The following is a 57,446-nucleotide window of genomic DNA, read 5'->3' on the forward strand; positions in this document are numbered from 1 at the left end:
GAGACGAAGATCCATGGCGGACACCTCTTTCCAGGACACATCACACCTCCTAAGGGGTCAATGTGTCCTATTAAAAGTGTTCGCGATGTCTCCGAACATTGTGTTCGCTATGTCCCCGGTCCATACAATCTGACGGGAGAGGGTCGGGGTGGGGGGCAAAGGGTCATGCGGTCAAAACGAATCGCCCGGCACCCGCACCCAGCCTTCCATCAGCACACGCGCACTGCGGCTCATGATGGCTTTGGTGACGGTCCATTCACCGTTGACCTGCTGCGCCTGTGCGCCGACGCGCAACGTCCCTGACGGGTGGCCAAAACGCACGGCATCACGCGTTTCGCCGCCTGCCGCCAGGTTCACCAACGTGCCGGGAATGGCGGCCGCCGTGCCAATCGCCACAGCGGCCGTGCCCATCATGGCGTGGTGCAACTTGCCCATCGACAGCGCCCGCACCAGCAAATCCACATCCTGCACCTTGACGGCCTTGCCGCTGGACGACACGTAATCCGCAGGCGCGGCTACAAACGCGACTTTAGGGGTGTGCTGGCGTTTGGCGGCCTCTTCCAGAGTACCGATCAGCCCCATGCGCAATGCGCCGTGAGCGCGAACGGTCTCGAACATGGCCAAGGCCTTGGCGTCACTGTTGATGTCGTTTTGCAGTTCGGTGCCGCTGTAACCAATGTCGCGGGCATTAACAAAAATGGTGGGAATACCCGCATTGATCATGGTCACATTCAGGGTGCCGACACCTGGAACGTCCAGTTCATCAACCACATGACCGGTAGGGAACATTGAGCCGCCGGCTCCGTCTTCATCCGCCGCCGGGTCAAGAAACTCCAGCTGCACTTCGGCCGCAGGAAACGTCACCCCATCCAGCTCAAAGTCGCCCGTTTCCTGCACCTCACCGTCCGTGATAAGGACATGGGCAATGATGGTTTTCCCGATATTGGCTTGCCAGATTCGCACCACTGCGGTGCCGTTCTGCGGAATCCGCGCCACGTCCACCAAGCCGCTGCTGATGGCAAATGAGCCGACGGCTGCAGACAGGTTGCCGCAGTTGCCGCTCCAGTCCACGAATGGCTTGTCAATGGCGACCTGACCAAACAAATAATCGACGTCGTGATCCGCACGCAAACTTCTGCTCACAATCACGGTTTTACTGGTGCTGGATGTAGCTGCGCCCATGCCGTCGATTTGCTTTTCGTACGGGTCCGGGCTCCCGATCACCCGCAGCAGCAAGGCATCACGGGCCGCGCCGGGCACCTGTGCGACCGCCGGGAGGTCGAGGAGACTGAAAAAAACACCCTTGCTGGTTCCGCCCCGCATATACGTCGCAGGGATTTTGATTTGCGCTGCATAAGCCATGACACAGTCCTGTTAAGGCCGGGGCGAGGCGCCCCGGCGCTGTGATTACGCGGAGGCCGATTCCAGGAAGTCCTGCGCGAAACGCTGCAACACGCCGCCAGCTTCGTAGATCGAGACTTCTTCGGCGGTATCCAGACGGCACGTCACCGGCACGTCGACGCGTTCGCCGTTTTTGCGGGTGATGACCAGCGTCAGCGTGGCACGCGGGGTACGTTCGCCAATCACGTCGTAAATTTCGCTGCCATCCAGTTGCAGGGTTTTGCGGTTGGTGCCCGGCAGGAACTCCAGCGGCAGGACACCCATGCCCACCAGGTTCGTGCGATGGATACGCTCGAAGCCTTCAGCGACGATGGCTTCCACACCCGCCAAACGTACGCCCTTGGCCGCCCAGTCGCGGGAAGATCCCTGCCCGTAATCGGCGCCGGCGACAATGATCAGCGGCTGCTTGCGCTCCATATAGGTCTCGATGGCTTCCCACATGCGCATCACGTTGCCTTCAGGCTCCAGTCGAGTCAGCGAGCCCTGTTTGACTTTGCCGTCCTCGATGACCATTTCATTGAACAGTTTCGGGTTGGCAAACGTCGCGCGCTGGGCAGTCAAGTGGTCGCCACGGTGAGTCGCGTAGGAATTGAAGTCAACTTCCGGCAGGCCCATTTTCGCCAGATATTCACCCGCAGCGCTGTCGAGCATGATCGCGTTGGACGGCGACAGGTGGTCAGTGGTGATGTTGTCGGGCAACACCGCCAACGGGCGCATGCCTTTGAGTGGGCGGGCACCGGCCAGTGCGCCTTCCCAGTACGGCGGGCGGCGAATGTAGGTGCTTTGCGGGCGCCAGTCGTACAGTGGCTCAACCTTCGGCCCGGTGTCTTCATGGATTGCAAACATCGGGATGTAGACCTGACGGAACTGTTCCGGTTTGACCGCCGCCTTGACCACTGCGTCGATTTCTTCGTCGCTTGGCCAGATGTCTTTGAGGCGAATTTCGTTGCCGTTGGCGTCCAGACCCAATACATCTTTCTCGATGTCAAAACGGATGGTTCCCGCTATCGCGTAGGCAACCACCAAGGGCGGCGAGGCGAGAAACGCTTGCTTGGCGTAGGGGTGAATACGCCCGTCGAAGTTACGATTACCCGACAGTACAGCCGTGGCGTACAGGTCGCGGTCGATGATTTCCTGCTGAATGTGCGGGTCCAGCGCACCCGACATGCCATTGCACGTAGTGCAGGCAAACGCCACGACACCAAAGCCCAACTGCTCCAGTTCATCGGTCAGTCCAGCTTCGTCGAGGTACAACGCAACGGTCTTCGAACCCGGCGCCAGCGAAGATTTGACCCACGGTTTGCGGGTCAGCCCCAGCCGGTTAGCGTTGCGAGCAATCAGGCCCGCTGCGATCACGTTGCGCGGGTTGCTGGTATTGGTGCAACTGGTGATGGCTGCAATGATGACCGCACCCTCCGGCATTTGCCCCGGCACATCGTCCCATTGACCGGCGATACCTTTGGCAGCCAGATCAGTGGTGGCGACCCGGGCATGCGGGTTACTCGGGCCTGCCATGTTGCGCACAACGCTGGACAGATCAAAACTCAAGCGGCGCTCATATTGCGCGTCTTTAAGGCTGTCGGCCCACAGGCCGCTGACCTTGGCGTAGTGCTCGACCAACTGCACTTGCTGGTCTTCGCGTCCGGTCAGCTTGAGGTAGTCGATGGTCTGCCGGTCAATATAGAACATCGCCGCCGTGGCGCCATATTCCGGGGCCATGTTGGAAATCGTCGCGCGGTCGCCCAGGGTCAACGCCGCAGCGCCTTCACCGAAGAACTCCAGCCAGGCGCCGACCACTTTTTGTTTGCGCAGGAACTCCGTGAGGGCCAGCACCATGTCCGTGGCCGTGATGCCTGGCTGCAACTTGCCGGTCAGCTCAACACCAACGATCTCGGGCAAGCGCATCCACGACGCACGGCCCAGCATCACGCTTTCGGCTTCCAGCCCGCCGACGCCAATGGCAATCACACCCAGCGAGTCGACATGGGGAGTATGGCTGTCGGTACCGACGCACGTATCGGGGAATGCCACGCCGTCACGCACCTGAATCACCGGCGACATTTTCTCCAGGTTGATCTGGTGCATGATGCCGTTGCCCGGCGGGATCACGTCGACGTTCTTGAAGGCTTTCTTGGTCCATTCAATGAAGTGGAAACGGTCTTCGTTACGGCGGTCTTCGATGGCGCGGTTCTTTTCGAACGCCTCGGGGTCGTAACCGCCACATTCCACTGCCAGTGAATGGTCAACGATCAGTTGGGTCGGCACCACAGGGTTCACTTGCGCCGGGTCGCCGCCTTGTTGGGCAATGGCGTCACGCAGGCCGGCAAGGTCCACCAGCGCGGTCTGTCCGAGGATGTCGTGGCACACCACCCGGGCCGGGAACCACGGGAAGTCGAGGTCACGCTTGCGTTCAATCAGCTGGCTCAGCGAAGCATTGAGGGTGGCCGGATCGCAGCGACGCACCAGGTTTTCAGCCAACACGCGCGAGGTGTACGGCAGCGTGTCATAGGCGCCGGGCTTGATCGCATCGACCGCCGCGCGGGTGTCGAAATAATCCAGCCGGGTGCCCGGAAGTGTTTTACGAAATTCAGTATTCATTGGCATGGGACTCGATCACGGTTAGGTCGGGGCCGCCACACGCGGCGCCTGCCGGGCTGGCATGGGCGGTCCTGCGGTCAGCGACGTTCGATTGGCACGAACTTGCGCTGTTCGACGCCGATGTACTCGGCGCTCGGGCGAATGATGCGGTTGTTGGCGCGCTGCTCGAACACGTGCGCGGCCCAGCCGGTCAGGCGTGAGCAGACAAAAATCGGGGTGAACAGCTTGGTCGGGATGCCCATGAAGTGATACGCCGAGGCATGGTAGAAGTCGGCATTGGGAAACAGTTTCTTTTGCTCCCACATGGTTTTGTCGATGGCTTCGGATACCGGGAACAGCACCGTGTCCCCCACTTCTTCCGCCAGTTTTTTCGACCAGTCCTTGATCACTTCATTGCGCGGATCGCTGTCCTTATAGATGGCGTGACCAAAGCCCATGATTTTGTCTTTGCGTTCGAGCATACCGAGCGTGCCTTTGATGGCTTCGTCGGCGGAACTGAAGCGCTCGATCATCTCCATGGCTGCTTCGTTCGCGCCGCCATGCAGCGGGCCACGCAACGAACCGATGGCCGCCGTGATGCACGAATACAGATCGGACAGGGTTGAGGCGCAGACGCGGGCAGTGAAGGTCGACGCGTTGAATTCGTGCTCTGCGTACAGAATCAGCGACACGTTCATCACTTTGATGTGCAAGTCGCTTGGCTTTTTATCGTGCAGCAGGTGCAGGAAATGGCCGCCAATCGAGGCTTCGTCAGTCACACAATGGATGCGCACCCCGTCGTGGCTGAAGCGATACCAGTAGCACATGATCGCCGGGAAGGCCGCCAGCAAGCGGTCGGTCTTGTCGCGCTGCTGGGAAAAGTCCTGCTCGGGTTCGAGGTTGCCGAGGAACGAGCAGCCGGTGCGCATCACATCCATCGGGTGCGCGTCAGCCGGGATACGCTCCAACACTTCCTTCAGCGCTTGCGGCAAATCGCGAAGGGCTTTGAGTTTGCTTGTGTAGGCCTCCAGCTCTGCCTCGGTAGGTAATTCGCCGTACAACAACAGGTACGCGACTTCTTCAAAGCGCGCCTGGGCGGCCAACTCACGCACGTCATAACCGCGATAGGTGAGACCGGCCCCTTCCTGACCTACGGTCGACAACGCCGTTTGCCCGGCCACCTGGCCGCGTAATCCGGCACCACTCAATACTTTTGCTTCGGCCATTGCGCTTCTCCAATCTTGAATTTGTTAGGGATTCGGCAAGAACTTATTAATTTGTTACGCCCTTGGTGCGTATCGAGCCCCGCGAGGCTCGACAGCAATCCCGGGCGTCAGGTCAATCCGGTTAGAAGCCGTCTTACTTTTTGCTGGCAAACAGCGCGTCGAGCTTCTGTTCGAACACGTGGTAGTCAATGGCGTCGTACAGCTCCATGCGGGTTTGCATGGTGTCGATCACATTCTGCTGGGTGCCGTCGCGGCGAATCGCACCGTAGACGTTTTCCGCCGCCTTGTTCATGGCGCGGAAGGCCGACAACGGGTACAGCACCAGCGACACATCGGCGTCGCGCAGTTGATCCACGGTATACAGCGGGGTGGCACCAAACTCGGTGATGTTGGCCAGAATCGGCGCTTTAACGCGACTGGCAAACAGTTTGTACATCTCCAGTTCGGTAATGGCTTCCGGGAACACCATGTCGGCGCCCGCTTCCACGCAGGCTGCAGCACGCTCCAGCGCAGACTCCAGCCCCTCGACCGCCAGCGCGTCGGTACGCGCCATGATCACAAAGCTGTCATCGGTGCGCGCATCCACAGCGGCCTTGATGCGATCGACCATCTCTTGTTGCGAGACAATTTCTTTGTTTGGGCGATGGCCGCAACGTTTGGCGCCCACCTGATCTTCGATGTGGATAGCGGCAGCGCCAAACTTGATCATCGACTTGACAGTACGCGCCACGTTGAACGCCGAAGAACCAAAACCCGTGTCGACATCCACCAGCAATGGCAGGTCGCAAACGTCCGTGATGCGACGCACATCGGTCAGTACGTCATCCAGACCGGTAATGCCCAGATCCGGCACACCCAGCGAACCCGCCGCTACCCCGCCACCGGACAAGTAGATCGCTTTGAACCCGGCGCGCTTGGCCAGCAAAGCATGGTTGGCATTGATGGCGCCCACCACTTGCAGGGGATGTTCATTGGCGACTGCATCACGGAAACGTTGGCCTGGACTGTTTTTATTGCTCATGACTCACCTCGTGGAGTGGCTGTCTGCTGGGCGCTGTCTTGATAGTGACGCGCAATATTGCGTTTGGACGCGCCAATGTGGCGACGCATCAATAACTCGGCCAGTTCGCCGTCGCGATCGGCAATGGCATCGAGAATCCGGTGGTGCTCGGCGAATGCCTGGTGCGGGCGATTCGGGGTGGTGGAAAACTGGATGCGGTACATGCGCACCAGTTGATACAGCTCACCGCAGAGCATCTGGGTCAGGGTGCGATTGCCGCTGCCCTGAATAATTTTGTAATGAAAATCGAAGTCGCCTTCTTGCTGGTAATACCCCACACCTGCCTGAAATGCTGCATCGCGCTCATGGGTTTCGAGCACACGGCGCAGTTCCGCGATGTCTTCATCGCTCATGCGTTCTGCAGCCAGACGGCAGGCCATGCCTTCAAGGGATTCGCGAATTTCGTAGAGCTCAATCAGTTCTTCATGGCTCAAGGACACAACCCGCGCGCCCACATGCGGCACCCGCACCAACAGGCGCTGACCTTCAAGACGATGGATCGCCTCGCGCAACGGCCCGCGGCTGATGCCGTAGGTGCGGGCCAGCTCCGGCTCGGAAATTTTGCTACCCGGCGCAATATCGCCTTGGACGATAGCGGCCTGAATACGCCTGAAGACGTTCTCGGACAAGGTTTCCGAGTCATCTTGAGCCAGCGCGGCACTTTCGAACGAATCCAGCATATTGTCGACACCTTGAAAATCAATAGCGTCAAAACTAGCTATTCAAGACCTTATAGTCAAAGGATAAATAAGGATTGTCGACAATCTCCGAATAAGACCTTGGTTGAATCGACAGCCACAGACCACGCGCCGAACGGCTTGGGCGCTGGCGTCATAAAACCATCATGCTAGAATGCCGACCGCATCAGCCTTGCCCTTTTGAACAGGGCAGCCGCACGAGGACGCTTGCGCTGTATTGCCAGTCGCCTTGAACTGAAGACTGCAAGAGACTGCCCCCGGATTTATGAAATTTCCCTCCTTCTTTATATGTCTTTGCCTGCTGGCGTTGCCGGGCCTGAGCCTTGGCGCCGAAAAAACCGTTTACGGCCTCAATGAATACGCCGAACTGGCAGGTATCAACCTGCAAGTGGCCGCCAAACTCGACACTGGCGCCAAAACCGCCTCACTGAGCGCCCGCGACATCAAACGCTTCAAGCGCGACGGCGAGAGCTGGGTACGCTTTTATCTGGCCATTGATGATGCCCATTCGCATCCCATCGAACGCCCGTTGGCACGGGTAAGCAAGATCAAGCGTCGCTCCGGGGATTACGACCCTGAGTCGGACAAGAACTACACATTGCGGCCGGTCATTGCCCTGGAAATTTGTATGGGCAAAGCTTTACGCACCATCGAAGTGAACTTGACCGACCGAAGTGCGTTCCAATACCCGCTGTTGATTGGCTCCGAAGCGCTCAAACGCTTTGATGCGCTGGTCGACCCTAGCCTTAAATACGCTGCTGGCAAACCTGCCTGCGCCGCCACCGCTCAAACCGCAGAGTAATTGAAATGCGCGCTCTTACCTTTCACCTGAAAGTCTTGATTACCATCCTTGTGGTGCTGGGCATTTCGATTACGGCCTACCAGATTTTCGTCATCGGCATCCCGGTGACCGAAGACGCAACGGATGACCTGTGGAACATCGACGCGAAAGTCGAATTCGTTGCCAGTTCCAAGGATCCGGTCAAGATCCAGATGTTCGTACCGCCGTTGAACCGCGACTACGTCAGCCTCAATGAAAGCTTCATCTCCAACAATTACGGGGTGAGCGTCAATCGGGTAGACGGCAATCGCAAAGTCACGTGGTCAGCCCGTCGCGTAAGCGGCAAGCAAACCCTTTACTACCGCCTGGTGTTGACCAAGCGTTACACCGGCGACAAAACCAAGGTCAAAGGCCCGGTATTCCGTGACAGCATCGCTGTCGAAGGGCCAGAAAAAATCGCCGCCGAAGCCTTGCTGGCACCGATCCGCCAGCACTCGGCCGACGTTGAAACCTTCATCAGCGAAACCATCAAGCGGGTTAACAACCCGAACGATGACAACGTGAAACTGCTGCTGGCGGGCGATCCGTCGACGCCACACAAAGCACAAATCATCGAGCTTTTGCTGTCGATTGCCCACGTACCACTGGAAAAAGTCCACACCATCCGCCTGGTAGCAGACCAGCCGCAAACCCCGGAGCTGTGGTTGCGCAGCTTCAACGGTAACGACTGGCTGTACTTCAACCCGGAAACCGGCGAACAGGGCCTGCCGTCCGACCGCCTGCTGTGGTGGACGGGCGACGAGCCGATGATTAGCGTCGATGGCGGCAAAAAAGCCAACGTAACGTTCAGCCTGAACAACAGCGAGATGAACGCCATCCGCCTGGCCAAACTGACCGACGAGAACACCGACGCCAACTTCCTCGAATATTCGCTGTACGGCCTGCCGTTACAAACCCAGCAAACGTTCATGATCATGGTGATGATCCCGATTGGCGTGCTGGTGATTCTGGTATTGCGCAACCTGATCGGCCTGCAAACCCTGGGCACATTTACCCCGGTACTGATTGCACTGGCGTTCCGCGAAACACAACTGGGGTTCGGCATCATCCTGTTTACAGTGATAACCGCGCTCGGGTTGATGTTGCGCTCGTACCTGGAACACCTGAAGCTGCAGATGCTGCCTCGCCTGTCTGTGGTACTGACATTTGTGGTGATACTGATTGCCGCCATCAGCCTGTTCAGCCACAAGCTGGGCCTTGAACGCGGACTTTCGGTCGCGTTGTTTCCGATGGTGATTCTGACCATGACTATCGAACGGCTGTCGATCACTTGGGAGGAGCGAGGCGCCGGGCATGCGATGAAGGTCGCAATCGGCACCCTGTTTGCTGCCACCTTGGCGTATCTGGTGATGAGCATTCCGGAGCTGGTGTACTTCGTGTTCACCTTCCCGGCAGTACTGCTGATTCTCGTAGGCTTCATGCTGGCCATGGGTCGCTACCGCGGCTACCGCCTGACCGAATTGGTCCGTTTCAAAGCCTTTTTGAAGGCTGACTCCTGATGTTTGGCTTCTGGAAGACCTGGAAGGCCCTGGAAACCAGGGGCATCATGGGCATCAATCGGCGCAATGCGGACTACGTACTCAAGTACAACAAACGCAGCCTGTATCCGATTGTGGATGACAAGATCATCACCAAGGAACGTGCCATCAAGGCCGGCATTCACGTGCCGGAGATGTATGGCGTGATTTCCACCGAGAAAGAAATCGAAAAGCTCGACGAGATCATCGGCGGGCGCAGCGACTTCGTGATCAAGCCTGCGCAAGGCGCAGGCGGTGATGGCATCTTGGTGATCGCCGACCGTTTCGAAGACCGCTTTCGCACCGTTTCGGGCAAGATCATCAGCCATGAAGAAATTGAGCATCAGATCTCCAGCATCCTGACAGGGCTGTATTCCTTGGGTGGGCACCGCGACCGCGCCCTGATCGAATACCGCGTCACCCCCGACCAGATCTTCAAAAGCATCAGCTACGAAGGCGTACCGGACATCCGCATCATTGTGCTGATGGGCTACCCGGTAATGGCGATGCTGCGTTTGCCGACCCGTCAATCCGGTGGCAAAGCCAACCTCCACCAAGGCGCCATCGGCGTCGGTGTTGACCTCGCAACCGGCCTGACCTTGCGCGGCACCTGGCTGAACAACATCATCAGTAAACACCCCGACACCACCAACGCGGTGGACGGCGTACAACTGCCTTATTGGGATGGCTTCATGAAGCTGGCCGCCGGTTGCTATGAGCTGTGCGGACTGGGCTACATCGGTGTGGACATGGTGCTGGACCAGGATAAAGGCCCGCTGATTCTGGAACTCAATGCCCGCCCGGGCCTGAACATCCAGATCGCCAACGACTGCGGCCTGACACTGCGCACCCACGCAGTCGAGGCCCACGTTGAAGCCCTGGCAGCCAAAGGCATCAAGGAAACCGTTGAAGAGCGGGTCCGTTTTGCTCAGGAAATGTTCGGGCACATCCCCCCTAACACCTGACCAGCAGGAGCGAGCGGGCCACGCAAGACACGCTCGCTCCTGAACGGTTTCATGGATTTACCCACCGACACAGGCCTACAATCCCCTCCCCGTTTCGATGGCTGATTTGCTGCGCATGTTGACCTGCTCCGTTCATCCACTGCCTTACCTCGCCAACCCGGCCGATTACTTTACTGCCATACGCCACGCTCCCGGCGCGGTCTTGCTGGACAGTGGACGACCCGACGCCGAGCGTGGCCGTTACGACATCATGAGTGCCTGGCCCCTTCACACACTGCAACGTCAGCCAGAGGAATCAGGCCGCGCATTTTTACAACGTTTGCGCGGCCAGTTGTGCCAACTGGGCGAGGCGCAGCTCCCGCCCGAGTACGAACTGCCGTTCGCGGGCGGTCTCATCGGCTACTTGAGTTACGACTTCGGGCGTCAACTCGAACAGCTTCCGGCGCTGGCTCAGGACGACCTGCAGCTACCGGATGCGCGCTTGGGCCTGTACCCGTGGGCACTGATAAGCGACCACCGGCACGCAACCAGCCAATTGGTTTTTCATCCCGCGCTGGAGGCCAGTGAACGCAAACGCCTGATTGAGCAGTTCAGCGTGCTTCAACGCCCGTTGGAAGTACCTTTCCGCCTGAAACAACCGATGCGGCCGGACATCAGCACTCAGCAGTACGCGCACGCCCTTGCTCAAGTGCATCAATACATTCAGTCCGGCGACTGCTATCAGGTCAATTACACCCAACGCTTCAGCGCCGACTGCCAAGGCGACGCATGGACGGCGTATTGCGCTCTGCGCGCGGCGTGCCCGACACCCTTTTCCGGCTTTATGCAATTACCCGCGCATGGCGCAATTGTCAGCCTGTCGCCGGAACGCTTTGTACGGGTCAGCAACCTGCAGGTCGAAACCCGTCCGATCAAAGGCACCCGCCCACGCGGCAAGAACGCCGCGCAAGATACGGCCAACGCCGCCGAACTGCTTGCCAGCGCTAAAGATCGCGCTGAAAACCTGATGATTGTCGACCTGCTGCGCAACGACCTCGGGCGCACCTGCCGCACAGGTTCGGTCCGCGTGCCGGAGCTGTTCAATCTCGAAAGTTACCCCAACGTCCATCACTTGGTGAGCAGTGTCACGGGCGAGCTGGCTGCGGATAAAGACGCGCTGGACCTGATCGGCGACAGCTTTCCGGGCGGCTCGATCACCGGCGCACCCAAGATCCGCGCCATGCAAATCATCGACGAGCTGGAGCCCACCCGTCGCAGTATTTATTGCGGCTCGTTGCTTTACCTCGACGTACGCGGCGAGATGGACAGCTCCATCGCCATTCGCACGCTGCTGATCAAGGACGGTCGCGTGAGCTGCTGGGGGGGAGGAGGTATTGTCGCGGACTCGGACTGGGAAGCCGAATATCAAGAGTCCATCACTAAAGTGAAAGTGTTGCTCGACACGCTGCAAGCCCTGTAACACACCGTATTTGCTAACATCGCGCCACTAGAGAGCGCCCAGCGCCATTGACTGTAGGAAGCCGCCTGATGAGCCACCCGTTCGACGTCGCGGAACTCGCCGCGACATACGCCAGCAAATCCCCGCAAGACATTCTCAAACTCGCCTTTCAGCATTTTGGCGACGAACTCTGGATTTCATTCAGCGGCGCCGAAGACGTGGTGCTGGTGGACATGGCCTGGAAACTCAACAAAAACGTTAAAGTGTTCAGCCTCGACACCGGACGCCTGCACCCCGAAACCTATCGTTTCATTGAGCAGGTCCGCGAACACTACAACCTGCAGATCGAGCTGATTTCGCCAGATCAACGCCTACTGGAGCCATTCGTCAAAGAAAAAGGCTTGTTCAGCTTCTATAAAGACGGCCACGGTGAATGCTGCGGCGTGCGCAAAATCGAACCGCTGCGCCGCAAGCTGGCTGGCGTCAAAGCGTGGGCGACCGGCCAGCGGCGCGATCAAAGCCCGGGCACTCGCAGTCAGGTCGCCGCACTGGAAATCGACGGCGCCTTCTCGACCCCGGAGCGCCCGCTGTACAAATTCAACCCGTTGGCGCAAATGACCAGCGAGGAAGTCTGGGGTTACATCCGCATGTTGGAGCTGCCCTATAACAGCCTGCACGAACGAGGCTTTATCAGCATCGGTTGCGAGCCCTGCACCCGTCCAGTCCTGCCTAACCAGCACGAGCGCGAAGGCCGCTGGTGGTGGGAAGAAGCTACGCAAAAGGAATGTGGCCTGCATGCTGGCAATTTGATCGCCAAACACTGACCTTAAAACCCTCAGTCCTGTGCAACTGCCGCAGGACTGCGTGAGATTAAGCAGGCGCGCAGCGATTCAATTACCTCTACGCCAACGCAGAAACTCTGGCAGCAAACCACAAAACACACGCGCACAAAAAAGCCTGCACATGGCAGGCTATTTGTGGATCACAAGCGTTCAAGGGGCTTGTGTTCCGAATATGGCGCAGCGGACGGGACTCGAACCCGCGACCCCCGGCGTGACAGGCCGGTATTCTAACCGACTGAACTACCGCTGCGCGTAACATTGAAAGCGAATGGTGGGTGATGACGGGATCGAACCGCCGACCCTCTGCTTGTAAGGCAGATGCTCTCCCAGCTGAGCTAATCACCCTTTCACTCTCATTGCGGGACACATTCTCTCACACTTATTGTGTAAGTGGTTGTTTTTATTCAAGTTTTTTAAAACTTGCTTCAAACGACCTTTTCCTGCGCCCTGCTCTTTGATTCTCCAGCAAGCTGTTGAATCCAAGACTTTCAAGAAAAGCCCAGCACTTAGCGGGGCTTCCCCAGACCACAAGCGTTCAAGGGGCTTGTGATCGAAATATGGCGCAGCGGACGGGACTCGAACCCGCGACCCCCGGCGTGACAGGCCGGTATTCTAACCGACTGAACTACCGCTGCGCGTAACACTGCAAGTGAATGGTGGGTGATGACGGGATCGAACCGCCGACCCTCTGCTTGTAAGGCAGATGCTCTCCCAGCTGAGCTAATCACCCTTTCACTCTCGGTGTGGCGCGCATTCTACGGAGCGACCTGAAGTCTGGCAAGCACTTTTTAAAATAATTTTCTTATGCATGACAAAGGCTTAGCGCAGGGTTGGCCTATGCGCCCATGAGGCGAATAATGCCGTCTTTGTATAAAGGAGTGATTCACCCCATGTGGTTCAAAAACCTGCTTATCTATCGCCTGACCCAAGATCTGCCTTTTGATGCGCAGGTGCTGGAAACTGCACTGGCCACCAAACTGGCCCGCGCCTGTTCAAGTCAGGAATTAGCCACTTACGGTTTCGTCGCCCCTTTTGGCAAAGGCGAAGATGCTCCACTGGTTCACGTCAGCCAGGACTTCCTGCTGATCGCTGCCCGCAAAGAAGAGCGCATCCTGCCCGGCAGCGTTGTGCGTGACGCACTCAAGGAAAAGGTCGAAGAGATCGAAGCCGAGCAAATGCGCAAGGTCTACAAAAAGGAACGCGACCAGCTCAAGGACGAAATCATCCAGGCCTTCTTGCCGCGTGCCTTTATTCGTCGCTCAGCCACCTTCGCCGCCATCGCACCTAAACAGGGTCTGATTTTGGTTAACGCCTCCAGCCCTAAACGCGCCGAAGACTTGCTCTCCACCTTGCGTGAAGTTGTGGGTTCGCTGCCGGTGCGTCCATTGGCCGTCAAAGTAGCGCCAAGTGCGACCATGACCGAATGGGTTAAGACCCAAAAAGCTGCCGAACACTTCTTTGTCCTCGACGAATGCGAGCTGCGCGACACCCATGAAGACGGCGGCATCATTCGCTGCAAGCGTCAGGACCTGACCAGCGACGAAATTCAGTTGCACCTGAGCACTGGCAAAGTCGTGACGCAGCTGTCATTGGCCTGGCAGGACAAACTGTCGTTCGTACTGGACGACAAACTGGTGGTCAAACGCCTGAAGTTTGAAGACCTGCTGCAAGACGAAGCCGAACAGAACGGCGGCGATGACGACTTGGGCCAGCAAGACGCCAGCTTTACCTTGATGATGCTGACATTTGGTGAGTTCTTGCCCCAGTTGTTTGAAGCGCTGGGCGGCGAAGAGATTCCGCAAGGTATCGAGTAACGTGGGTTAAGGAAGCATGTCCGGCAGATGATGCAACTTCGACTGTCGGCTGCTTCCTCTATAGAAAGCGCGACGATCAATGATCGCGCACGAAAAATCACAGTTGCCTGCCAGATTAATCATGGGCAATATACTGCGCACAGCGAGGACGACCTCGCGACTCATCGAGTGACTTTCTGGGGACGACCCCATCAATTGATGGAGGCAACCATGTCCTGGATTATTCTGTTTTTCGCTGGCCTGTTTGAAGTCGGCTGGGCGGTCGGCCTGAAATACACTGACGGCTTCAGCCGCCCACTCCCCACGGCATTAACAGTCGCCGCCATGGCGGTAAGCCTCGGCTTGCTGGGCCTTGCAATGAAGGAACTGCCATTGGGCACGGCTTACGCCATCTGGACAGGTGTGGGCGCAGTGGGCACGGTCATCGCCGGGATCATTCTGTTTGGCGAATCCATGGCCTTGTTCCGCTTGGCCAGCGTGGCGCTGATCATTGCCGGGCTGATTGGTCTGAAAATCAGCGCCTGACCCCTCACTCGCCAGCGACTACAGAAATGCCCACTCTGTAGTCACTGGCCAGGCCGGGGCAGCCCTCAGGCCTCCGTCCCCGTTCACACTGGCGAGCAAAACCCGCCAAAAAAGGTCTAGAGGCTCTGCCCCCTTAGCGCGGTCACCCGCTCACGCAGCACTTTTTGCGTAGCCTCACTTGCCGCTATTGGCTCGCCTGCTACCAGCGTCACCCGCGACCACAGCCTGCGCAAAAACCCTTTATTCGGATCGCGACTGAAGAAGCTGCCCCATAACCCTTGCAACGCCATCGGAATCACCGGCACCGGCGTTTGTTCCAGAATCCGTGTGACGCCTGCCTTGAATTCGTTGATCTGGCCATCCGTGGTGAGCTTGCCCTCCGGAAAAATACACACCAGCTCGCCGTCGTTCAGGTATTCGGCAATTTTCTTGAAAGCCCGCTCGTAGATCGCTTCATCTTCTGCGCGCCCGGCAATAGGAATCGTCCCTGCGGTACGGAAGATAAAGTTGAGCACCGGTAAATTGTAGATTTTGTAATACATCACAAATCGAATCGGCCGACGCACTGCTCCACCTATCAGCAACGCATCCACAAACGACACGTGATTGCACACCAGCAATGCCGCGCCCTCGTCGGGGATTGCTTGCAGGTTTTTATGCTGCACCCGGTACATGGAGTGGCTCAGCAGCCAGATCATGAAGCGCATGCTGAATTCGGGAACAATCTTGAAGATGTAAGTATTGACCGCGATGTTCAGCAGCGAGACCACAAGGAACAGTTCAGGAATCGTCAGTTTCGCTACGCTGAGCAACAGGATGGTGACGATGGCTGAGACCACCATAAAGAGCGCATTCAGGATGTTGTTGGCAGCAATCACCCGCGCACGCTCGTTTTCCGCAGTACGAGACTGGATCAATGCATACAACGGAACGATGTAAAAACCCCCAAACACGCCCAGACCAAGAATATCGAACAGCACCCACCACGCTTGACTGAAGCCCAATACGTCCAGCCAGTCATTCGGCTGAAGGGGTGACGGCATCTGCCCGGAATGCCACCACAGCAACAGGCCAAACACCGTCAGGCCAAAAGAACCGAATGGCACCAGACCGATTTCAACTTTGCGCCCCGACAGTTTTTCGCACAGCATCGACCCCAACGCGATCCCCACCGAGAACACCGTCAGGATCAACGTCACCACGGTTTCATCGCCATACAGCCATTCTTTGGCGTAGGCCGGAATTTGTGTCAGGTAAATCGCACCGACAAACCAGAACCACGAATTGCCCACGACAGAACGCGACACTGCAGGCGTCTGGTTCAGACCCATTTTCAACGTGGCCCAGGACTCGCTGAAAATGTTCCAGTTCAGGCGTAAATCAGGTGTATCGGCCGGTGCGCTCGGGATGGCCCGGCTGGCCAGATACCCGAGCGCCGCCACGCAGACGATCACCACCGACACCACCACGGCGTAATTGCTCGACGACAGCATGATCCCCGCACCGATGGTCCCGGCCAGAATCGACAGGAAAGTCCCCATTTCTACCAGACCGTTGCCCCCGACCAACTCATCCTCATGCAATGTTTGCGGCAGGATTGAGTACTTGACCGGGCCGAACAACGCCGAATGGGTACCCATCGCAAACAGGGCGACCAGCATCAGTGCCAAATGATCGAATGCAAATCCTGCGGCACCGACAAGCATGATCGCGATTTCGCCAAGTTTGATCAGACGGATCAGTCGATCCTTGTCGAACTTCTCGCCAAACTGACCCGCCAGGGCAGAAAACAAAAAGAAGGGAACGATAAACAGCAGCGCACACAGATTGACCCAAATCCCCCGGTCCCCCTCAATGGCGAGCTTATAAAGGATGGCCAGAATCAACGATTGTTTGAACAGGTTGTCGTTGAGGGCGCCCAGCGACTGGGTCACAAAGAAGGGCAGGAAGCGTCGCTTCCTTAGCAAGCTGAACTGCGAGGGGTGACTCATCATCCATGTTCTCAAGTTGCGCCAGAGGCTTTCTCATTGGAGTGCTCTTGTAACACCCGAGGCACAACCTTGCCTCAGGTTATGTAGCTGATGCCACCCATCTAGGCGCATTCGTACAAAACCTGAGGCAAGCTCCTACTTGTTCAAGCCCGCGATGCAAGGCGAAACAAACAACTCGCCCCGGTAAGCGCCGATCAAGGTTTTACGCCCCACGATCAGCCACATCATCACCAGCAAAGCCACCAGCGCACAGCCCGCAATATCGAAGAAAGTCAGGTGCAGCACACTGCCCAGGCGCAAGGTGGCCAGCGAATACACACCCAGCGGGAACGTGAACCCCCACCACCCCAGATTGAACGGAATGCCTGAGCGGTAGTAGCGATGGGTAATCAGTATCGCCATCACAATCCACCACAACCCGAAGCCCCACAGCGCAACCCCTGCAATCAGGCCCATTCCGTTGGCCACTTCACCGATACCGGCAAAACCATTGGCCGCAAAGATCGCGGGCGAATTCGCCCCCAGTAGCAACAAGCCAAGCGCTCCAGTACCAATCGGCCCCAATGCCAGCCAACTCGACGCCGCCATGCTTTCGTGAGGCAATTTATGCAACGCCATGCGCAGCATCAGGATGGTCAGGATGCTGAACGCCAGCGGCACCGAAAATGCCCACAGCACGTAGCTGGTGATTAGCACATGGAACTGCGCCAGCGAATCCGTCAGGTGCGGAGCCAACTGGCCACCACTGGCAGCCGCCACTTCAGCCGCCACTACCGGCAACAACCAGACAGCAGTCATCTGGTCAATACTGTGCTCCTGACGGGTGAACATCATGTAAGGAATCAGCACGCCAAACGCCAGCGACATGGCCACGTCCAGCCACCATAACACCTCGGCCACTTGCACCATGCCACTGCCCCAGCGGGCGACACCGAACAGTAGAAAACCATTGATGATGGTCGCCAATCCCATGGGAATGGTGCCAAAAAACATCGAGACGGTAGAGTGGCCAAAAATCCGCCGCGCCTCATCGAAATACAGCACCCAACGAGCGCCATAGAGCACGCTGAATAAAATGAACAAGCCAATATTGAACAGCCACAACCCTTCCGCGAGGGCGTACACGCCCGGAATGTCTACGGGCAACGAAGCCAGCGCCAGCGCCAGCACCCCGGTCCCCATGGTGGCTGCAAACCAGTTAGGGGTGAACTGACGGATCACCTCACGCGGGTGTTGCAGTGTGCTTAAGGGTCTTAAAGTGGTTTTGGTCATGTTAAGGCAAGTCATGGGTTCCTCCTGATCCTCGTGCGAGGTAATACAAGAGTAGAACTGAATCAAATATCTATATAACGGGTAATTTCTCTAACTGTTATCGACTTTACAGATAAGGACTGTTTTAACCGATTTCAAGCACTGCGACGGTTGGCCGCGTTGCGACCATCGTCGACACTGACGGCGCCCAAACATCATGCGAAACTAGCCAGCAGCAGCCGGATTGCTGCAGCCTTATACCTCCAGGAGTCACCATGTCGTTGTCCAGCGGGCTGATCGCCGCCGTTGCCCTGGCCTATATGGCCGTCATGTTCGCCATTGCCTTTTATGGTGACCGGCGCAGCACCCCGCTGCCGCCACGGGTTCGCGCATGGGTCTATAGCTTGTCGCTGGCGGTGTACTGCACCAGCTGGACATTCTTTGGCGCTGTTGGCCAGGCCGCCGAGCAGCTGTGGTCCTTTTTGCCCATTTACTTGGGCCCGGTGCTGTTGTTGGTGTTTGCACCCTGGGTGCTGCAAAAAATGGTGATGATCAGCAAACAGGAGAACATCACCTCCATTGCCGACTTCATCGCCGCGCGGTACGGCAAATCCCAGTCGCTGGCAATTGTCGTGGCGCTGATCTGTCTGGTGGGCGTATTGCCTTATATCGCCTTGCAACTTAAAGGCATCGTACTCGGCGTGAACCTGTTGATCGGTGCAGGTGCCGATGCAACCGGCACTCGCGCGCAAGACACAGCCCTGATTGTGTCTCTGGTACTGGCGCTGTTTACCATCGTCTTCGGCACCCGCAACCTTGACTCCACCGAGCACCACCGCGGCATGGTGCTGGCAATTGCTTTCGAGTCGCTGGTCAAGCTGTTCGCGTTTCTCGCTGTGGGTGCGTTCGTAACCTTCGGCCTGTATGACGGCTTTGACGACTTGTTCAATCAGGCGATGCTCGCACCGCGCCTGGAGCAATACTGGAAAGAGACCGTCAATTGGCCCTCGATGGTGGTGCAAACCGGCGTGGCCATGATGGCCATCATTTGTTTACCTCGCCAATTCCACGTGACCGTGGTCGAAAACATCGAGCCACAGGATTTACGGCTGGCGAAATGGGTGTTCCCGGCCTATTTGATCCTGGCTGCACTGTTTGTCGTCCCGATCGCGCTGGCCGGGCAAATGATGTTGCCCAGCTCAGTCCTGCCAGACTCCTTCGTGATCAGCCTGCCACTGGCGCAAGCCCACCCGGCACTGGCTTTGCTGGCCTTTATCGGTGGCGCATCTGCGGCCACCGGCATGGTGATTGTGGCCAGCGTAGCCCTGTCGACCATGGTCTCCAACGACATGCTGTTGCCTTGGTTGTTACGGCACAAAAACGCCGAGCGCCCCTTTGAAGTGTTCCGCTACTGGATGCTGTCGGTGCGCCGCGTATCGATTGTGGTCATCTTGCTGCTGGCTTACGTCAGCTATCGCCTGCTGGGCTCAACAGCCAGCCTGGCCACCATTGGGCAGATTTCTTTCGCCGCCGTGACGCAATTGGCACCCGCCATGATCGGTGCGCTGTACTGGAAACAAGCCAACCGTCGCGGCGTTTTCGCCGGTTTGGCCACGGGTACCTTTATCTGGTTTTACACACTGGTGTTGCCCCTGATAGCTCACAGCCTTGGCTGGCACTTGAGCCACTTCCCGGGTTTGGCCTGGCTGCATGGCAACCCGCTGGGGTTGCCTATTACACCTCTGACACAAGGCGTCGTGCTGTCATTGGCCGGCAACTTCACCGTCTTTGCGTGGGTCTCGGTGCTGTCGCGCACCCGTGTCTCGGAACACTGGCAAGCAGGACGATTCATCGGCCAGGAAATCAGCCACCCCAATGGCCGCTCCATGCTGGCTGTACAGATCAATGACCTGTTAACGCTGGCCGCACGTTTTGTCGGCGAAGAACGCGCGCGCCAGAGCTTTATCCGTTTCGCTTACCGTCAGGGCAAAGGCTTCAACCCGAACCAGAATGCCGATGGCGAATGGATCGCCCACACAGAGCGCTTGCTGGCAGGCGTGCTCGGTGCGTCCTCGACCCGGGCAGTGGTGAAAGCTGCCATCGAAGGCCGGGAAATGCAGCTCGAAGACGTCGTACGCATTGCCGACGAAGCGTCAGAAGTGTTGCAGTTCAACCGCGCCCTCCTGCAAGGCGCGATTGAGAACATCACCCAAGGCATCAGCGTGGTCGACCAGTCCTTGCGGCTCGTGGCCTGGAACCGCCGATATCTTGAGCTGTTCGACTACCCTGATGGCTTGATCAGCGTTGGCCGGCCGATTGCCGACATCATCCGCCACAATGCCGAGCGTGGCCTGTGCGGTCCCGGCGAAGCCGAGGTGCATGTGGCCCGTCGCCTGCACTGGATGCGTCAGGGGCGCGCCCACACCTCGGAACGGCTGTTCCCCAATGGGCGCGTGATTGAGCTGATCGGCAATCCGATGCCGGGCGGCGGGTTTGTCATGAGTTTTACCGACATTACTGCCTTCCGCGAAGCAGAGCAGGCACTGACAGAGGCCAACGAAGGCCTGGAGCAACGGGTGGCCGAGCGCACCCGCGAACTGTCCGAGCTGAACAAGGCTCTGATCGAAGCCAAGGGCGTCGCAGAAGCCGCCAACCAATCGAAAACCCGTTTTCTGGCTGCTGTCAGCCATGACTTGATGCAGCCCATGAATGCAGCTCGGTTGTTCTCCTCCGCCCTTTCCCACCAGGAGGAAGGACTTAGCCCGGAGGCACAAAAGCTGGTGCAACATCTGGACAGCTCGTTACGTTCTGCCGAAGACCTGATCAGCGACTTGCTGGATATTTCCCGGCTCGAAAACGGAAAATTCACGCCTGACATCAAGCCGTTTGCCCTGAATGAGCTGTTTGACACGCTGGGCAATGAGTTCAAGGCACAGGCCCAAGAGCAAGGGCTGACCTTCCGTGTCCGCGGCAGTCGATTGCGGGTGAGCAGTGATATCAAACTGCTGCGCCGGATCTTGCAGAACTTCCTGACCAACGCATTTCGCTATGCCAAAGGACCGGTTCTTCTAGGGGTGCGCCGTCGTGGCAACGCGTTGTGCCTCGAAGTGTGGGACCGCGGCCCAGGCATTCCAGAGGACAAGTTGCAGGTCATTTTTGAGGAATTCAAACGCTTGGACAGCCATCAGACCCGCGCTGAAAAGGGCTTGGGGCTAGGGCTGGCGATTGCTGACGGTTTGTGCCGCGTGCTGGGACACACCCTGCAAGTTCGCTCATGGCCTGGTAAAGGCAGCGTATTCAGCGTCAGCGTGCCTTTGGCACAGAGTCAGGTTGCCCCACAACCGGTCGTCGCAGAGCAAAATGGTCAACCCGTAACTGGCGCGCAAGTGCTGTGTATCGATAACGAAGACAGCATTCTGATCGGTATGCAAAGCCTGTTGACCCGCTGGGGATGCCGCGTCTGGACGGCGCGCAATCGCGAAGAATGTGCGGCCCTGCTCAATGAAGGGGTACGCCCGCAACTGGTATTGGTGGATTACCACCTGGATAACGGCGAAGTCGGCACCGAGCTGATGCGTTGGCTACGGGCTGAACTGGGCGAGCCGGTGCCGGGCGTGGTCATCAGTGCAGACGGACGCCCGGAGATGATTGCACAGGTGCATGCGGCGGGTCTGGAATATCTTGCCAAACCGGTGAAGCCCGCCGTACTGCGGGCACTGGTTAGCCGCCACGTCCCGCTTTAACAGCGCCTGGCCGCCATTCACTCAGTCCGCTGCACGTCACTCTGCGGGGTGCGCCACACCGTCCACGTCGGTCATGGCGCGCTCCAGCAGATCCGGCGGCAAGCTTTTACTGGCTCGCGCACCCAACAACTTAAGCTGCTCGCTGCGGCTCACCAAGTTACCGCGCCCGTCCGTCAACTTGTTGCGCGCGGCAGCATAGGCTTTGTCCAATTGCTGCAAGCGATTGCCAACCTCATCCAGGTCTTGAATAAAGAGCACGAACTTGTCGTACAGCCACCCGGCACGCTCAGCAATTTCGCGCGCGTTTTGGCTTTGACGCTCTTGCTTCCACAAACTGTCGATCACCCGCAACGTAGCTAACAAGGTTGTGGGGCTGACAATCACAATGTTGCGGTCGAACGCTTCCTGAAACAGATTGGGCTCGGCCTGCAATGCAGCTGAAAAGGCCGCCTCAATGGGCACGAACAACAAAACGAAGTCCAGGCTGTGCAAGCCTTCCAGACGCTTATAGTCCTTGCCAGCCAGGCCCTTGACGTGATTACGCAACGACAACACATGCTGCTTGAGTGCCGCCTGCCCGATCACCTGATCATCCGCTGCAACAAACTGCTGATAGGCAGTCAAACTGACCTTGGAATCGACCACTACCTGCTTGTCGCCCGGCAACATGATCAGCACGTCCGGCTGGAAGCGTTCGCCATCCGGGCCCTTGAGGCTGACCTGGGTCTGATATTCACGCCCCTTCTCCAGCCCGGCATGTTCCAGTACCCGTTCCAGAATCAACTCACCCCAGTTGCCTTGGGTTTTCTGCCCCTTAAGCGCCCGCGTGAGGTTAGTGGCCTCCTCACTCAAGCGCAGGTTGAGTTGCTGAAGTCGCTCAAGTTCTTTGCCAAGAGAGAAACGCTCGCGGGCTTCCTGCTGATAGCTTTCCTCGACGCGCTTTTCGAACGACTGAATGCGTTCTTTAAGCGGGTCCAGCAACTGCCCCAGTCGCTCATTGCTGGTCTGCGCAAACCGCTGCTCGCGCTCATCGAATATTTTGCCGGCCAACTCTGCAAACTGCGCCCGTAGCTCATCACGAGAACCTTGCAGGTCGTTGAGTCGTTGTTGGTGGTTTTCTTGCTGCTCGCGTAACTCTGCCGCTTGTGCGGCGCACTGGGCATCAAGCCTGCGCAATTCAGTTTCTTTCTGAGCCCGCTCCAGGCTCCAGCCATGGGCAGCATCCCGGGCGTTGTCGCGCTCGACCTGCAACAACTCGACTTCGCGGCTCAGGGCCGCCAGCTCTGCCTGCTTGGCGGCGTTGGCCTGTCCCAGATCACTGATCTCGTCACGGCCAGCATCGAGTTGTGCATTGAGACCTTCCTGTGCCAACTGCGCCATATTCAAGCGCTCTTCCAGCAGGGCCAGTTCTGCGTTATGCCCGCTGACCCGACGCTGCAACTGCCAGATAAAAGCCAACAACGGCACACCTGCTACCACCAGGCCCAGCAGAATGCTGTTCAAGTCCAGGGCCATAACCCCTCCGCACAAGGTAAAAGAGCAAGGTTAACCAAGCTGCAGAGTCGAAGACAGCTCAGTCTTCGATCTTGTTGAGTTCTTGCTGGGCTGCCTCATCGCCTGCGCGCGCAGCATTACGTAACAAGGCATGACCAATGCGTTGGTCCCGCTTGCTGCCACAATCGCGGCACATCAGTTGCCCGAGACGACTTTGCGCCAGCACCACACCCTGGCGGGCAGGTTGCTTGAGCAGATGACCGGCCACATGCTTGATGCTCGGATTAGTCCCCAGCCGCGGGTTGTCCAACAGCCAGATGGCTACACGCAAAGAAAACCGCCTTGGTGCCTCGGCAGGTGATCCGGAGGGAGTAACAGAGGAAGAGTTTGTGCGAAACTTCATAGAACACTGTGGGGCAGAACAGAAGGCGCGCCACTCTACTCCTTTTTTCGTTTGGGTAAAGTCGAAAAAGGTCTACAACCCCGAGCTAGAGCAACGGAGTGGGACAATCCACAGATCCTGTGGATAAGTCAGTGGACAACCCCCTTTTGCCCCCGTCAAACCCCCACAGGGCGGGGGTCGGGGTCAAACTGACGATTTTTTCACCAATTAAAAAAAACGATGTTTTTCATTGACTTAAATTTGCGAAACAGGCTAAGCGCCTGCGTGGCTTCCTGCCTGCAGTGCGTTTATATGACGCACTGCAAATGTGCACAAGTTCACACTCAGCAGCAGGAATGGACTCAAAACGTACTGAAATCTGTAGGACTGCGACCCCACTGGGTTCGTCATTCAAAGGCGTGCGCTAACCCTTGTACCCCTGCCCTATCGAGTGGCATTTTGACAAAAACCGACTAACGGCTCACGGCCGCACTTCAGCAGGTACAGAAAGTATTTTGGCTAGCACAGTTGCGTTTATTTTTTCAAGCCGTTAGTATCCGCAGCGTTAGTACCAAGCTGAAAGTCAATTCGGGCCGAACAAATCCCCCAGCCACCTTCCCTAAAGAGAAGCCACGCTGATACACACGGGATCGACCCCCTCGATGGTTTCCAGGTAAATCTTGCGACGATACGGCCTTTGAACAAACACAAAGGGTATCGCCAAGCGCTTTTACTCTGACAGAACCAACCTGCCAATTGATCAGGATCTTCACCCCGAGCACGGAACCTTAGCTCTTGTTGTGATTGCCTGCCCTCCTAAGTACCTACCTGCCAGCCCAAGCGCCACATACTTAAATGCGCTCCAACTGGCGGCTTTGTTCCAGTCAGGTTCTTCGTCACGCCAAAGATGGCTCGACGTCACTGGAACGTTTTAACGTTGCACGGATCATATCCGTGTCATTTGCAGGAACACCTAATAACTATGTCTACTCAAATCCATACTCAGGATGCCATTCGCACCCTAACCAACGCCTTCGCTCCTATGAACTGCCTGATTATGGCCGCTCGCAAAGGCTGCTTTAGCTTCACACTGGTCAACGAACACGGCATCGCACGTCACAGCGAACGCCTGTACCCGGATCAATATTCCAGCGCAGAACCCCTGCAAGCTGTGATTGACCGGACCCGTCAGGCATTGATCGCCTGACAACGCGCCCAGCGTCTATACAACAAGCCCTGCTCCAATAGTGGGGCTTTTTGTTGTCTTGAATTTAAGAAATATGCCGCATTATTTAATTACTTGCGGGTATATAGCTACAGCCTAGATGCTGCAAATGTTTTAAAAACAGTCCGTTACAGCAAAGATATGACACTACACTTCAACTCAAGCGGTTCATTCCGCTTCCGGCGAACCCTACCGACTCATCGCTGCCAAGCGCCTGGGTGTAGCCGGCCAATTTCAGGCTTCGAGGTTGCCATGGGTATTGCTGCCAGGGAGTTGAGACTTTACGTGATCCGGCCAACGCTTCTTTATTTAGGCATGAACAATCCTGATGCAGAGGCGTTGTTGCTGGGCATTGCTGCAAGTCAGTCCAACTTGGGCTCCGCACTCCACGACCGACGCGGGCATGGTCTTTACAGTATTCGTGAACCTCGACACGCCGCGCTGTGGGATGACTACCTCGCACATGACCCGGATCTGGCAAGCCTTGTAAGAGGGCTCGCCAGTCAACACGCTTTTTTATGCAGTCCTCACCTCGAGCTAACTGTAAATTTGCGTTACGCCACGGCAATCGCATGGATGTTGATTGAAGAGCAAAAAGCCATCATCCCTAAAACCAACGATGTAGTGGGCATGGCCAAAGTTTGGCGCCAAGTCTTTGAGCCACAAGGACGTTTACGTGACTTCGCTCATGCTTGGCGCATCTGCGTTACACCTCTCAACCAGGTGGCTTGAGATTTTCAACCACCTCAACAACCAGAAAAAGACCTAAAACCGGTAGGATTGTCCTACAAAACAACGCTATCTCCTGCGATTTGGCCTATAGCGCTTCAACAAAAATGTTGGTAGCTTTCCACCCGGTGATCAAAAGGAGTTCTAATAATGAAAAAAGTAATGCTCAAGACCACACTTAGCCTCGCCGTCACTTTGGCTTCCAGCCAGATTTTCGCCAGCGGCTTCGCCCTCAACGAACAAAGCGTCAGCGGTATGGGGACCGGTTTCGCAGGTCGTTCATCTTCTGCCGACGATGCCAGTACCGTATTTGGTAACCCTGCCGGTATGTCCCGCCTGCAAGGTCAGCAAGTGACCGGCGGTTTCGCAGTTATTGATGCTTCGACCGATATCAAAGATGCCCGTGGCAGCATTGCCGGCACCAATAAAGGCGACATGGTTCCCTTCACTGGCGTCCCGATGGGCTTCTACACCAATAAACTCAACGATCAGTGGTCTGTTGGTTTTGGCCTGTACGCACCGTTCGGTCTGGTCACCGATTACGAAAGCAGCTTCCAGGGCCGCGGTTTTGGCAGCAAAAGTGAAGTGAAGGTTGTCACGCTGCAACCGACCATCAGCTATGCCTTCAACGACCGCGTTTCGATTGGTTTTGGTCCGACTATCAACCGCATTGCCGGTACGCTTGAGTCCGAAATCCGTTTGACCCCTATCCCGCAAGCTCGGGCAGGCGACAACAACGTCAAGATCAAGGGTGATGACACGGCACTGGGCTTCAACGCCGGTATCCTGATCCAGGCGACTGACACGACTCGCGTAGGTCTGACGTACCACTCCAAGGTGAAATACAAACTCGACGGCCACACCAATGTCACCGCGAGTGCCGATCCTTTCACCGCAGCGCGCCTGAAAAGCAATCGCTATGACGCCTCGTTGAAAATTGACACCCCTGAATCCTGGGACCTGTCGGTGACTCAAGAGCTTTCGGATGCCTGGCGAGTGTACGCAGGTACCACCTGGACACGCTGGAGCCGCCTCAAAGACATCACTGTTGAAAACAAAGGTGTCACCGCTGCTGCCGGTGGCGCTGCAGCACCTCAGTTGTTCGGCACCATCACCGAAGAGCAGAACTGGCACGACACCTGGGCTTACGCTATCGGTACGTCGTATCAGCTCAACAAGCAATGGGTTGTGCGTACAGGCCTGACCTGGGATCAGTCGCCAACCAACAACACCAACCGTTCCCCACGTATTCCTACGGGTGACCGGACAATCTTCAGCCTGGGTGCCGGTTATGCCGTCACTGATGACTTGACCATTGACGTGGCCTACTCCTACCTGAAGGAAGAGTCCGTTAAAGTTCACGACTCCAAGCCACAGATTGGCAGCTTCTACGAAGCCAAATATGAAAACAGCGCGAACGGCTTCGCAGTGGGCGCAACCTACAAGTTCTAATTCGCGACGAGCCTCACGGTTCATCTGCTGAATTAAAAAATCCCCGCCTCGGTGACGAGCGCGGGGATTTTTATTGGCCGTTAATCAGGGTTTTGAAGCAATGGCCTTTTCGATCGCCTCGATCAGCTCCGGACTGTCGGGCTCAGTCAGGCTGGAAAAGTTGGCAATCACATTGCCCTGACGGTCCACCACGTATTTATAGAAGTTCCACTTCGGCGCGTTGCTTTGCTCAGCCAGCACTTTGAAGAGGTGCGTTGCATCTGCCCCACGAACTTTCTGCGGATTGGTCATGGTGAACGTCACGCCGTAGTTCACGTAACACACCTTGGCAGTCTCTTCCCCATCCTTGGCCTCTTGCTTGAAGTCATCCGAGGGCACGCCAATCAGCTCAAGCCCCTGATCCTTATAGCGTTGATTCAACGCTTCAAGCCCTTTGAATTGGGGCGCGAACCCGCAGAAACTTGCGGTATTGACAATGACCAGCGGCTTTCCGGCAAAGCGTTGGCACAAGTCGATGGACTCTTTTGATCGCAACTTGGGCAACGAACCTTCGAGCAGCGGCGGGCATTGTGCCGCCCAAACAGGTCCTGCACACGCCAACAACAGTACGGGCATCGCAATCCAGCGCTTGAGCATCATTGGTGTCCTTTTAAAAAATACAGGCCCTGAACTTACGCGCCCGGCCCATGAACTAGCAAGTAGCCATGCCCAGTTGCAGCAACGCCAGTCCACCTTGATGCCAGCCCCACCATGCCAGAGCGATAAGGGCCGACCCCACACCCAAGCCACCCAGCCAGATCCAGGTTGAACTCACACCCCACGCTCCTGCAATTGCAAACGCGCAACGGGCCGCTCGCGCACCGGTAAATTAAGGGCCGCCGCCAACAGGCTCAAAACAATCGAAACCTGCCAGATCAAGTCATAACTCCCGGTTTGATCATAGACCACACCGCCGAGCCAGCCACCCAAAAATGCCCCCAACTGGTGGAACAGAAAAACGATGCCGCCCAGCATCGACAGGTTACGCACACCAAACAGTGTCGCTACCGTACCGTTGGTCAGGGGCACCGTCGACAGCCACAAAAACCCCATGGCCATACCGAACAAGTAAGCACTGAACTGCGTAACCGGCGCCCACAAGAACAGCACGATGACCACCGCCCGCGCCAAATAGAGACCGGTCAACAAGCGTGGCTTGGACATCCGCCCGCCCAGCCAACCTGCCGTGTAGGTGCCAAAGATATTGAACAGACCGATCAGTGCCAGCACAGACGTACCGACAGTCGCAGGCAGATGCTGATCAACCAGATAGGCCGGCAAATGAATGCCGATAAAGACCACCTGAAAACCGCAGACGAAAAAACCAAAGGCCAAAAGCCAGAACCCCGAGTGGCTGCACGCCTCGTGCAACGCTTGTTTGAGGGTCTGTTCGCCGCCCAGTGCGGGCATGGGGCGATCCTTGAGCATGCTCACCAGCGGCACGATCAGCGCAACCAACAGGCCTAACACCAATAAGGCCGTTGACCAACCGAGCCAGCCGATCAGCCCCAGCGTGCCAGGCAGCATGGCGAACTGCCCGAAGGAACCTGCTGCGCTGGCGATCCCCATGCCCATGCTGCGCTTTTCAGGCGGCAAGGCACGCCCTACGACACCGAGGATCACGGAGAACGAAGTGCCCGACAGGCCAATCCCGATCAGCAGCCCTGCGCTCAATGACAGCGACAGCGGCGAATCGGACATCCCCATCATGACCAGACCCACCGCGTATAGCACGCCGCCGACGATCACGACCCTGGCCGCGCCAAACCGGTCCGCCAGCGCCCCGGTGAAAGGCTGCGCCAAGCCCCAAATCAAATTTTGCAAAGCGATAGCGAACGCAAAGACTTCTCGGCCCCAGCCGAACTGCGCACTCATCGGCGGCAGAAACAGGCCGAAGCCATGCCTCACGCCCAAGGACAGCGCCAAGATCAGCGCGCTGCCCAGCAAGACCCAACCGCTATTACGCCACACCGTTGTCATTTTTATTCTCCGGGAGCGGGTATAAACCCTTTGAAGACACGCGACTTACCCTTAGTCAGTGCCTGCCAATTCGTTCAACAGTTCTAAAAGTTGGGCGCGTCGCGCTTCACCCAAGCGGTCCATCAAGCGTTGCTGCGCGCGCTCCCACGCGGGCAGGGCCGCAGCAAGACGCTCATTACCCGCCTCGGTCAGGCACACCAGTCGGTTACGCTGATCAGCGCCTTCAGAGAGTTTCACCAACCCCATCCCCTCAAGCACCCGCAAATTGCGGCCCAGCGTGCTGCGGTCCAGCCCCATCGCTTCGGCAAGGCTGGAAATGCTCGGTCGGTCCATACGCTTGAGGTTGCAGAGCAGTGAATACTGGGCAACGTTGATCCCCGAGCCATCCAGGGCGCCGTCGTAATGCCTGCTGACGCCACGCGCCGCACGCCGCAGGTTGGTGCATAAACACTGGGTTGGTAACATTTTGTATGTATATACCCGCAATAAAAGAGTTACAAGAATAAAACCTTAGCCGCTGTTGAAGCCTGAGCCAGCCCGAAATACGCCGCGACTGCCGCGGCGGCTCATTCCCGTTCAAAACGGTGGCTACCCGATCAGGGCCAGACCGACCAATACCCACACCTCAAGCAACTCCAGTAGCGCGCCGGCGGTATCGCCGGTGGTGCCGCCCAATCGACGCATCATCATTCGGCGCAACCACGCAAACCCGATGATGGCCAAGACCAGCGACCACACGCCACTCATCCCCCCCAGCAGCACACCAACCAACGCGCTGACGCCCAGCACCCACCAGCCTGTCGAGCGCGGCAAATGATCGGCCAGCGCCTGCCCCAGCCCACCGGCGCGCACATAAGGTGTGGTCAAAAACACACCCAGCAACGCACTGCGCCCGATCAGCGGCACAATCAGCAACGCCACGTACTGTTGCTGCTCGATCACCGCCAGCAAGGCAGAGAACTTAAGCAGCAGCACCAACCCCAAGACCACCACGGCAATCGGGCCGCTGCGTGGGTCTTTCATGATGGTCAGCGTGCGCTGGCGATCACCAAACCCGCCCAACCACGCATCAGCGCTGTCCGCCAGGCCGTCCAGGTGCAACCCGCCGCTGAATAGCACCCACACCGTTAGCAGCAGGGCGGCATGTAACATGAGCGGCGCGCCTGACAAGCACACGTTCACGCCCCACAAAACAGCGCCCAACAGCAGGCCCACCAGCGGGTAATACAGGAGCGAACGGCCGGTTTCCCGAGGTGACGGCATACCGGGCAACCGCACCGGCAAACTGCTCAAAAATTGCAAGGCAATCCAGAACGGCCCCCTCATGCGCTCACCTCATGCAACTCACCCTCAGCGCTCACTTGCACGTGCAGCAAGGCGCCGTGGGGCACCGCGACGTTCAGCAACTGTTCGCGGGGCAAGCCGCGAGCTTGAGCCAATAACCGTTTGATCACACCACCGTGGCAAACCACCAGCACTTTTTGACCCGCGTACTGGTGTTGCAGCCGCAGAACCGCTGCCATCACACGCTCGGCAAACTCCAGCACCGGCTCCCCTTCAGGCGGGGTAAAGGCATACGGGTCTGACCAGAACAAGCCCAACGCCTCAGCATCGGTTTCCATTAAGGCCGCCGCGCTCTGCCCTTCCCACACGCCAAAGTGCAACTCCTGAAGATCCTTGTCGAGGGTCAACGGCAGGTCCAGCGACGCAGCCAGATCCTGCGCAAACAGGCGGCAGCGCTGTAATGGCGAGCTGACAATCCGCTCCCACGGCCCCTGTCCCTGAACCGCCTCGCGCATTTGCGACCAGCCCAGTTCGGTCAGCGCATCGTCCAGACTGCCGCGCAGGCCACCGCCCAGTTCGGTTTCCCCATGGCGCAACAGGTCCAGGCGCACAGTCATGCCGGGCGATCCGCCACGGCTGCTTCGGCAAACGTCGCCATTTGCCCGTGCAGGTCACAGGCCAGCCGCAGCAACGGCACCGCCAGTGCCGCCCCGCTGCCTTCGCCCAGCCGTAGGCCAAGATCAAGCAGAGGCTCTGCTGCGAGGCTCTCGAGCACGTGACGATGCCCCTGTTCGGCTCCGCGATGGCTGAAGACCATCCATTGACGGCACTCGGGATTCAAACGCACGGCAACCATCGCCGCGACCGTGCAGATAAAGCCATCCACCAACGCCACAAGCCCTTCTTGGGCACAGGCCACATACGCGCCCGCCAGCGCGGCGATTTCAAAACCACCGAGACGGAATAACGTTTGCAGCGGATCGTCCAGCCAGCCAGCATGGAACGCCAACGCCTGCTCAATTACCCGTGCTTTGTGGCTGACGCCCGCAGCGTCCAGCCCTGTACCGGGGCCCGTCAACAACGATGCCGGGCATTGAAGCAACGCGCTGGCCACCGCACTGGCGGAGGCGGTGTTGCCAATACCCATTTCGCCGCCGATAAACAGTTCCCCACCTTCCTCACGGGCCCGTATCACGCTGTCGCGCCCTGCTTGCAAGGCCTTCAGGCCTTGTGCGTCCGTCATGGCCGGCCCCGTGGCGAAGTTCGCCGTGCCCGCCCCCAATTGCAAATGACGGACACCCGCCAGATCGAGCATCGGCGTGACCGTCCCCAGGTCAACCACGTCCAGTTGCGCGCCCAATTGCCGTGCCAGCACACTGATCGCCGCACCGCCACTGACAAAATTGTGCAGCATTTGCCCGGTCACGGCTTGTGGGTACGCTGAAACACCCTCGGCCACCACCCCGTGATCTCCGGCGAAAAGGGCGATCCATAACTGATCGACACGCGGTTTGACCCGCCCTTGCAGCCCGGCCAGTTGAATCGCCAGGGTTTCGAGCTGCCCCAGTGAACCAGCAGGTTTGGTCAATTGCTGTTGACGCTCGGCAGCTGCCTTTTGTACGTCACGGTCAAGGGATTTACACGGGCGCAGCCACCACGGCGTGTTCATAAGGCAGTTCCTTTCAACGTCAGGGGCAAGCCTGCGACGGTCAACACAACCCGCTCACAGCGCTCGGCCAAAGCTTGATGCAGCCAACCGGCTTCATCGACATAACGGCGCGTCAACTCGCCCAGCGGCACGACACCCATTCCGGTTTCATTGCTGACAAAAATGATCTCTCCCGGCAGCGCTGTCAGGCACGCCAGCAAGGCATCACGCTCAGCAATCAGGCGTTGCGGGTCTTCGAGCATCAACAGGTTGGTCAACCACAACGTCAAGCAGTCCACCAGCAGGCATGTATCGGCACGGGCACTTTCGCGCAGCACGCGGGCCAATGCCAACGGCTCTTCAATCAACCCCCAATCGGCAGGACGCCGCTCGCGGTGGTGACGAACACGGTCATTCATCTCCAGGTCAAGCGGTTGGCTGGTGGCGATGTAGGTCACCGCGCACCCCGAGCCGGCTGCCAGCGTTTCTGCCAGACGGCTCTTACCCGAACGGGCACCGCCCAAAATCAGTTGCAGCATGTTCATGAACCTCTAAAAAATCAGCCTGCGGCAGCGATCACCGGGTTATTCAAGCCCGCACAGCTGGCGCAAGCGGTCGGTGTCCAAATGGTTTTCCACCAGATCAGCCAACCGCTCAATATCGCGCTCACGCAGCGCGTGGTAGTCCACAGACTGGACGTTGCGCAGGCCGGCCCAGCGCAGCAGGGCACTGCACGCTGCGGGCGACTCGAACAGGCCATGCACGTAAGTCCCGATGATTTGCCCGTCTGCGCTAAGCGCGCCATCGCATCGGCCGTCTTCGAGCCGCACGGCGGGCTGTTCAAGGGCTGGCCCGCTGGTTACCCCGGCGTGAATCTCATAACCACTGACCTCGGCGTTTTCCAGCGCAAGCTGCCCGCGGACATTACGCAGTTGTTTTTCAGCTTCCAGCTGCGTGCTAAACGCCAACAGGCCCAGCCCGTCGCTGGAACCCGGCGCGCCTTCGAGGCCCAGCGGGTCGTGTACCTGTTCGCCAAGCATTTGCAAGCCACCGCAAATCCCCAACACCCGGCCGCCATAGCGCAAATGCCGCTCAATGACCGCGTCCCAGCCATTGGCGCGCAGGTAGTCCAAGTCACTGCGCACGCTTTTGGAACCCGGCAGGATGATCAGGTCGGCGGCCGGAATCGACTGGCCCGGCCCGACAAACTGCACATCCACTTGGGGATGCAAACGCAGCGGGTCAAAATCGGTGTGGTTGCTGATGCGCGGCAGCACCGGCACCACCACCTTCAGCACATGCCCCTCTTTACTGATCTGACGCTGATCGATGCCGTCTTCGGCTTCAAGGTGCAGGTCCATCACATAAGGAAGCACTCCGATCACCGGCTTGCCCGTCCGTTGCTCCAGCCAGTCGAGCCCCGGTTGCAGCAATGCGATATCGCCGCGAAAACGGTTAATGATAAAACCCTGAACCCGTGCCTGTTCGCTTTCCGACAGCAGTTCGAGGGTGCCGACCAAATGGGCGAAAACGCCGCCGCGATTGATGTCGGCAATCAGAATCACCGGGCAATCCACCGCTTCGGCAAAGCCCATGTTGGCAATGTCGCCTGCGCGTAAATTGATCTCGGCCGGCGACCCCGCGCCTTCGACCATCACCAAGGGATAGGCCGCACTCAGACGTGCATGGGAGGCCAGCACAGCCTGCATCGCGATGGTTTTGTAATCGTGATAAGCCACCGCGTTCATGCTGGTCACGGCACGCCCGTGAATGATCACTTGCGAGCCGGTGTCGCTGTTGGGTTTGAGCAATACCGGGTTCATGTCGGTGTGCGGCGCCAGCCCGGCAGCCTGCGCCTGAACGGCCTGGGCGCGACCGATCTCGCCGCCCTCAGCTGTCACCGCACTGTTGAGCGCCATGTTCTGCGGCTTGAAAGGCACCACACGCACGCCTTGACGGGTCAACCAACGGCACAACGCCGTTACCAATGTACTTTTGCCCGCATCGGACGTGGTGCCTTGCACCATCAACGTGCTCATGGGATTTCCTTGGTGTAAGCCTGCAAAGCCAGGTCCAGCTTCAGCCAATGGGCCTCCTCGGCGGGAAGGCCAAAACGCAGGCTGCTGTTATGGGCAAACAGGCGCAGGAGTATGCCGCGCCGGGCCATGAAGTCGTAGAGGTGCTCAGCGTGCGGGGTGATCAGCCACTGAAACAGTGCACAGCCGCCCTGTGCAGGCAACCCGTACTGACTGAGCATCGCCACCAGACGCTGGCTGGCCTGCTCGCTGCGCTGGCGTTGCCGGGCATGCGCCTCGGTGTCGAGCAGGCACGCTTGCCCCAGCACCCGCGTCGGTCCGCTGACAGCCCACGGGCCGACGTGCTCAGCGAGCAACTTGAGCAGCTTGAGTTCCGCCAGCACAAAGCCAAGACGCACCCCCGCCAGCCCGAAAAACTTGCCGAACGAACGCAACACAATCAGGCCGGTACGCTGGCTCTGCGGCGCCAGGCTCAACTCAGGGGTGTTGTCCATGAACGCTTCGTCCACCACCAGCCAGCCGCCGCGCTGTACCAGGCGCGCATGCCAGTCCAGCAACCGTTCGGGTGACAGGCTCAGGCCCGTCGGATTATTGGGGTTGACCACCACCAGCACGTCCAGCGTGTCGAGATAAAAATCGACTTCCTGCTCCAGGATTTCGCGCACGATGTGCCCGTTGCGGCGCCAGGCCTCTGCATGCTCGGCATAACACGGTGACAGCACGCCGACCTTGCCACTGCGACGCAGACGGGGCAGCAACTGGATAGCACATTGCGAACCCGGCACAGGCAAGACTTCAGGGGCGCCGTAATAGCTGCACGCGGCCTGTTCAAGACCGTCATCGGTTTCGGGCAAGCGCGCCCAGGCCCGCTCGGGAATAACAGGGACTGTGAAGGGCCAGGGCGCCAGACCGCTGGACAGGTCCAGCCAGTCAGCTTCGGCAATCCCGTATTGCAGGGCTGCCTGTCGCAAACGTCCACCGTGCTCAAGCATAAAACTCACTCCCGACACACAGAATCAGCAGCCACAGCCACACGCCACGCTGCACCAATTGCCAGCCGCGCCCGATGGAATCGGCGTCGGCGGGCGGGCCTTCACCCAACTGCGGGCGCTCGTGCAATTCACCGTGGTAAATCGCCGGGCCACCCAGTGCGACCCCCAGCGCGCCAGCACCGGCCGCCATGACCGGGCCCGCGTTGGGGCTGTCCCAGTGCGGCGCCTGCGTTCGCCAGCACTGCATGGCGAGCCGAGTTTTGCCCAGCAGTGCGTAGGTCAGGGCGACCAGACGCGCAGGCACGTAGTTAAGCAAATCGTCGATGCGCGCAGCAGCCCAGCCAAAACGTTCGAACCGTTCAGTGCGATAGCCCCACATGGCATCGAGGGTGTTACTCATACGATAGAGCACCACGCCGGGAGCACCCGCCACGACAAACCAGAAAATCGCAGCAAACACCGCGTCGCTGCCGTTTTCCAGCACCGACTCGGTGGCGGCCCGCGCCACTTCGGTCGAGTCCAGTTCGCTGGTCTGGCGGCTGACCAGATAACCCACACGGGTGCGGGCGTGATCCAGATCCTGACTGCGCAACGCCTCAGCCACAGGTTGCACGTGTTCGCCAAGGCTGCGCATGCCCAGCGCGCAATACAGCGCCAGAATGTCCACCAGCCAACCGATATAAGGCAGCCATGACAACGCCGTGGCCAAAATCGTCAACGGGATCACGGCCAACACCCAAGCGGTCACGCCGTGACTGCGCCAGCCACGTCCACCGGAATTAAAACGCTGTTCGATGCGGTCTGCCATACGGCCGAACGCAACTAGCGGATGCCAGCGTTTGGGCTCACCCAGCAATGCGTCCAACGCCACCCCGGCGACGCACAGCAACGCCACACTCATGGGCTCACCCCCCAATAGTTCTCGTACACCAATTCGTTGAGAGGACGCGCCTGCGCCCACCCTTCCAGCACCAGCATAGGCGCCGGATAAAACGCCGCGACCGGCCCCAGGCACAACACCGCCAACGGTTTTGCGCCGGCAGGCAGGCCCAGCAGATCCGCCAGTGCTTGCGGCTCGAACAACGACACCCAGCCCATGCCCAACCCTTCAACCCGGGCCGCCAGCCACAGGTTTTGAATGGCACAGGACAACGACGCCATGTCCATCTCCGGCAACGTGCGGCGCCCGAAAATATGCTTCTCGCGATCGTCCATTAATGCGGCAACCAGCACTTCGGCGCAGTCGTTGATGCCTTCGACCTTAAGGGTCATGAATTCATCAGAACGCTCGCCCAGCGCTTGTGCGGTGCGTACACGCTCCTCTTCCACCAGCGCCTGAACCTTGGCGCGCAGTTCACGGTTGGTGATGCGGATAAACCGCCACGGCTGCATCAAACCCACGCTGGGGGCTTGGTGCGCCGCTTCGAGCAAGCGGGCCAGCAGTTCGGGGGCGACCGTTCCCCCACTGAAATGGCGCATATCGCGGCGCTCGGCGATGGCGCGATACACCGCTGCGCGCTCTTGGGAACTGAATGCGTTGTCGCTCATGGCACCTTCACAGCACAGGGCGCGAACAGCGCAGCCACGGCCTTGGGATTGGAGGGAAAGTAAAAGTGCACATAAGACGCCGTCATACGGCCTTCGCGATACACCGCTTCGGCGCCACGCCCCCCGTTAGGGCTTAGGCCGCGGGCAATGGGTTGCAGCTCGGTGCTGGTCAGCGAGTGGTGATAGGTATGACCGCGCAGCAGGCCTTCGGGCATGTCAACAGCTTGCAACGCCAGTGCCGCGAGACGCTTTTGCATGGTTGCCTCCCCCGTCAGCACGCCCACCAATTCAGCACGTTGGCCGTCGACATCCGTCAAGGCATCGAGCAGGTAGAGCATGCCGCCACACTCCGCCAGTAACGGCTTGCCTGCAGCGTGGTGAGCACGAATCGCGTCGAGCATCGCGTGGTTACGCGACAGCTCAAGGTGATGCAACTCCGGGTAGCCTCCCGGCAAATACAGGCTGTGCGCCGCAGGAAGCTGCGTGTCGCGGATCGGCGAAAAGAACAGCAGCTCAGCGCCCATGTCGCGCAGTAAAGCCAAGCTCGCGCCGTATGTAAAAGCGAACGCTTCATCCCGCGCCACGGCAATCCGGACGCCCGCCAACAATGGCTCGACCTTTACCGGCTCGGGCGCCGCGAACTCAACAGCGGGTGGCAGCGCTACCTCGCAGGTGCTGGCGAGGGCGTCGGCGGCCGCATCCAGGCGTGCGTCCAGGTCATTCAACTCGCTGGCCTGCACCAGCCCCAAGTGACGACTGGGCAATTCGATGCCGGTTTCCCGGGACAGCGCGCCATACCAGCGCAACCCTTCGGTCAAACTGCCTTCGAGCAACTGCGCATGACGCACCGTGCCCACCCGATTGGCCAATACACCGGCAAAGGGCAGGTCCGGCTGATACCGCGCCAGCCCCAACGCCAGGGCGCCGAAGGTTTGAGCCATTGCGGTGCCATCAATCACGCCCAGTACCGGCACCCCGAAGTGACGCGCCAGGTCAGCGCTGGACGGCGTGCCATCAAACAGCCCCATCACCCCTTCAATCAGGATCAGGTCTGCCTCACCCGCGGCGTCCCACAGCAGACGTCGACTTTCCTGCGCGCCCACCATCCACAAATCGACCTGATACACCGGCGCACCGCTGGCACGCTCCAGAATCATCGGGTCGAGGAAATCCGGGCCACATTTAAACACCCGCACCTTGCGCCCCTGATTGCGGTGCAATCGGGCCAAAGCGGCGGTAACGGTGGTCTTGCCCTGACCGGAAGCCGGCGCGGCGATCAACACCGCCGGGCAATGACGCGACTCTCTCATGCTTGAACACTCACAGTTCGATGCCTTTCTGGGCTTTGATGCCGGCCTGGAAAGCGTGTTTAACCACATTCATTTCCGTCACGGTGTCGGCCAGATCAATCATTTCAGGTTTTGCACAGCGTCCGGTGACCAGTACGTGCTGCATCGGCGGACGGGCTTGCAGGTCAGTCAGCACCTGTTCCAGATCGAGATAGCCGTGTTTGAGCGCAATGTTCAACTCATCCAGCACGACCAGCCCGATGGACGGATCACGCAGCATTTCACGGGACACTTCCCACGCAGCCTCGGCAGCGGCGATGTCGCGCTGACGGTCCTGCGTCTCCCAGGTAAAGCCCTCGCCCATCACGTGATAGCGCACTTGCTCCGGGAAGCGACGGAAGAAGAGTTCTTCGCCGGTGCTGTTGCGTCCCTTGATGAACTGCACCACGCCACACTGCATGCCGTGGCCCATGGCGCGGGCCAGCATGCCGAAGGCCGAGCTGCTCTTGCCTTTACCGTTGCCGGTCAACACCAGCAGCAGACCACACTCATTGGGTGCGCTGGCAATGCGCTCGTCCATGACGGCTTTTTTGCGCAGCATGCGCGCCTGATGACGTTCGTCGCGTTCGGGGGATTCATTCATGGCAGCTCTCCGTTGGGGCTGAAAAAAGCAAACGGGAGGCGGGGGAGATTTAACAAAAGCGACACACCGTCGCCCGCCGCGAGGTGCTGGATGGGTCAGGCCGGTCTCCGGGCTCATGAGCGGGCCGCCTGTACACAAGCAGCCCTGACCGCGCGCCTTCCCGTGAACAGACACAGTGGCACTTAGCGTGGTGTTGACTCATTTACCGTTGCGGGGGCAGCGCCGGAATCGTGGCCCCGGCGCACTGCACCTGAACCCTCACCGGCTTCCCTGTTTCACCCTGCCAGCCCATGGCTGCAGAGCACCTGAAACAAGCGGCGAAGGTTAGAGGGTTGGGGGGGGAGCGTCAATTAAAGGTAGTGCACATACCCACAGCAAAATGGCATTACCCTGAACCTTTGCCTCGCCAAGCTTCTCTATCACTTACACCCCTACTCATGGAGATTCACATGCTCAAGCGCCAGCACGCTGTTGTCATCGTACTTGCAGCAGGATTAGCCGCCTGTGGTGAGAGTTCGACTTTGCAAGTGGCGGATGGCACTGGCCCGTCGCCCAAGCTGCCTGAACCTAACAAGACGCTGATCCCGACGGTCAATATCGCCCCCGCCGTGGGTTGGTCGCAGGGAGCCAAGCCGATTGCTGCCGAAGGCCTGCAGGTCAGCGCCTTTGCCGAGGACCTTGATCACCCGCGCTGGCTGTATGTGCTGCCCAACGGCGATGTGCTGGTGGCGGAAACCAATGCCCCGCCCAAACCGGACGACAGTAAAGGGATTCGCGGCTGGGTGATGGAAAAGGTCATGGGTAAAGCTGGCGCGGGCGTGCCCAGTGCGAACCGGATCACACTGTTACGCGATGCCAATCACGATGGCATCGCCGAAACCCGCAGCGTGTTTTTGCAGAACCTGAACTCGCCATTTGGCATGGCCCTGGTCGGCAACGATCTGTACGTGGCCGACTCCGACAAACTGCTGCGCTTCCCGTACCAAGCCGGTGAAGACAGCATCAGCGCTCAGCCGACCAAAGTGGTCGACCTGCCAGGCGGCCCGCTGAACCACCACTGGACCAAAAACGTGATTGCCAGCCCCGATGGCAAGAAGCTCTACGTGACCGTTGGCTCTAACAGCAACGTGGGCGAGAACGGCACGGACAAGGAAGAAGGCCGCGCGGCGATCTGGGAAGTGGACCCCGCCACCGGCAGCCACCGCATTTTCGCGTCCGGCTTGCGCAACCCCAATGGCATGGGCTGGGAACCGTCGACCGGTAAACTCTGGACGGCAGTCAATGAGCGCGACGAGATTGGCAGCGACCTGGTGCCGGACTACATCACGTCTGTCAAAGACGGTGGCTTTTATGGCTGGCCCTACAGCTATTACGGTCAACACGTCGATGCCAGGGTGAATCCGCAAAACCCTGAGCAAGTAGCAAAAGCCCTAGCGCCTGACTATGCACTCGGCCCGCACACCGCTTCATTAGGGTTGAGCTTTGCCGACGGCAGCAAGTTGCCGAACTTCACCGAAGGGGCTTTTGTCGGCCAGCACGGCTCATGGAATCGCAAACCCCATAGCGGTTACAAAGTCATTTTCGTACCGTTTGCCGATGGCAAACCGACCGGGATGCCGATGGATGTATTGACCGGGTTCCTCACCGCCGATGAAAAAGCGATGGGCCGTCCGGTGGGCGTAGTGATCGACAAGCAAGGAGATCTGTTGGTGGCAGATGATGTCGGCAACAAGATCTGGCGGGTGTCCGCGAAGTAAGGTACTGCTGCCCGGAATAGAAAAAGAGGCTGTGTGATCACAGCCTCTCTCTGTATAACAGGCCCGCTTAAGGGTTGCGGGCCAGGTGCTGCTCGGTTGGCAGTACACGCTTGGCATTCAGGTAGGCTTTTTGCCAGTAGGCTTTGGACAGGCTGTCGAGCTTGACGGTACCGCCGGTGGCTGGCGCGTGTACGAAGCGCCCTTCTCCCACGTAAATTCCCGCATGACTGACTTGCGTCCCGCCACTGGTAGCGAAAAACAGCAAGTCACCGGTTTGCAGCTTGTCTTTACCCACATTCGGCGCACTCATCACGATCATCTCGCGGGTCGAGCGCGGCAACGAAATCCCGGCAGCGTCGTTGTAGACGTACTTGATAAGGCCACTGCAATCAAAGCCCGAGTCAGGGGTGTTGCCGCCCCAACGATAAGGCGTGCCCACCAGACCCAGCGCACGGAACAACACATCGGCGGCGATGGGCGAGAAATCTTCAGAGGGATTGGCAAATACCACCGGCTTTTTGGCCACTGGGGCGGGCGGTGGGTTGCTGGCGCAAGCACTGAGCAGGGCTGCTAGAGTCAAAACTGAGAAGCGGGCCATGATTGACATAAACAGAACGTTCCTGATTCTGGATACGGCAACTCGGCCGCGAAACCTGAAACCGCGACAGGCAATACCTTCGCGGCTCAGGAATTTAACAATGCGACTGAATTCTAGCCCTTAGAGGCCAAACTTCAAGTGAAGCTTTAACTTTACTTGCGGGCGATTACGCTCGTTGGCGCCATGGCCAGTGCACGCTTGGCTTCAATGAAGGTTTTACTCCAGTAGGTATCGCCCAACTTGTCGATACGCACACCACCGCTGCGGCGGCTGCTGGAGTGGATGAACTGGTCATCACCCAGGTAAATCCCCGCGTGACTGACACGACCGCGGCCGTTGGTGCTGAAGAACAGCAGGTCACCCGGCTTGAGTTTGTTGCGAGCAACCAGCGGCGCATCAACGTTGATCATCTCGCGCGTTGAACGCGGCAATTGCATGCCAGCCTCTTCGCGGAACAGATAACCGATAAAGCCGCTGCAGTCGAAGCCTGCTTCCGAGGTGCCGCCAAAACGGTAACGGGTACCGATCAGGGACATGCCACGCTCAAGAATGCTGTCAGCCAACGCTGGCAACTCGTAAGGCTTGCTGTTCTCGGAGAATTGCGCCAGTTCTTTTTCGGTCGCCAGTTCTTCCTGATAAAGAGCGGAATCCTGGGACACTGATGACTTATGAGCCTGCTGGTCGACCACTTGCTGAGACACTGGCGAGTGCGCAGCGCAACCAAATAACAGGGTAACGAGTGCGAGGGGCACGAGGGGTGCGAAGCGATTTAGCATGGGCACGACCGTGGCTTGTGGGAAAAGTAGCCGCGACTATGCCAACTATGATCCTCATTTGCAAATTCAATCGATCTAAATGTGACTCGCCAGTTTTGTCATGACATCTAAGGTTTTACACCCCTGACGATAAATTCTGCGTTTGCCACCCTTCTGGCACGCGGGTTTTCTGACGCCTGTCATTTGTCGAAACGGCTTGAAACGGCGTGTTTACCAGCCCAGGGTTTCTTTCAGGAAAGGGATGGTCAATTTGCGCTGGGCTTGCAAAGAGGCCTGATCGAGCTGCTCCAGCAGGTCAAACAGCGCACTCATGCTGCGGGTGCCACGGGTGAGGATAAAGTGCCCGACTTCGTCGGTCAGGTGCAGGCCACGACGCGAAGCTCGCAACTGCAAAGCACGCAGCTTGTCCTCGTCGGACAGCGGTCGCATCTGGAAGATCAGGGCCAGGGTGAGGCGGGATTTGAGGTCAGCCAGTTTGATCGGCAGCTCTCGCGGTGACGCCGAAGCCGCAATCAACAGCCGTCGCCCGCTGTCGCGCAGACGGTTGAACAGGTGGAACAGTGCTTCTTCCCAGTCCGCGCGACCGGCGACTGCCTGAAGGTCATCCAGACACACCAGCTCATACTGTTCGAGGTTATCGAGGATTTCGATGCCGCGATCCATCAATTCGCCCAACGGCAGGTACACAGCAGGTTCGCCCATCTGTTCAAAACGCAGGCAGGCTGCCTGCAACAGGTGCGTACGTCCTACGCCGTGCTTGCCCCACAGATAAATCAGACTTTCTGTCCAGCCGGCGTCGGCTTCGCATAGACGCTCGACATAGCCGAGTGCAGCGGCATTGGCGCCTGGATAGTAGTTTATGAAGGTAGCGTCATCACGCAGACGCACACCTAGGGGCAGCTGAATCGGTTTCATGCTGACTGAACAGTTCAAACGAACCGTTAGTGGCCTCTGTGTAAAGTTTGCAAAGTTTATACCCGTTGTAGCCGGGCGCACAATGTAACAGACCACGAGCAAAATCAAAGGTTTGCGTTAAGGCCTTGGATTATTTGAGTTTTTTCCAATTCCAACGGGCCATGCGGTGCAACAAAAAAGGCAGGCCCGTCACACGACCGGCCTGCCTTTTTCTCACGTGACGAGACCTATAACTCCGGGTCTTCCTCGCCTTTGTACACCTGCGACTCCTTGTACATGTCCTGCACATGACGGACCAGCACCATGATCACGGCGGCGACCGGCAAAGCCAGCAACACCCCGGTAAACCCAAACAGTTCACCCCCAGCCAAAATCGCAAAAATCACGGCCACCGGGTGCATACCAATTTTGTCACCCACCAGTAAAGGCGTGAGCACCGTACCTTCCAACGCCTGGCCGACCATGAACACCGCCACGATCCCGAGCATCGGGTACAGATCACCACCAAACTGGAACAGCCCGGCAGTTAATGCCGCGCCAATGCCGATGATGAACCCCATGTACGGCACGATGGCCGCGATACCCGCCATCAAGCCGATCAACAACCCCAGCTCCAGCCCGACGAGCATCAGGCCTGCGGAATAAATCACCCCGAGCGCAAGCATTACCAACAACTGCCCACGCACAAACGCGCCGAGTACGTCATGGCACTCTTTGGCCAGCGAAACGATTTGTTCTTCGCGGTCGCGCGGCAGCAAGCCACGGATCTTGGCCAGCATGATGTCCCAGTCGCGCAGCAGGTAGAAAGCCACCACCGGGATCAACACCAGATTGGCCAAAAAGCCGATCAGCGCCAGGCTGGACGCCGTGGCCTGCGACAGCACCACCCCGACGATATCGGACGCCTGCCCCATATGCTCAGTGATAGCGGCCTTGATCTTGTCGAACTTCCAGAAGCCGTCGCTCAGGCCGAATTTGCTTTGCGCCCACGGCACCGCCGTGTGCTGCAACCAGTCCAGCACTTGGGGCGCCAGTTGATAGAGCTTCATCAACTGCTTGGCCAGCAAGGGCACCAGGATCAGCACCAGCCCCGTTACGATCACCGTGAACAGCGCAAACACGGTCACGACGCCCCAGGTTCTGGAGAAGCCGAACTTCTCCAGACGGTCCACCACAGGATCGAACATGTACGCCAGTACGATAGCAACCAGAAACGGCGTGAGTATCGGATGCAAGAAATACACAAACAGGGCGAACACCAGCGCCATGCCCCACCATACCCATCGCCGCGAATCCGTCATCAAGCGTCCATCCTTTATATAGAAGAGAAAAACCTACCAGCGAAAGCGTAGCTGCGCGGCAGGCGTAGCGGGCGTCTGACCCGCCTCAGTCACCGGCGCGCTTTCACTCGTCGGGATTTCCTGCAAATGCGCCAGCCCTAATTGAGAGCGCAACTGCTCGGCGCTGCCATTGACCTGATACACGCTACGGTCGCCGTCCATGCGCACGAGTTGCCCACCAAACGGTTCAAGCAAACGCCCCAGCGAGGCATAACGCTCTAGGGTCATGCCTTGCACTTCCAGCAACTGCTCAGTGGAAACGCCCGGCTTGACCACGTAACGCGGCGCCAGGCGCTCACTCACGGCCAGCATCACTGCATCGGCCAGTGCCGCCTGATCCGCCGCCTGCGCGCTGCCCTGCTCTTGTTGATCTCCCAGCCACATGCGCCATTTAGCTTGCCACTGGCCGCCCTCTTCACGGGCATGTACCGCCAGCAACGCATCGGCGCCATAACGCTCGGATGCTTCACGCAACGGGGCAGGATTGGAGCCTTCAATATTGTCGACCGTGCCGACCAGTTGCTCACTCAAGTCAGCCAGCGGCAAACGCAAGGGCAAACCCCTGTGTTGCGCTGCACGGCGCAGGGGTTCGGCGGCCGACTGCCCGTCACCTACCAGGCTTGAGCCTTCAACCGAGTCGCTCAGCCACCAGCTCAACAACGCCGGGCGATTGCTGCCCCACAACGACAGGCCCGCCTGCCGCAACGCACGTTCGGTGCTCACAGGATCGAAATCCACTTGCAGGCTTTCGGGCGGCCCGGCGTCATATCCGTATTGACGAATGATTTGCTGGGGGTCTTTGCGCACCGGATCCAGACCAGGATTTTGCAGCGCCTTGGCATCGCCGGTCACGCGGATCACCAGTGTTTCCAATGCTTTTTGCGTGGCTTGGGTGCGCTCTTCGGGAGACTGACTGCTCACCGGCTCACGCACTTGATACAAATTGGTCAGAATTTCGGCATGGCTCGCCAGACTAAAAAAGGACAAACAGCCTGCAGCTAAAAGGTGATGAAAACGCATGAAATATTCCTGACGACAAAAAAGCAGTCTTGAAAGACCCGATAAATCCACTGCTGCAGGTTTCAGACAGGGCGCAAGCCAAATCATTCACCGCGGCGGCAGCGTTTTCACGCGGTCATAAAAAATCAAAAGTGAACCCGTATACCTTATACAGGCCTGCCCGCAGCGGCCAGTACGACTAAAAAAGGTTTTTTTCGCGCTATATAACCCTGCCCGTCGGCCCGAGGATGGCCGCTGCCCTTCAAGCCTGATAAAATCGCGCGCCTTCGCAGACCGGCGACAGCCGGGCACCCGGCAAATGCTTCATTCACAGCGATGAGCACTTGCCAGCGGGCCCTCTGAGATCGGTCGACCTCCCCGAATCCCCCCTAAAGGCCTGGATTATGAGCAAGCAACCATCCCTGAGCTACAAAGACGCCGGTGTAGACATCGACGCCGGTGAAGCATTGGTCGAACGCATCAAGAGCGTGGCCAAGCGCACTGCACGCCCGGAAGTGATGGGCGGCCTCGGCGGTTTTGGCGCCCTCTGCGAAATTCCTGCCGGTTACAAGCAGCCTGTTTTGGTCTCCGGCACCGACGGCGTTGGCACCAAGCTGCGTCTGGCCCTGAACCTGAACAAACACGACAGCATCGGCATCGACCTGGTGGCCATGTGCGTGAACGACCTGATCGTGTGCGGCGCCGAGCCACTGTTCTTCCTCGATTACTACGCCACCGGCAAACTCAACGTTGAAACCGCGACCCAGGTGGTAACCGGTATCGGCGCAGGTTGCGAGCTGTCCGGCTGCTCGCTGGTAGGCGGCGAAACCGCTGAAATGCCAGGCATGTACGAAGGCGAAGACTACGACCTGGCAGGTTTCTGCGTTGGCGTGGTCGAAAAATCCGAGATCATCGACGGCTCCAAAGTGGCTGCCGGTGACGCCCTGCTCGCCCTGCCGTCTTCAGGCCCGCACTCCAACGGTTACTCGCTGATCCGCAAGATTATCGAAGTGTCCGGTGCAGACATCGAAAACATCCAGCTCGACGGCAAGCCGCTGACCGACCTGCTGATGGCCCCGACCCGCATCTACGTCAAGCCGCTGCTCAAGCTGATCAAGGAAACCGGCGTGGTCAAGGCCATGGCGCACATCACCGGCGGTGGCCTGCTCGACAACATTCCGCGCGTGCTGCCTAAAGGCGCCCAAGCCGTGGTGGACGTGGCCAGCTGGCAGCGCCCTGCGGTATTCGACTGGCTGCAGGAACAAGGCAACGTGGCCGAAACCGAAATGCACCGCGTACTGAACTGCGGCGTTGGCATGGTGATCTGCGTGGCTCAGGCTGACGTAGAAACCGCTCTGAACGTGCTGCGTGAAGCCGGTGAACAGCCTTGGGTCATCGGCCAGATCGCAACCGCCGCAGAAGGCGCTGCGCAAGTCGAGCTACAAAACCTCAAGGCACACTGATGCCTGACACGTGTGATGTAGTGGTGCTGCTTTCCGGCACAGGCAGCAACTTGCAGGCCTTGATCGACAGCGATGACATCAAGGCTAGCCCGGCCACCCTGCGCGCGGTGATTTCCAACCGCGCTGACGCACCGGGCCTGCAACGCGCCAAGAACGCGGGGATCGACACCCGCGTTCTGGATCACAAAGCATTCGAGGGCCGCAAGGCCTTCGATGCTGCACTGATCGAAATCATCGACACTTTCAATCCGCACCTGGTGGTACTGGCCGGCTTCATGCGCATACTCAGCGCTGACTTTGTGCGCCATTATCAGGGGCGCCTGCTGAATATCCATCCGTCTTTATTGCCCAAACACAAAGGCCTGCACACGCATCAACGTGCACTGGAAGCGCAGGATCGTGAGCATGGTTGCAGCGTGCACTTCGTAACCGAGGAACTCGATGGCGGCCCTCTGGTCGTACAGGCAGTGCTACCTGTCGAGCCTGAAGACACGCCAAGCAGTCTGGCGCAACGGGTTCACGCCCAGGAGCACCGGATTTACCCCCTTGCAGTGCGCTGGTTTGCCGAGGGCCGCTTGTCTCTCGACGAACAAGGTGCATTATTGGACGGTCAATTACTCCCGGCCAGCGGCCACCAGATACAAATCTAGGAGATTTTATGCGTCGTGCCCTGCTCCTTGCCCTTAGCCTGCTAGCCATACCAGCAGTGCAAGCGGCCGATCTTCAGCCTTTCACGGCCAGCTACACCGCCGACTGGAAACAGTTGCCGATGAGCGGCTCCGCGGAACGCAGCCTGGTCAAAGATAAAGAAAAAGACAACGTCTGGACCTTGAACTTCAAGGCCTCGATGCTGGTAGCGAGCCTGAACGAAGTAAGCACACTCAAGCTGGAAAAAGACCAGCCGGTTCCTCTGAGCTATCACTTCGAACGGGGAGGCTTGGGTAAAGTCAAAAATGTAGACCTGAACTTCAACTGGAAGGACATGACGGTTACCGGGACCGACAACAAGACGCCTGTGACGGTAAAACTGCTGACCGGCATGCTCGACAAGTCGACCTACCAACTGGCCCTGCAGCGCGACGTACTGGCCGGCAAAAAGTCGATGAGCTACCAGGTGGTTGATGGCGACGAAGTAGACACTTACGACTTCCGCGTAATCGGCCCCGAAGTAGTCACCACCAAAGCCGGTAAAATCAACGCCATCAAGGTTGAGCGCGTGCGCGATCCAGCCCAGAACAAGCGCATCACCGAAATGTGGTTCGCCAAGCAATGGGATGGCCTGCTGGTTGCCTTGCGTCAGGTCGAAAAAGACGGCAAGGAATACAACATCATGCTGCTCGACGGCACGGTGGACGGCAAGACAGTCAAAGGCGAATGAGCCGCGACTGACAGTGCCAGACAAAAAACCTCGCTCCGGCGAGGTTTTTTTTGACCTTGAAACCCCGGCAAAGATGAAACTTTTGTCATAAAACTTTCGGTTACTGACGCAAACACCCCGCTACACAAGGGCTGCATGGTGTTGTGCATTTTCTGGCACATGACAGCACACCCACCAGCCATTTACTTAGCAAGCTAACAAACTCTATAAAGAAGATCTGCGACGACTTGCCGCATACCCCATCAGAATTTGGAGCAAACAGATGACGATTAAAGTAACTGAGCGCGACGATTCACGTATGTTCCACCAACTCGTGGCCCACGGTGTTCACCTGTGGGATGTTCACCAGGAAGACGTATTGGTCGGTATGTTCCACCGCGAAAGCGACGCCCGGGACTACAAGGCCGAGCTGGAAAAGCTGGAAGCGCAACAGCGCCGGCCCTGAAGCATTGATACGACCCTCTTGAAAACAACAAACCCCGCCGAAGCGGGGTTTGTTTTGACAGCCATGAAGGCGTGCTTACCACATCAGATCATCTGGGATCTGGTACGCCGCATACGGATCGTCTTCTTCAGGTGTTTTCGGCTCAACCAGAATGTTGAGCTGCACGATCCGGCGCGGGTCGCGCTCCTGAATTTTCAATGCCGCTTCACGCGGGATAACTTCGTAGCCACCCTGATGCTGCACGATCGCCAGCGAGCCATTGGCCAGCTTGTTGCGCATCAGCGTGTTGACCGACAGGCGCTTGACCTTCTTGTCGTCCACGAAGTTGTAGTAGTCCTCAGTGCTGAGCTTGGGCAAACGCGAAACTTCGATTAATTGCTTGATCTGAGCGGCACGGGCCTTTTGTTCAGCCTTCTCCTGTTGCTGACGGTTCAGCTCCTGGTCGCGCTTGATCTTCTCGGCTTTGGCTTCGGCCGCCAGGCGCTGCTGAGTGTCATCCAGCTCGATCTGGCCTTTATGGGCCAGACGTTGCTGCTTCTGCTTTTCTTTACCGGCCTGCTTGGCCTGTTTCTCGTTGACCAGTCCGGCTTTGAGCAACTGGTCGCGTAGGGAAATGCTCATCTACTTACTCACTTAGGCAAACTCAGCCGCAGCTGGGTAAATTCTTTTCCTGGCGCTTGGCTTCACCCCAGAGGGCGTCCAGGTCTTCAAGGGTGCAATCTTCAATGGGACGCAGGGTATCGCGCAATGCCTGCTCGATAAACCTGAAACGCCTGTCAAATTTGGCATTTGCCCCACGCAAGGCCGTTTCAGGGTCAACTTTCAGGTGTCGCGCCAGATTCACCACGGAAAACAGCAGGTCACCGACCTCGTCATGGATGGCAGTCGAGTCGTTGTCCGCCATGGCTTCCAGCACTTCGTCGAGTTCTTCACGCACTTTGTCCAGCACCGGCAGGGCCGCAGGCCAGTCGAAGCCTACCTGAGCGGCGCGCTTCTGCAATTTGGCGGCCCGCGATAAGGCGGGCAACGCCACGGGCACGTCATCGAGCAAAGACAACTGATGGGGCGCCGACGCTTTTTCGGCCCGTTCTTGAGCCTTGATTTCATCCCAACGCTGCTTGACCTGTTCTTCGCTCAGGCGCGGCACGTCCAGCGGGGCATACAGATCGCCCGTCGGAAATACATGGGGATGGCGGCGGATGAGCTTGCGGGTGATGCTGTCAATGACCCCGGCAAATTCAAAGCGCCCTTCTTCACGGGCTAACTGGCTGTAATAAACCACTTGAAACAACAAGTCGCCCAACTCGCCTTGCAAGTGCTCGAAGTCGCCCTGCTCGATGGCGTCCGCGACTTCATACGCCTCTTCAAGGGTGTAAGGCACGATCGTGCGGTAGGTTTGCTTGATGTCCCACGGGCAGCCGTACTGCGGATCACGCAGCCGGGCCATGAGGTGGAGCAAATCGTCGAGGTTGTACATCACGGATCTCTTCTACAAAACGCTATGAGCAGGGCCGCACGCAACGCCAGTTACCCGCCTCCAGTGGCTGAAAGCGGGGTTCCTCAAACCTTATCGCGGCTCACTGCGCCCGATACGCCGGGTTTCAATGATATTGGGCAGTTGCGAGATTTTTCCCAACAGACGCCCCAGCGAATCGAGCCCCGGAATCTCGATGGTCAAGGACATCAGCGCGGTGTTGTCCTCTTTGTTCGAGCGGGTGTTGACCGCCAATACGTTGATCCGCTCGTTGAGCAGCACTTGCGACACGTCACGCAGCAACCCGGAACGATCGTACGCCCGAATCTCGATATCCACCGGGTAGGTGGAGACCGGGATCGGCCCCCAGTTGACCTGAATCATCCGCTCCGGCTCACGACTGCCCAGTTGCAGCACCGAAGCGCAATCCTGACGGTGAATACTCACGCCACGCCCCTGGGTGATGTACCCGACGATGGCATCGCCGGGCAGCGGCTGACAGCAACCGGCCATTTGCGTCAGCAGGTTACCCACGCCTTCGATCTGGATGTCGCCGCGTTTGCCCGGCTTGTAGCCTGTGGCCTTGCGTGGAATCAGCTCCATCTGCTCGTTGCCGCGTTCGGGCTCGACCATTTGCTGCGCAAGATTGATTAACTGCGCCAGACGCAAGTCGCCCGCGCCCAGTGCCGCATACATGTCCTCGGCGGTTTTCATGTTGGCCTTGTCGGCCAGCTTCTCGTAATCCACCGCAGGCAGGCCCAAGCGGCCCAGCTCGCGCTCAAGCAGGGTTTTACCCGCGGCCACGTTCTGGTCACGCGCCTGCAACTTGAACCAGTGCACAATTTTGGCCCGCGCCCGCGACGTGGTGATGTAACCCAGGTTCGGGTTAAGCCAGTCGCGGCTCGGAGTGCCGTGCTTGCTGGTGATAATCTCGACCTGCTCACCCGTTTGCAGGCTGTAGTTGAGCGGCACGATACGCCCGTTGATCTTGGCGCCACGGCAGTTATGGCCGATTTCGGTGTGCACCCGATACGCGAAGTCCAGCGGTGTCGCACCCTTGGGCAAATCGATGGCATGCCCGTCCGGGGTGAAGATATAGACACGGTCCGGTTCGATATCGACCCGCAACTGCTCGGCCAGCCCGCCGATATCGCCCAGCTCCTCGTGCCATTCCAGCACCTGGCGCAGCCACGAGATTTTCTCTTCGTACTGGTTGGAGCCCGCCTTGACGTCAGTGCCCTTGTACCGCCAATGCGCGCACACGCCGAGTTCGGCCTCTTCGTGCATGGCGTGGGTGCGGATCTGCACCTCAAGCACCTTGCCCTCCGGCCCGATCACGGCGGTATGCAGCGAGCGGTAGCCGTTCTCTTTCGGGTTGGCGATGTAATCGTCGAATTCTTTCGGTATATGACGCCACAAGGTGTGGACGATGCCCAGCGCGGTGTAGCAATCGCGCATTTCGGGCACCAGCACCCGCACGGCACGCACGTCATAGATCTGGCTGAAGGCCAGACCCTTGCGCTGCATTTTGCGCCAGATGGAATAGATGTGTTTGGCCCGGCCACTGATGTCAGCATCAACCCCGGTGGCTTCCAGCTCCGTACGTAACTGATTCATGACCTCGGAGATGAAACGCTCGCGATCGAGACGACGCTCATGCAGCAAAGTCGCGATCTGCTTGTACTGCTCAGGCTCAAGGTAACGGAAGGACAAGTCCTCCAGCTCCCACTTGATATGGCCAATGCCCAAGCGGTGCGCCAATGGCGCGTAAATATCGAACACCTCGCGGGCGACGCGATTACGTTTTTCATCCGGGGCGTTTTTGACGGCGCGAATGGCGCAGGTGCGCTCGGCCAGCTTGATGAGCGCGACGCGCACGTCATCGACCATGGCCACCAGCATTTTGCGCAGGTTCTCGACTTGGCCCTGGGTGCCCAGCACCATCGACTGACGCGGGCTCAGGCTGGCGCTGATCGCGGCCATGCGCAGTACGCCATCAATCAACTTGGCCACCACTTGGCCGAACCGCTGAGTAACGGCGGGGAGCTGAATCTGGCCTTCACGCACGCCGCGATAGAGAATCGCCGCGACCAGCGAATCCTGATCCAGCTTCAGATCCGCGAGAATTTCAGCGATTTCAAGCCCGGTGCGAAAGCTCGAGGTGCCTTCGGTCCACAGGTTTTTCGCGGCGTTCGCTTGCTGTTCGGCCTCGCGTGCAAACTCACAGGCTTCTTTCAAGGCTTCACGGTCCAGCGCGACATCCACACTCACGGCATGATCAAGCCATGCCTCGAGGTTGAGACTGCCGTCGGTGTTGATCGGCTGGTGTGCTCTGACCTGTACCATCTTGCTTACCTTCCCTACGGCGCACATTCAATGCGCCGAAATCACCGGCCCGAATCCCGATTCCACGCCACTGGGCCAAGTCGCGTGGAACTGCGGGCCCGTAGAAATAGACAGACCGTCCTAGTCTGCTTCAAATAACGCCATTGCCTCGACATGCGCGGTTTGCGGAAACATATCGAGGATTCCGGCACGTTTTAACCGATAACCCTGTTTCATCAGTTCAACCGTGTCACGCGCCAGCGTAGCCGGGTTGCACGACACATACACCAAGCGTTTGGCCCCAAGGGCAGACAGCTTGCGCACCGCTTCATAGGCACCGTCACGCGGCGGATCCAGCAGCACAGCAGAAAAACCGTCGTTGGCCCACGCTGCTTGCGCCAGCGGCTGCGACAGGTCGGCCTGAAAAAACGCTGCATTATGCAGGTTGTTACTGACCGCGTTTTGCTCAGCGCGTTCGACCATAGTCGCAACCCCCTCAACCGCCACCACGTGGCGGACCTGTTTGGCCAACGGCAACGCGAAGTTACCCAGCCCGCAAAACAAGTCAAGAACCCGCTCGTCGGTTTGAGGCGCCAGCCACTCCAGCGCCTGAGCCACCATGGCTTCGTTGACCCCCGCGTTGACCTGTACAAAGTCGCCGGGACGGTAGGCCAGTTGCAAATCCCATTGTTCTAAACGGTAGCCCAAGGTTTGGGTCAAATCGACAGGTTGCGGCTCACCTTCGCCATGCAACCACAATTGGACACCGTGGGTCAGGCAAAACGCCTGCAACACCTGCATGTCGGATGCGGTGAGCGGTGCCATGTGGCGCAGCAGCACGGCAATGGCCGAACCGCTGAACAGCTCGACATGGCCCAACGCCCGAGGGTTGCTCAACTGGCGCAACATGGCAGGCAGTCCGGCCATAATAGGTTGCAAAGCCTGTACCAGAACCAAACAGTGATCGATGGCCACAATGTCCTGACTCCCCGCCGCACGAAAACCGACCTCCAGCTGTTTGGCACGCGCATCCCAACGCACCGCTATGCGGGCGCGGCGGCGATAGCCAAACTCGGGACCGGTCAAGGGCGCTGCCCACTCGTCAGGTTCGACTCCCGCCACCCGCGACAACTGCTCGGCCAACATGCGCTGTTTCAGTGCAAGCTGCTCCTCATGGGGCATATGTTGCACGCTGCAGCCACCACAGCGCCCGGCGTGGGCGCAAGGGGCGACGCGACGCACATCATTGGCTGTGAAGACGCGTTCGGTGCGGGCCTCAACGATTTTACCGTGGGCGCCCAGCACCCGCGCCTCAACCTCTTCGCCGGCCAGTGCCCCGGCCACGAACCAGGTACGCCCGTCGATGAACGCGATGCCGCGCCCATCGTTGGCCAGACGCTCAATGCGCAAACGCTGCTTTTTGCCCGTGGGCACTTGCGGGGCCTTGGTGCCGCCAGCCGGCTGAAACCGCAGGCCTCTTTCTTGCTTAGCCATCAGTTAGGCGCATCGTAAATGCCGGTCGACAGGTAACGGTCGCCACGGTCACAAATGATCGCGACGATCACCGCGTTTTCCACCTCTCGGGACAACCGCAGCATCGCGGCCACTGCACCGCCAGAAGAGACACCACAGAAGATGCCTTCTTCACGGGCCAGACGACGCATCACGTCTTCGGCTTCGCGCTGAGCCATGTCGACAATCCGGTCGACCCGGTCAGCCTGGTAAATCTTCGGCAGGTACTCGGTCGGCCAACGGCGAATGCCGGGGATGGCTGCGCCTTCCATCGGTTGCAGGCCAATGATCTGGACGTTGGGGTTTTGTTCTTTCAAATAGCGCGACACGCCCATGATGGTGCCGGTGGTGCCCATCGAGCTGACAAAGTGGGTGACGGTGCCTTGGGTCTGATGCCAGATCTCCGGGCCGGTGCTGGTGTAGTGCGCTTCAGGGTTATCGCCGTTGGCAAACTGATCGAGCACCTTGCCACGACCTTCGGCCTGCAGCTTGTCGGCCAGATCGCGTGCACCTTCCATGCCGTCTTCCTGGGACACCAGAATCAGCTCCGCGCCATAGGCCGTCATGGCCGCCTTACGCTCGGCACTGGAGTTGTCAGGCATGATCAGGATCATCTTGTAGCCTTTGATCGCAGCGGCCATGGCCAGTGCGATGCCGGTATTGCCGGACGTGGCTTCAATCAGGGTGTCGCCGGGCTGGATCTGGCCGCGCGCTTCGGCGCGGGCAATCATCGACAGCGCCGGGCGGTCTTTGACCGAGCCCGCCGGGTTATTCCCTTCGAGCTTGAGCAATAACGTATTGGTGGTGTCGCCGGCCAGGCGCTGCAAGCGCACCAGCGGCGTGTTGCCGACGCAGTCGGCGATAGTGGGGTACTGCAAAGTCATGGCGTATTCGCAATCCGGACTGCGGGGGCGCACATCATACCGACAAACGCCAATTGGCCATATCACGCAAAGTACGGAGCTTATGGCGAAAGGCTATAAGCCCACATGACGAATGCGGTGTCATCGCTGTCGGACAGCGATTTACAGGCGGTGCGGCAAGTGGCAGGGCAAGCGCAGGTGCACCCGCAAACCCTGCCCCGTGTTTTCTGCCCATAAGCTGCCGCCTTGCAGTCGCAATGCATTGCGCGCAATGCTCAAGCCCAATCCAAAACCGCCATCGCCGGGTCGCGAACCATCGAGCCGGATAAACGGCGCAAAGATGCGCTCCAGCTCTTGCGGCGCCACACCGCCCCCCTGATCGTCGATCCACAAATGCCACTGGTCGCCTTCACGCAGGCCACTGAGGCTGACTAGCCCTGCGGGCGGGGAATGCCGAATGGCATTGCGCAGGATGTTTTCCAGAGCTTGCGCCAGGCTGTTGAGATGCCCGTGTACCCAGCACTCGGCGCCCACAAAACATGGCAGGCGCGATTCAGGCCAGCCGCTTTCAAAGCAGGCGTTTTCGCTGATCATTTCCCACAGCGCCTGGACCTGAATCGCTTCCACCGGCAGTGGTCCGCGCTCAGCGTCGAGCCAGGCCAGTTGCAGGGTGTCTTCCACCAAACGCTGCATGCCATCGACTTCGCGGCTCAAACGCTCGCGCAACGCGGCTTGGCCCTGCTCGCTGTCGCACGCCACGCGTAAACGGCTCAACGGTGTACGCAGCTCGTGGGACAGGTCACGCAGCAACTGCTGCTGTTGGCTGACGGTGTTTTGTAATCGCTCCGACATTTGATCGAACGCACGCCCCAAATCACCCAACTCATCCTGCCGGCTGGTGGTCTGGCTCGACAGGCGTGCACCCAATTGGTCGGCGCGCCAGGCGTGAGCCTGCTCTCGCAGTTGATTGAGCGGCACGATCAGCAAGCGATAAAGGCCTGCACACAGCAATAAGGTGAACAGCCCCGGAATCACACCGTTAATGATGATGCGCCAGACGAGCTGCGAATGCCCCGGCATGAAGCGCTGCGGCAGCTCAATGACTAAAAAACCCGTGGACGAGTCCCGCACAAACGGCACTTTCATCCACGGGCGGGCGTTTTTCAAATGGCTGATGGGCCAGTCCACCCCGCGCAGAAAGGTCAGGCGCTGGTTTTCAAGCGCATTGAGCGGGTAACTGCTTAGCGACTGCAAATCCTGCCCGATGACGCCGATCCAGCCACTTTCCACGTGCCCCATCGCTTGCAGCCATTGATCGACACCCGCCTCTCCAGCGTGCTCCCAGGCGGTTTGCGCCTCACCGGCATACCGCATCAGCGTGCTGCGGGCTTCCTGGGAGAGAAATCCGGTGCGTTTGTCCATGTAGCGGCCCCACGACCAGCTCAGCCAGATCATCAGCAAGCAAAAAGCCACCAGCAGACACGCCAGCTTCCAGAACACCGAGTGCTTGCCGGGGACCTTATAAGGCATCGCTGGCACTCAGCACGTAACCTTTGCCCCACACCGTGCGCACTTCCCGGGCGTGATAACCGACGCTCTTAAGCTTGCGGCGAATCTGGCTGATGTGCATGTCGAGGCTGCGATCGTGGGGAGCGTAGCCGCGTTGCAGCACATGCTGGTACAGAAAGGCTTTGCTCAGCACTTCATCGGCATGGCGATTAAGGGTGTCGAGCAGGCGAAATTCGCTGCGGGTCAGGCCTGCGTACTGCGCGCCATGGCGCACGTCGCTGGCAGCGTCATCGAAGACCAGCCCGGTTTCAAGGTCGACCGGCAGTGACACCGCACTGGCACGGGGCGTGCGGTCCAGCGCCACCCGCCGCAAGATGGCTTCGATACGCACTTTCAGTTCGGCCATGCTGAACGGTTTGGGCAGGTAGTCATCGGCGCCCAACTGAAACCCGTTGATGCGGTCTGCTTCGGCGCCCAGGGCCGACATCAGAATGACCGGTAATGCATGGGTCTGGCGCAACTGCGTAAGCACCTGCAAGCCATTCATACCGGGCAGCAAAATGTCCATCAGCACCACGTCAAAGGGCTGCTGTTGCGCAAGGCTCAAACCGTCCTGGCCGTTCTGACACCAGACCACGTCAAACCCGGCGCGCTGCAACTGCTCCTGCAGGTAAGCGCCCAACACGGGATCGTCTTCGATGGTCAACAGGCGGTAAGGATTAATCAGGGCGGGAGTCATTAGCGTCTGCAAGTCATTCTCAATCGCTGATTATTCAAGATTGAACCGACGCGGGCAACCGGCACGACGCTGACTGTCGACTGATGTCGATCAACACCACGCTCCACAGGGTAAATTTCTGCACGTCGGGCGCGGGGCAAATCGCTACACTGCCAGGCAAACCTGCGCCGGATGCGCCGGGCAAGATCAGAAAAACGTGGAGCTGGAGAATTGCGTGCTTAAAAATCTGGGAATCAAAGGCCGCGTATTGCTGCTCACGTTACTGCCCGTCACCTTGATGGCGATGGTGCTGGGCGGCTACTTCACCTGGGTGCAACAGTCAGAGTTGCAGTCCCAACTGTTGCAGCGCGGCGAAATGATTGCCGAGCAGCTCGCTCCACTGGTCGCACCCGCACTCGGCCGCCACGACACCGCCCTGCTGGCGCGCATCGCCACCGAGTCCCTGGAGCAACAGGATGTGCGGGCCGTGTCGTTCCTCGACGCCAATCACAAAACCCTCGCCCACGCTGGCCCGATCATGCTCAATCAGGCGCCGTTGGGTAACAGCACACAATTGCTGCAACGTACCGACAACGACGCCACACGCTATTTGCTCCCGGTCTTTGGTCGTCATCGCAACCTGGCGGGCGACGTGATTCCCAACGAAGCCCATCGGCTGCTGGGCTGGGTCGAGCTTGAACTGTCCCACAGCAACATGTTGCTGCGTGGCTATCGCAGCTTGTT

General features: G+C 58.6%; 52 protein-coding genes, 4 tRNA genes and 1 riboswitch (1 of these 57 running past the window's edge). Of the genes, 17 read left to right on the forward strand and 39 right to left on the reverse strand.

The window, feature by feature from the left end:
• Positions 1-171 precede the first annotated feature (171 nt).
• From prpF to HBN61_RS18250, 5 genes are all read right to left on the reverse strand, one after another.
• Positions 172-1,362, reverse strand: a complete 1,191-nt coding sequence (gene prpF, locus HBN61_RS18230; protein ID WP_170047494.1) for a 2-methylaconitate cis-trans isomerase PrpF — start codon at positions 1,360-1,362, stop codon at positions 172-174.
• A 45-nt stretch (positions 1,363-1,407) separates the two neighbouring features.
• Positions 1,408-3,999, reverse strand: coding sequence for a Fe/S-dependent 2-methylisocitrate dehydratase AcnD (gene acnD, locus HBN61_RS18235; protein WP_170047496.1), 2,592 nt, complete (start codon positions 3,997-3,999; stop codon positions 1,408-1,410).
• Positions 4,000-4,076: 77 nt separating this feature from the next.
• On the reverse strand, positions 4,077-5,204 hold the full coding sequence (gene prpC, locus HBN61_RS18240; RefSeq protein ID WP_094995075.1) for a bifunctional 2-methylcitrate synthase/citrate synthase: 1,128 nt from the start codon (positions 5,202-5,204) through the stop codon (positions 4,077-4,079).
• Between the two features lie 133 nt (positions 5,205-5,337).
• Positions 5,338-6,225 (reverse strand): methylisocitrate lyase, encoded by an 888-nt coding sequence (prpB, locus tag HBN61_RS18245; RefSeq protein WP_169965519.1) that lies wholly within the window; start codon positions 6,223-6,225, stop codon positions 5,338-5,340.
• On the reverse strand, positions 6,222-6,944 hold the full coding sequence (locus HBN61_RS18250; protein WP_169965521.1) for a GntR family transcriptional regulator: 723 nt from the start codon (positions 6,942-6,944) through the stop codon (positions 6,222-6,224). Before HBN61_RS18250 ends, prpB begins: the two co-directional genes overlap by 4 nt.
• Positions 6,945-7,227: 283 nt before the next feature.
• Here HBN61_RS18250 and rloA point away from each other — a divergent pair, with 283 nt between their 5' ends.
• The 5 genes from rloA (at position 7,228) to HBN61_RS18275 (ending at position 12,547) form a co-directional block, all read left to right on the forward strand.
• Entirely contained in the window at positions 7,228-7,764 is a 537-nt protein-coding gene (rloA, locus tag HBN61_RS18255) for a retropepsin-like aspartic peptidase RloA (RefSeq protein WP_094995072.1), read from the forward strand.
• A 5-nt stretch (positions 7,765-7,769) separates the two neighbouring features.
• The gene (gene rloB, locus HBN61_RS18260; protein WP_094995071.1) at positions 7,770-9,302 is read left to right on the forward strand and encodes an osmotic stress tolerance membrane protein RloB; all 1,533 of its coding nucleotides are present in this window, start codon (positions 7,770-7,772) and stop codon (positions 9,300-9,302) included.
• Positions 9,302-10,285: an alpha-L-glutamate ligase-like protein gene (locus tag HBN61_RS18265; RefSeq protein ID WP_170047498.1), complete on the forward strand. Its 984-nt coding sequence runs from the start codon at positions 9,302-9,304 to the stop codon at positions 10,283-10,285. Before rloB ends, HBN61_RS18265 begins: the two co-directional genes overlap by 1 nt.
• 115 nt (positions 10,286-10,400) lie before the next feature.
• Positions 10,401-11,744 carry an aminodeoxychorismate synthase component I gene (pabB, locus tag HBN61_RS18270; protein ID WP_170047500.1) on the forward strand — a complete coding sequence of 448 codons (1,344 nt, stop codon included), beginning with the start codon at positions 10,401-10,403 and terminating at the stop codon, positions 11,742-11,744.
• Between the two features lie 68 nt (positions 11,745-11,812).
• Complete coding sequence (locus tag HBN61_RS18275; RefSeq protein ID WP_094995069.1) at positions 11,813-12,547, forward strand: phosphoadenylyl-sulfate reductase; 735 nt, start codon at positions 11,813-11,815, stop codon at positions 12,545-12,547.
• Between the two features lie 191 nt (positions 12,548-12,738).
• Here the strand turns inward: HBN61_RS18275 and HBN61_RS18280 are convergent.
• The 4 genes from HBN61_RS18280 to HBN61_RS18295 all read right to left on the reverse strand — a co-directional run bounded on the left by HBN61_RS18280 (position 12,739) and on the right by HBN61_RS18295 (position 13,295).
• Positions 12,739-12,815: transfer RNA gene (locus HBN61_RS18280), tRNA-Asp, on the reverse strand.
• Positions 12,816-12,834: 19 nt separating this feature from the next.
• A tRNA-Val gene (locus tag HBN61_RS18285) sits at positions 12,835-12,910 on the reverse strand.
• Positions 12,911-13,123: 213 nt separating this feature from the next.
• Positions 13,124-13,200: transfer RNA gene (locus HBN61_RS18290), tRNA-Asp, on the reverse strand.
• Positions 13,201-13,219: 19 nt separating this feature from the next.
• Positions 13,220-13,295 (reverse strand) — tRNA-Val (locus tag HBN61_RS18295).
• Positions 13,296-13,455: 160 nt separating this feature from the next.
• On the opposite strand from HBN61_RS18295, the gene rdgC reads away from it, so the two are divergent.
• On the forward strand, positions 13,456-14,379 hold the full coding sequence (gene rdgC, locus HBN61_RS18300; RefSeq protein WP_094995294.1) for a recombination-associated protein RdgC: 924 nt from the start codon (positions 13,456-13,458) through the stop codon (positions 14,377-14,379).
• 210 nt (positions 14,380-14,589) lie between these two features.
• Entirely contained in the window at positions 14,590-14,904 is a 315-nt protein-coding gene (gene sugE, locus HBN61_RS18305; protein ID WP_094995293.1) for a quaternary ammonium compound efflux SMR transporter SugE, read from the forward strand.
• A gap of 116 nt (positions 14,905-15,020) precedes the next feature.
• Here sugE and HBN61_RS18310 read toward each other — a convergent pair whose 3' ends face one another.
• A complete protein-coding gene (locus HBN61_RS18310) occupies positions 15,021-16,895 on the reverse strand; it encodes an MFS transporter (protein ID WP_094995295.1) in 1,875 nt (624 codons plus the stop codon).
• A gap of 135 nt (positions 16,896-17,030) precedes the next feature.
• Entirely contained in the window at positions 17,031-18,182 is a 1,152-nt protein-coding gene (locus HBN61_RS18315) for a TDT family transporter (RefSeq protein WP_170047502.1), read from the reverse strand.
• Between the two features lie 239 nt (positions 18,183-18,421).
• Between HBN61_RS18315 and HBN61_RS18320 the strand changes: the two genes are divergently transcribed.
• Positions 18,422-21,889: a hybrid sensor histidine kinase/response regulator gene (locus tag HBN61_RS18320; protein WP_094995291.1), complete on the forward strand. Its 3,468-nt coding sequence runs from the start codon at positions 18,422-18,424 to the stop codon at positions 21,887-21,889.
• Between the two features lie 36 nt (positions 21,890-21,925).
• Here HBN61_RS18320 and HBN61_RS18325 read toward each other — a convergent pair whose 3' ends face one another.
• Together HBN61_RS18325 and HBN61_RS18330 are read right to left on the reverse strand one after the other, a co-directional pair.
• Positions 21,926-23,290, reverse strand: coding sequence for a DNA recombination protein RmuC (locus HBN61_RS18325; RefSeq protein WP_169965571.1), 1,365 nt, complete (start codon positions 23,288-23,290; stop codon positions 21,926-21,928).
• 172 nt (positions 23,291-23,462) lie between these two features.
• Positions 23,463-23,786 (reverse strand): SEL1-like repeat protein, encoded by a 324-nt coding sequence (locus HBN61_RS18330; protein WP_094995289.1) that lies wholly within the window; start codon positions 23,784-23,786, stop codon positions 23,463-23,465.
• Positions 23,787-24,747: 961 nt separating this feature from the next.
• Here HBN61_RS18330 and HBN61_RS18335 point away from each other — a divergent pair.
• The 3 genes from HBN61_RS18335 (at position 24,748) to HBN61_RS18345 (ending at position 27,171) form a co-directional block, all read left to right on the forward strand.
• The gene (locus tag HBN61_RS18335) at positions 24,748-24,972 is read left to right on the forward strand and encodes a hypothetical protein (RefSeq protein ID WP_034156218.1); all 225 of its coding nucleotides are present in this window, start codon (positions 24,748-24,750) and stop codon (positions 24,970-24,972) included.
• 270 nt (positions 24,973-25,242) lie between these two features.
• Positions 25,243-25,722, forward strand: a complete 480-nt coding sequence (locus HBN61_RS18340; protein WP_170047504.1) for a hypothetical protein — start codon at positions 25,243-25,245, stop codon at positions 25,720-25,722.
• A gap of 147 nt (positions 25,723-25,869) precedes the next feature.
• Positions 25,870-27,171: an OmpP1/FadL family transporter gene (locus tag HBN61_RS18345; protein ID WP_170047506.1), complete on the forward strand. Its 1,302-nt coding sequence runs from the start codon at positions 25,870-25,872 to the stop codon at positions 27,169-27,171.
• Between the two features lie 84 nt (positions 27,172-27,255).
• Here the strand turns inward: HBN61_RS18345 and HBN61_RS18350 are convergent, their stop codons facing one another.
• From HBN61_RS18350 to cobO, 14 genes are all read right to left on the reverse strand, one after another.
• The gene (locus tag HBN61_RS18350; RefSeq protein ID WP_170047508.1) at positions 27,256-27,807 is read right to left on the reverse strand and encodes a glutathione peroxidase; all 552 of its coding nucleotides are present in this window, start codon (positions 27,805-27,807) and stop codon (positions 27,256-27,258) included.
• A gap of 55 nt (positions 27,808-27,862) precedes the next feature.
• Positions 27,863-27,985 carry a hypothetical protein gene (locus HBN61_RS22715; protein ID WP_262498805.1) on the reverse strand — a complete coding sequence of 41 codons (123 nt, stop codon included), beginning with the start codon at positions 27,983-27,985 and terminating at the stop codon, positions 27,863-27,865.
• Positions 27,982-29,190 (reverse strand): MFS transporter, encoded by a 1,209-nt coding sequence (locus HBN61_RS18355; protein WP_178088604.1) that lies wholly within the window; start codon positions 29,188-29,190, stop codon positions 27,982-27,984. Before HBN61_RS18355 ends, HBN61_RS22715 begins: the two co-directional genes overlap by 4 nt.
• A gap of 51 nt (positions 29,191-29,241) precedes the next feature.
• Positions 29,242-29,655, reverse strand: a complete 414-nt coding sequence (locus HBN61_RS18360; protein ID WP_170047509.1) for a MarR family winged helix-turn-helix transcriptional regulator — start codon at positions 29,653-29,655, stop codon at positions 29,242-29,244.
• Positions 29,656-29,778: 123 nt separating this feature from the next.
• Positions 29,779-30,516 (reverse strand): adenosylcobinamide-GDP ribazoletransferase, encoded by a 738-nt coding sequence (locus HBN61_RS18365; protein ID WP_170047511.1) that lies wholly within the window; start codon positions 30,514-30,516, stop codon positions 29,779-29,781.
• Positions 30,513-31,091: an alpha-ribazole phosphatase family protein gene (cobC, locus tag HBN61_RS18370; RefSeq protein WP_170047513.1), complete on the reverse strand. Its 579-nt coding sequence runs from the start codon at positions 31,089-31,091 to the stop codon at positions 30,513-30,515. The genes HBN61_RS18365 and cobC overlap by 4 nt, the downstream gene beginning before the upstream one ends.
• Complete coding sequence (cobT, locus tag HBN61_RS18375; RefSeq protein WP_170047515.1) at positions 31,088-32,143, reverse strand: nicotinate-nucleotide--dimethylbenzimidazole phosphoribosyltransferase; 1,056 nt, start codon at positions 32,141-32,143, stop codon at positions 31,088-31,090. The genes cobC and cobT overlap by 4 nt, the downstream gene beginning before the upstream one ends.
• On the reverse strand, positions 32,140-32,661 hold the full coding sequence (gene cobU / locus HBN61_RS18380) for a bifunctional adenosylcobinamide kinase/adenosylcobinamide-phosphate guanylyltransferase (protein ID WP_094994749.1): 522 nt from the start codon (positions 32,659-32,661) through the stop codon (positions 32,140-32,142). Before cobU ends, cobT begins: the two co-directional genes overlap by 4 nt.
• 45 nt (positions 32,662-32,706) lie before the next feature.
• Positions 32,707-34,161 (reverse strand): cobyric acid synthase, encoded by a 1,455-nt coding sequence (locus HBN61_RS18385; protein WP_170047517.1) that lies wholly within the window; start codon positions 34,159-34,161, stop codon positions 32,707-32,709.
• Positions 34,158-35,150 (reverse strand): threonine-phosphate decarboxylase CobD, encoded by a 993-nt coding sequence (gene cobD / locus HBN61_RS18390; protein WP_170047519.1) that lies wholly within the window; start codon positions 35,148-35,150, stop codon positions 34,158-34,160. Before cobD ends, HBN61_RS18385 begins: the two co-directional genes overlap by 4 nt.
• On the reverse strand, positions 35,143-36,051 hold the full coding sequence (gene cbiB / locus HBN61_RS18395) for an adenosylcobinamide-phosphate synthase CbiB (RefSeq protein ID WP_170047521.1): 909 nt from the start codon (positions 36,049-36,051) through the stop codon (positions 35,143-35,145). Before cbiB ends, cobD begins: the two co-directional genes overlap by 8 nt.
• Entirely contained in the window at positions 36,048-36,698 is a 651-nt protein-coding gene (bluB, locus tag HBN61_RS18400; RefSeq protein ID WP_170047522.1) for a 5,6-dimethylbenzimidazole synthase, read from the reverse strand. Before bluB ends, cbiB begins: the two co-directional genes overlap by 4 nt.
• Positions 36,695-38,008 (reverse strand): cobyrinic acid a,c-diamide synthase CobB, encoded by a 1,314-nt coding sequence (locus HBN61_RS18405; protein WP_170047524.1) that lies wholly within the window; start codon positions 38,006-38,008, stop codon positions 36,695-36,697. Before HBN61_RS18405 ends, bluB begins: the two co-directional genes overlap by 4 nt.
• 10 nt (positions 38,009-38,018) lie before the next feature.
• Positions 38,019-38,630 (reverse strand): cob(I)yrinic acid a,c-diamide adenosyltransferase, encoded by a 612-nt coding sequence (gene cobO, locus HBN61_RS18410; protein WP_170047526.1) that lies wholly within the window; start codon positions 38,628-38,630, stop codon positions 38,019-38,021.
• 81 nt (positions 38,631-38,711) lie between these two features.
• A riboswitch (cobalamin riboswitch) is annotated at positions 38,712-38,954 on the reverse strand.
• A 125-nt stretch (positions 38,955-39,079) separates the two neighbouring features.
• Between cobO and HBN61_RS18415 the strand changes: the two genes are divergently transcribed.
• On the forward strand, positions 39,080-40,387 hold the full coding sequence (locus tag HBN61_RS18415; protein WP_170047528.1) for a PQQ-dependent sugar dehydrogenase: 1,308 nt from the start codon (positions 39,080-39,082) through the stop codon (positions 40,385-40,387).
• A gap of 67 nt (positions 40,388-40,454) precedes the next feature.
• Here the strand turns inward: HBN61_RS18415 and HBN61_RS18420 are convergent, their stop codons facing one another.
• The 5 genes from HBN61_RS18420 to HBN61_RS18440 form a co-directional block, all read right to left on the reverse strand.
• Positions 40,455-40,994: a C40 family peptidase gene (locus HBN61_RS18420; protein ID WP_094994731.1), complete on the reverse strand. Its 540-nt coding sequence runs from the start codon at positions 40,992-40,994 to the stop codon at positions 40,455-40,457.
• 143 nt (positions 40,995-41,137) lie between these two features.
• Positions 41,138-41,761 (reverse strand): C40 family peptidase, encoded by a 624-nt coding sequence (locus HBN61_RS18425; protein WP_094994730.1) that lies wholly within the window; start codon positions 41,759-41,761, stop codon positions 41,138-41,140.
• 210 nt (positions 41,762-41,971) lie between these two features.
• Positions 41,972-42,676, reverse strand: a complete 705-nt coding sequence (gene hda / locus HBN61_RS18430) for a DnaA regulatory inactivator Hda (RefSeq protein ID WP_047276383.1) — start codon at positions 42,674-42,676, stop codon at positions 41,972-41,974.
• 227 nt (positions 42,677-42,903) lie between these two features.
• Positions 42,904-43,977: an AI-2E family transporter gene (locus tag HBN61_RS18435; protein WP_094994729.1), complete on the reverse strand. Its 1,074-nt coding sequence runs from the start codon at positions 43,975-43,977 to the stop codon at positions 42,904-42,906.
• A gap of 33 nt (positions 43,978-44,010) precedes the next feature.
• Complete coding sequence (locus HBN61_RS18440) at positions 44,011-45,036, reverse strand: DUF2066 domain-containing protein (protein ID WP_170047530.1); 1,026 nt, start codon at positions 45,034-45,036, stop codon at positions 44,011-44,013.
• 383 nt (positions 45,037-45,419) lie between these two features.
• Between HBN61_RS18440 and purM the strand changes: the two genes are divergently transcribed.
• The 4 genes from purM (at position 45,420) to HBN61_RS18460 (ending at position 48,301) form a co-directional block, all read left to right on the forward strand.
• Entirely contained in the window at positions 45,420-46,478 is a 1,059-nt protein-coding gene (gene purM, locus HBN61_RS18445; RefSeq protein WP_047276389.1) for a phosphoribosylformylglycinamidine cyclo-ligase, read from the forward strand.
• The gene (gene purN, locus HBN61_RS18450) at positions 46,478-47,128 is read left to right on the forward strand and encodes a phosphoribosylglycinamide formyltransferase (protein ID WP_170047532.1); all 651 of its coding nucleotides are present in this window, start codon (positions 46,478-46,480) and stop codon (positions 47,126-47,128) included. Before purM ends, purN begins: the two co-directional genes overlap by 1 nt.
• Positions 47,129-47,136: 8 nt before the next feature.
• The gene (locus tag HBN61_RS18455; RefSeq protein ID WP_170047534.1) at positions 47,137-47,856 is read left to right on the forward strand and encodes a DUF3108 domain-containing protein; all 720 of its coding nucleotides are present in this window, start codon (positions 47,137-47,139) and stop codon (positions 47,854-47,856) included.
• Positions 47,857-48,118: 262 nt separating this feature from the next.
• A complete protein-coding gene (locus HBN61_RS18460; protein WP_170047536.1) occupies positions 48,119-48,301 on the forward strand; it encodes a hypothetical protein in 183 nt (60 codons plus the stop codon).
• A gap of 75 nt (positions 48,302-48,376) precedes the next feature.
• Here the strand turns inward: HBN61_RS18460 and HBN61_RS18465 are convergent, their stop codons facing one another.
• The 7 genes from HBN61_RS18465 to HBN61_RS18495 all read right to left on the reverse strand — a co-directional run bounded on the left by HBN61_RS18465 (position 48,377) and on the right by HBN61_RS18495 (position 56,723).
• Complete coding sequence (locus tag HBN61_RS18465; RefSeq protein ID WP_047276399.1) at positions 48,377-48,922, reverse strand: DUF2058 domain-containing protein; 546 nt, start codon at positions 48,920-48,922, stop codon at positions 48,377-48,379.
• Positions 48,923-48,944: 22 nt separating this feature from the next.
• A complete protein-coding gene (mazG, locus tag HBN61_RS18470; RefSeq protein WP_048376538.1) occupies positions 48,945-49,778 on the reverse strand; it encodes a nucleoside triphosphate pyrophosphohydrolase in 834 nt (277 codons plus the stop codon).
• Positions 49,779-49,868: 90 nt separating this feature from the next.
• Entirely contained in the window at positions 49,869-52,121 is a 2,253-nt protein-coding gene (gene relA, locus HBN61_RS18475; protein WP_094994723.1) for a GTP diphosphokinase, read from the reverse strand.
• Between the two features lie 120 nt (positions 52,122-52,241).
• Positions 52,242-53,594: a 23S rRNA (uracil(1939)-C(5))-methyltransferase RlmD gene (gene rlmD, locus HBN61_RS18480; RefSeq protein WP_170047538.1), complete on the reverse strand. Its 1,353-nt coding sequence runs from the start codon at positions 53,592-53,594 to the stop codon at positions 52,242-52,244.
• On the reverse strand, positions 53,594-54,496 hold the full coding sequence (gene cysM, locus HBN61_RS18485) for a cysteine synthase CysM (RefSeq protein ID WP_094994721.1): 903 nt from the start codon (positions 54,494-54,496) through the stop codon (positions 53,594-53,596). The genes rlmD and cysM overlap by 1 nt, the downstream gene beginning before the upstream one ends.
• A gap of 141 nt (positions 54,497-54,637) precedes the next feature.
• A complete protein-coding gene (locus HBN61_RS18490; RefSeq protein WP_094994720.1) occupies positions 54,638-56,005 on the reverse strand; it encodes a sensor histidine kinase in 1,368 nt (455 codons plus the stop codon).
• Positions 55,995-56,723 carry a response regulator transcription factor gene (locus tag HBN61_RS18495; RefSeq protein ID WP_170047540.1) on the reverse strand — a complete coding sequence of 243 codons (729 nt, stop codon included), beginning with the start codon at positions 56,721-56,723 and terminating at the stop codon, positions 55,995-55,997. Before HBN61_RS18495 ends, HBN61_RS18490 begins: the two co-directional genes overlap by 11 nt.
• Positions 56,724-56,937: 214 nt before the next feature.
• Between HBN61_RS18495 and HBN61_RS18500 the strand changes: the two genes are divergently transcribed.
• Positions 56,938-57,446: the beginning of a response regulator gene (locus HBN61_RS18500; RefSeq protein WP_169965551.1), read on the forward strand. 2,251 nt of this gene lie beyond the right edge of the window; only the first 509 of its 2,760 coding nucleotides appear in the window; the start codon lies at positions 56,938-56,940; its stop codon lies off the right edge, out of view.

This window comes from Pseudomonas sp. WS 5071 (assembly GCF_012985765.1).
GTDB lineage: Bacteria > Pseudomonadota > Gammaproteobacteria > Pseudomonadales > Pseudomonadaceae > Aquipseudomonas > Aquipseudomonas lundensis_A.

Coding starts and splice junctions, on each gene's coding strand:
- prpF (WP_170047494.1), bottom strand. CDS start 1,362: ATGGCTTATGCAGCGCAAATCAAAATCCCTGCGACGTATATGCGGGGC.
- acnD (WP_170047496.1), bottom strand. CDS start 3,999: ATGAATACTGAATTTCGTAAAACACTTCCGGGCACCCGGCTGGATTAT.
- prpC (WP_094995075.1), bottom strand. CDS start 5,204: ATGGCCGAAGCAAAAGTATTGAGTGGTGCCGGATTACGCGGCCAGGTG.
- prpB (WP_169965519.1), bottom strand. CDS start 6,225: ATGAGCAATAAAAACAGTCCAGGCCAACGTTTCCGTGATGCAGTCGCC.
- HBN61_RS18250 (WP_169965521.1), bottom strand. CDS start 6,944: ATGCTGGATTCGTTCGAAAGTGCCGCGCTGGCTCAAGATGACTCGGAA.
- rloA (WP_094995072.1), top strand. CDS start 7,228: ATGAAATTTCCCTCCTTCTTTATATGTCTTTGCCTGCTGGCGTTGCCG.
- rloB (WP_094995071.1), top strand. CDS start 7,770: ATGCGCGCTCTTACCTTTCACCTGAAAGTCTTGATTACCATCCTTGTG.
- HBN61_RS18265 (WP_170047498.1), top strand. CDS start 9,302: ATGTTTGGCTTCTGGAAGACCTGGAAGGCCCTGGAAACCAGGGGCATC.
- pabB (WP_170047500.1), top strand. CDS start 10,401: ATGTTGACCTGCTCCGTTCATCCACTGCCTTACCTCGCCAACCCGGCC.
- HBN61_RS18275 (WP_094995069.1), top strand. CDS start 11,813: ATGAGCCACCCGTTCGACGTCGCGGAACTCGCCGCGACATACGCCAGC.
- rdgC (WP_094995294.1), top strand. CDS start 13,456: ATGTGGTTCAAAAACCTGCTTATCTATCGCCTGACCCAAGATCTGCCT.
- sugE (WP_094995293.1), top strand. CDS start 14,590: ATGTCCTGGATTATTCTGTTTTTCGCTGGCCTGTTTGAAGTCGGCTGG.
- HBN61_RS18310 (WP_094995295.1), bottom strand. CDS start 16,895: ATGAGTCACCCCTCGCAGTTCAGCTTGCTAAGGAAGCGACGCTTCCTG.
- HBN61_RS18315 (WP_170047502.1), bottom strand. CDS start 18,182: ATGACTTGCCTTAACATGACCAAAACCACTTTAAGACCCTTAAGCACA.
- HBN61_RS18320 (WP_094995291.1), top strand. CDS start 18,422: ATGTCGTTGTCCAGCGGGCTGATCGCCGCCGTTGCCCTGGCCTATATG.
- HBN61_RS18330 (WP_094995289.1), bottom strand. CDS start 23,786: ATGAAGTTTCGCACAAACTCTTCCTCTGTTACTCCCTCCGGATCACCT.
- HBN61_RS18335 (WP_034156218.1), top strand. CDS start 24,748: ATGTCTACTCAAATCCATACTCAGGATGCCATTCGCACCCTAACCAAC.
- HBN61_RS18340 (WP_170047504.1), top strand. CDS start 25,243: ATGGGTATTGCTGCCAGGGAGTTGAGACTTTACGTGATCCGGCCAACG.
- HBN61_RS18345 (WP_170047506.1), top strand. CDS start 25,870: ATGAAAAAAGTAATGCTCAAGACCACACTTAGCCTCGCCGTCACTTTG.
- HBN61_RS18350 (WP_170047508.1), bottom strand. CDS start 27,807: ATGCTCAAGCGCTGGATTGCGATGCCCGTACTGTTGTTGGCGTGTGCA.
- HBN61_RS18355 (WP_178088604.1), bottom strand. CDS start 29,190: ATGACAACGGTGTGGCGTAATAGCGGTTGGGTCTTGCTGGGCAGCGCG.
- HBN61_RS18360 (WP_170047509.1), bottom strand. CDS start 29,655: ATGTTACCAACCCAGTGTTTATGCACCAACCTGCGGCGTGCGGCGCGT.
- HBN61_RS18365 (WP_170047511.1), bottom strand. CDS start 30,516: ATGAGGGGGCCGTTCTGGATTGCCTTGCAATTTTTGAGCAGTTTGCCG.
- cobC (WP_170047513.1), bottom strand. CDS start 31,091: ATGACTGTGCGCCTGGACCTGTTGCGCCATGGGGAAACCGAACTGGGC.
- cobT (WP_170047515.1), bottom strand. CDS start 32,143: ATGAACACGCCGTGGTGGCTGCGCCCGTGTAAATCCCTTGACCGTGAC.
- cobU (WP_094994749.1), bottom strand. CDS start 32,661: ATGCTGCAACTGATTTTGGGCGGTGCCCGTTCGGGTAAGAGCCGTCTG.
- HBN61_RS18385 (WP_170047517.1), bottom strand. CDS start 34,161: ATGAGCACGTTGATGGTGCAAGGCACCACGTCCGATGCGGGCAAAAGT.
- cobD (WP_170047519.1), bottom strand. CDS start 35,150: ATGCTTGAGCACGGTGGACGTTTGCGACAGGCAGCCCTGCAATACGGG.
- cbiB (WP_170047521.1), bottom strand. CDS start 36,051: ATGAGTGTGGCGTTGCTGTGCGTCGCCGGGGTGGCGTTGGACGCATTG.
- bluB (WP_170047522.1), bottom strand. CDS start 36,698: ATGAGCGACAACGCATTCAGTTCCCAAGAGCGCGCAGCGGTGTATCGC.
- HBN61_RS18405 (WP_170047524.1), bottom strand. CDS start 38,008: ATGAGAGAGTCGCGTCATTGCCCGGCGGTGTTGATCGCCGCGCCGGCT.
- cobO (WP_170047526.1), bottom strand. CDS start 38,630: ATGAATGAATCCCCCGAACGCGACGAACGTCATCAGGCGCGCATGCTG.
- HBN61_RS18415 (WP_170047528.1), top strand. CDS start 39,080: ATGCTCAAGCGCCAGCACGCTGTTGTCATCGTACTTGCAGCAGGATTA.
- HBN61_RS18420 (WP_094994731.1), bottom strand. CDS start 40,994: ATGTCAATCATGGCCCGCTTCTCAGTTTTGACTCTAGCAGCCCTGCTC.
- HBN61_RS18425 (WP_094994730.1), bottom strand. CDS start 41,761: ATGCTAAATCGCTTCGCACCCCTCGTGCCCCTCGCACTCGTTACCCTG.
- hda (WP_047276383.1), bottom strand. CDS start 42,676: ATGAAACCGATTCAGCTGCCCCTAGGTGTGCGTCTGCGTGATGACGCT.
- HBN61_RS18435 (WP_094994729.1), bottom strand. CDS start 43,977: ATGACGGATTCGCGGCGATGGGTATGGTGGGGCATGGCGCTGGTGTTC.
- HBN61_RS18440 (WP_170047530.1), bottom strand. CDS start 45,036: ATGCGTTTTCATCACCTTTTAGCTGCAGGCTGTTTGTCCTTTTTTAGT.
- purM (WP_047276389.1), top strand. CDS start 45,420: ATGAGCAAGCAACCATCCCTGAGCTACAAAGACGCCGGTGTAGACATC.
- purN (WP_170047532.1), top strand. CDS start 46,478: ATGCCTGACACGTGTGATGTAGTGGTGCTGCTTTCCGGCACAGGCAGC.
- HBN61_RS18455 (WP_170047534.1), top strand. CDS start 47,137: ATGCGTCGTGCCCTGCTCCTTGCCCTTAGCCTGCTAGCCATACCAGCA.
- HBN61_RS18460 (WP_170047536.1), top strand. CDS start 48,119: ATGACGATTAAAGTAACTGAGCGCGACGATTCACGTATGTTCCACCAA.
- HBN61_RS18465 (WP_047276399.1), bottom strand. CDS start 48,922: ATGAGCATTTCCCTACGCGACCAGTTGCTCAAAGCCGGACTGGTCAAC.
- mazG (WP_048376538.1), bottom strand. CDS start 49,778: ATGTACAACCTCGACGATTTGCTCCACCTCATGGCCCGGCTGCGTGAT.
- relA (WP_094994723.1), bottom strand. CDS start 52,121: ATGGTACAGGTCAGAGCACACCAGCCGATCAACACCGACGGCAGTCTC.
- rlmD (WP_170047538.1), bottom strand. CDS start 53,594: ATGGCTAAGCAAGAAAGAGGCCTGCGGTTTCAGCCGGCTGGCGGCACC.
- cysM (WP_094994721.1), bottom strand. CDS start 54,496: ATGACTTTGCAGTACCCCACTATCGCCGACTGCGTCGGCAACACGCCG.
- HBN61_RS18490 (WP_094994720.1), bottom strand. CDS start 56,005: ATGCCTTATAAGGTCCCCGGCAAGCACTCGGTGTTCTGGAAGCTGGCG.
- HBN61_RS18495 (WP_170047540.1), bottom strand. CDS start 56,723: ATGACTCCCGCCCTGATTAATCCTTACCGCCTGTTGACCATCGAAGAC.